This window comes from Affinundibacterium danionis (assembly GCF_042432465.1).
GTDB classification, from domain to species: Bacteria; Pseudomonadota; Gammaproteobacteria; order Burkholderiales; family Burkholderiaceae_D; genus Undibacterium; species Undibacterium danionis.
Genome location: NZ_JBHLXJ010000036.1, coordinates 1 through 57,671 on the forward strand (window position 1 = coordinate 1; position 57,671 = coordinate 57,671).

Sequence of the window (57,671 nt, forward strand, 5' to 3'; positions counted from 1 at the left end):
ATTGGTTATTCTTAACATGTTGCAGGTTTGTTTTTTTAGTCGGCAAACCGAGGTTAACACTCGTAAACCAATGCCTGCAACATCCCACAGCTTAGTCAAGCAAATTATTCCGGACACCAGTGCGCCTTCGCGGGAATGACAAACAACATGTCAGTCATCACGAAGCTTTGATTGCTGATCCTTGCACACCCGCCAGACTATCCAATATCTTAGTAATCGTTTCTTGCACCATATTCTCTACCCTAGGGTCAACACTGCCCGCATTCAACACCATTGAATTATTTTCCAACTGCTGAATGGCTTCCAATTGCGATAGATGCAATTTCAAAGCCTCAACATTCAAACGCAATGCGACATCGAGTTCGGATAATTGACGATGCAATTGCGTTTCCAACGCTTGCTCCAAGCGCAAACGTGCTTGCGCCAATTGACCATCATCTTCTAACCAAACTACTTGCTCACCTTTCGCTTGCATGCTGGCTTGCAATCGCTGCGTCGCAATTTGCTCCTGTTGGGTTTGTAACTGCGCGCTGATTTGCTCTTGCCCTGCGACTTCAATACTATTGAATCGCAGATCCACATCGGTGGTTGACGTGAACTTCACCAAAATCGCCACCATTTCTATCGCAAAAAACCAAGTCAACCACCAAATCAATTGAAAGCGCCGATTGGCATCATTCCTCACTAAATCTGCCACTGCAGCAAAGTCGGCAGCGAAGCCAGATTGTGCTGCGAGTGTAATTTTTTTCTCTTGTGATTCGCTGAGTGAGACTTCCTTTTGCTTAGCTTCTGCGATGTGGCTTTGTACCTGCTTTTGCTCGCTAAGCAGTACTTTCTTTTCTGCGCTTTTTTGCTGTTTCCATTCCATTAGTTTGGTTATTACTAGGCTATCAGCGTTTTGGCATGGCGCTTTTGCGGCATTGAGTTTTTGATTTAAGGCATCAATTTTTGCATCGAGTAAAGCATCGGACGCAGCCACATTTGCAGCCGCGTTTTTTTGCAACAATAAAGGTCGCAATTGACGTTGTATAGCAAGCTCGGTTTTCGCAAATGTTTGCCAACACACTTTGGCACGTTGGCGATATGCCGCCAAATCAGGTGGTTCGCTAGCAAGTGCTAGATCAACTTGTTTAATCGCGCCTTCTACCCTTGTTGCATCTTGACGCAAAGCTGGCAAACCGACCGCCAGTTGGGCTGACTGTACATTATCAATCAAACGAGTGCGCGCCATCTCTCCGACTTTGACATCTATCTCGGCACGATTACTTTCGACAAAAAATGGATACACCATGGTCGATGCCGATAACAAGGCTAACAAGCCGCGCCAGCTCAAGCCAAATAGCTTCTTCCACCACGCTGCATCCGCGCGAATACTAATCAGCATTTGCCTTTCTAGACACCATTGGAATACGGCCCAAATAATTCCCGTCGTAACCGCGCCCCATGCAGAAATGGTACTCATGGTCGCAAGCATGTGACCCATGCCATAACCAGAAAAGAGCGCAAAGAAGATGACTAAAGAGCCGATGCCATAATATTTATGACGACCTCGCATAAAACGATAAGTGCCCTGCTGATCACGCTCCTCTAACACCTCAACCGGAACTGCCGCTGATAAGGCGAGAAAACTAAGGGCGGCACGCCGCCACTGCCCATGATCAAATACAGGAGCAGAATTCACTGAAGCATGCATAGCGACCTCACATATTGCGGAATAAAACCATGAAGGGCTGACTAACGGTGAGCGTCTCAGGTCGTGTTTTTAACTTCACGATTCCTTTGCCCGTATCATCGCGAGCAATTGAAGAAATAGCTTTTAAATTGACGATGGTGGAACGATGAATTTGCTTAAAAATATTTGCGTCGAGTAATTCGAGTAATTCGCGTATAGGTTTGCGCAATAAAGATTCACCTTCGGCCGTCATCACGACCGTGTATTTATTATCGGCTTTAAAGTAAGCGACATCGTCAACCATGATCAATTTGGTTTCCGTCCCTGAACTAGCAGTTAACCAAACTAAAGGCTCATTTTTTTGCGTTGCTTGAAAGGCAGTCGCTACACCTAGGCTGCTCCCAACATTGAGTTGTTGTAGCAAACTGGTGACGGCATTTAGATCTTTTACAGCGCGACTTTGCAGGCGTTGCACGGTCTCTGAAAGTCTATCGTAACTGACAGGCTTTAACAGGTAGTCCACGGCGCCTTTGTTAAATGCATCAATCGCATATTGGTCATAGGCGGTCACAAAGACAATTTGCGTATGCGGACTATGCTCTTTCATGGCTTCTGCGATTTCTATTCCGGTCAAACCCGGCATACGGATATCTAAGAACGCTACATCAGGCTGACCTTCAATAATCGCTTCAAGCGCACTGGCTCCATCATCACAAGCAGCGATGATTTCCAAGCTAGGCCAAGCCTTGCCCAACTGTTCCAATAAGGCTTCTCGTAACAAGCTTTCATCTTCGGCGACGACACATTTAGGCATGTTGTTCTCCTTGGATAAAGGTGGTGGGTACATTAATCGTTGCGGCAACCCCTTTGGGGAAATTGGCCACAATGCCAAAACTAGCGGTGTTGCCATAAGCTAAGCGCAGACGCTCACGCACATTCCGCAAACCGATACCCGTCCCCGCGCCTTCCGCACTAAAACCTCGACCATCATCTGCAACCGTCAATGCCACATTATTTTCATGCGCGCGCGCCAAGATCCAAATCGTGCCACCGCCTGTTTGTGGTTCTAAACCATGCTTGATCGCGTTTTCCACTAGCGTTTGCAACATCATGCTAGGGAACAAAACCGGCTTCAAATAATCTGGTACTTCAATTTGCACTTGCAAACGTGATCCCATGCGAATTTTCATGATATCGAGGTAGGCGCGAGTACGTTCTAATTCCACACCAATGGTCGACGGCGTGTCTTCCGTTTTTGGCAAAGAATGGCGCAAATAGGTAATCAAATTGCCCAACATTTGATCGGCACTAGCAGGATCTGAGCGCGTCAAGATTTGTGCGCTCGCCAAGGTGTTGTATAGAAAATGAGGTTCGACTTGTGCGTGCAAAAGATTGAGCTTAGCGACGGTTAATTCTTTCTCTGTGACGGTTTGTTGCGTCGCTTCTTTTTCCGTTTTACGCAGCTCGGCAACACGGCGCGAAATCGCTCGTCCCAGCGCCATCGTATTTTCTAAATTGACGCCGCTATCCAAGATGAACCAATCAGTCCAACCAGCACGCGTTGGTTCGCAGATCATAATCACGCTACAAGCATCAATACCAGGGGATACCGTTGCATAAATTTGGTTGTCACCACTGTTCAACCATTTCGTGACAGGTAATTCACTCCAATAGTCATCATGAAATGGTGCTACTCGTTTAATCTTGGCGCGCACTTGCAAACTGTCGGCCGCACTATCGACACGTTCCGCTCCTGGTAATTCGCGAATCGAGGCCTCAATTAAAGCGAAAGCAGTATTTGCATCCAAAGGTAATTCAATTTGACGTCTGTGTCGATTCGCCAGCGTAACGGACGTCACGGTTTGATCAATCAAACGTACTCGACGAATATGCGAAGCAGCAGAAATTGCTGCAATAAATGCACCGATCACTAACAAAATCGGAACAAAATTAGGGGGGCTATTGCGAAACAAACCTTCAAATATGAATAGCACAATCAGTAAACCGCACATTCCCCACGCAATGCTCGTCCGCAGAACCAACATTAAGCTACTCCACATTTTATTCTCCTGAAAAATTCTATTAGTTCAATAAAGTCAATTGATACGACACCTGCCATGAGTGAAGAATAAAAGACGAATATGGAACTGATGGGTATTATCCGATGAAAGACAAAAAATAGAGATAAAACCGAAGAATGAAGGTGTAAAAATCTTCGATCACTTGGACTTTAAGAAGCGCCAAGTTACACTGCGCTACCAAGCGTTGATCAAACACTGATCAAACGCTGCACAATCCCTGATTAAGACTTAGCTAACTATCATTAACATGAATTCAAGTCGCCGCCTTTTTTTACAGCAAACTGCTCTTGCCAGTTTCTCGACCATTGCAACTTCAGCTGGTTTTGCTAGTAGTCTGGTACAAGCAGAAAGTAATACAGGAATGCGCCTGATTTTGCTAGGCACCGCTGGTGGTCCGACGCCGAAAAAGAATCGTGCAGCGCCTGCGCAAATGATACTGATCAACGGCGAAGCTTATGTGATTGATTGCGGCAATGGCGTTGCACAGCAAATCGTCAAAGCTGGCGTGAAATTATCAGCCGTGCGCCATGTTTTTCTGACTCACCATCATTCCGACCACAATGCCGATTATGGCAATCTGATGCTGTTAGCGTGGGCGGCGGATCTGAATCATCGTATTGATACTTACGGACCAGCGCCCATCAAACGCATGACTCAGCAATTTCTAGCTTTGAATGATTTTGATATTCAAACTCGCATACAAGATGAAGGTCGTCATCCACTCAAGGCCTTGATAGTTCCTCATGAAATTCCACACTCTCTAAAGAATGGTAGTCTTGTTCTACAAAATGAGCAAATCAAAGTCACAGTGAGACAAGTCGAACATCCACCAATTAGGTCGGCACTAGCTTATCGCTTTGAGCATGCAGGAAAATCTATCGTGATTTCTGGTGATACAACTTACTCAGAAAATCTTGTCCAGCTAGCGAAAGATGCTGACGTGCTAGTTCATGAAATCATGCACACACCCGCCTTAGATCAATTGCTCGCGACTGAACCCAATGCGACAAGATTAAAAGAACATCTACTCGCGAGTCATAGCACGGCAGAACAAGTTGGACGAGTGGCAAGCGAGGCCAAGGTCAAGAAACTCGTACTATCGCATTTTGTACCTGGTGGCTATCCTTATCTTGAAGATAGCATTTGGCTGAACGCGGTACGGCCTTATTTCGACGGAGAAATTGTCGTCGGCAGTGATTTGATGGAAATCGCGGTGTAGAGATTGACTCAGATTTTCACTTGATTCGCCTTCGATATTTTCACGGCGCTCATACAAAAATATCTGCGTGACTAGTATGCTTTGCGATTAGCAAGCTTACTTATGCTCTTTTGCTTTTTCCTGCATCAAGTCTTGCAATAAGGCCGCGATATCGCGACGTTCAGATTCGACAGCAAAATCATAAGCAGTCCAACCCAACATATTTTTAAGCGAAATGTCTGCACCTTCGGCAATCAAAAACTTTACGACATTTATTTCACCACGACGCGCTGCAAGCATCAATGGCGTGGTCTTATTGGGCGTTTCTGCATCGATGTAGGCGAAACGAGCAATCAGCATTTCAACGATGTCGAGACGTCCAACGACGGCGGCATAATGCAATGCAGTCCAACCTGCTTGATTCACCTGCGCACCCGCTTCGATTAAGCGTTGCACAGTTTCTTTTTGCTCTAGATAGGCGGCTAACATGATGGCCGTGTCGCCATTCTTAGCACGGTGATCGAGTTGAATTTTCGGATGCATCAACAAATAATCAAACACTTTTTGCGATTGTTCTCGCACACTGATCATCAACAAAGTTTCGCCGCGATCACGTTCTGCCAAATTCACATCACCATCGTGCTCGGCAAATTGTTTAATCGTACGCAGGTCATCAAATCTTGCTGCGCGAATGATTTTGTCTGACTCAGAAGATGATGTTGGAGATGATGATTGCGCCCAGATGAGCGGAGAGAATACAAACAAAACAAACCAAATAGTCAGGCGACTACATTGACGAAGCTGGCTAGTTAGTTGAAGTTGGTGCATGAAATTTCACGCTCCTCAATTGGCTCGCGCAAATTGAAATAAATCAAAAAAGTTTTTCGTGGTTTGTTCTTGCACTTGTTTCAGCGGTAGCTCTTTTAAATCCGCCAAAAACTCGCCCACATGTTTTACAAAACCAGGTTCATTCATTTTGCCACGATGCGGTGCGGGTGCCAGATAAGGAGAATCCGTTTCTATCAAAATTCGCTCTATCGGCAGCGCTTTCGCTACGGCCTGTAAATCTTTAGCGCTCTTAAAAGTTAAGATTCCTGAGAAAGAAATATAGAATCCCATCTCCACTGCAGCTTGCGCCACTTCTAAAGATTCGGTGAAGCAGTGCATCACACCCGCCACACCGCCCTGATCGGTGCCTGCACCCTCTTCTCGCATAATACGTATGGTATCGTCCGCCGCTGCACGCGTGTGAATAATCAAGGGTTTGCGACTTAAGCGTGAAGCCCGAATATGCTGGCGAAAACGCTCACGCTGCCATTCCAAATCACCCTTCAATCGAAAATAATCTAAACCTGTCTCACCAATCGCAATGATCTTAGGATGCTGCGACAACTCAACTAAACGCTCAGCACTTGGATCTTCAGTATCTTCGTAATCAGGATGCACGCCAACCGACGCGTAGATATGTGGATACTGTTCAGCAAGCGCCAAAACTTGCGGAAAATCGGGCAAATCAACCGAAACACACAACGCATGGGTGACGCCATTGTCTTCCATACGTTGCAAGAGCTCAGGCATACGCGCTGCCAATTCTGGGAAGTTAATGTGACAATGAGAATCGATATACATGGTGAAAATTTCCTGCTGAATTTGAATGCAACTTTGAGCTACAGATTGTTAAGGCGTTTTTCGAGTAACGCTCGCAGTTCGCTGTTCGCTGTGAGGTTCGCGACTTTCTTACGCTAGCTTAGCGAATGGATGCGCGACCCAACTAGCGATTATGAATAAGATTGAGCACCGCTTGTGCAGAAATACTCGCTGTATCACGCAACAAATCCTGATGCATATCGGTAAAGCGTTGCTTCAATCGTTTTTGCAAAGCGACATCGTTGAGTTGCTGCCACAAAGCATCCGCCATATTTTGCGGTGTTGCTGCGGATTGCAAAAATTCGGGAACCAAAAAATCTTCGGCAATAATGTTCGGCAGACCTATCCAAGGCTGGTAGCCCATGTGCTTTAGTACATGCCAAGATGCTGCCATCATTTTATAGGCAATGACCATTGGCTTCTTAAATAAGGCGACTTCCAATGAAGCCGTTCCCGACGCGACCAACACGACATCGGCAGCGGCAATCGCCGTGTGCGACTTGCCTTCCATTAGCAAAATCGGCACTTCATCCAATTGTGCGGCCAAGACCAACTCGGAATAATATGCTCGCTGTTTCGCACCAACCATGGGCACCAAAAATTGCAAATGCGGATCGCGTTGTAAAAGTAATTTTGCCGTCGCAATAAACGCCGTCGTATTGTATTTAATCTCCGACATACGACTACCAGGCAAAATGGTCACAACGCGCGCGTCGGCTTCGAGACCAAGTTCCTCACGCGCCGCTTCCACATCCGGCTCCATTGGTATCACTTGCGCCAAAGGATGCCCAACATAGGTCGCGGGAATGCCTGCCTTGCGATAAATCTCTTCTTCAAACGGAAAGATCACCAACATATGCGAAACCGCTTCGGCGATCTTTTTGATTCTGCCGCCACGCCAAGCCCAAATCGATGGACTGATGTAATGCATGGTCGGAATCCCAGCACGCTTGAGTTGAACTTCCAAATCCAAATTAAAATCTGGCGCATCCACACCGATAAACACCTCAGGCTTTTCGTCCAACAACTGCGCCATTAATTGTTTGCGTATCCCGGAAATTTCGCGATAGTGTATTAACACTTCGAACAAGCCGCGGACCGACAGCTTCTCCATAGGATAATCGCTTTGAAATCCGTACTCCGCCATGTGCTTACCTCCGATTCCATGCATCAAAGAATCGGGTAATTGCGGACGCAGGCCCGACAATAAGCGGGCTGCCAGCATATCGCCAGAGGTTTCTCCGGCGACCATAGAAATAATAGGACGAGTCACAATGATTGGGCTGTGCTAATGAATCGACTTAACGCACGATACCGCGCGTTGAGGTGTCGAGGAATTGACGGAATGTCGAAATGTGTTCAGCGATCTCTGCCGTTTGCGCGGCAATTTCCTTGTCCAATTCCGCTTTTGCTTCGTCTAAAGTCAAACCCGATTTGTACAAGGTTTTATACGCTTGACGTATCGCAGAAATTTGTTCACGACTAAAACCGCGACGTTTCAAACCTTCTATATTAATGCCATGCGCAGCGGCTGGATTACCATTCAAAATCACAAATGGTGGTACATCTTGGGTCAAACTCGTGCTCATACCTACCATCGCATGCGCACCGATTTTGCAGAATTGATGGACGTTGGAGAATCCACCCAAAATCACCCAATCACCAATATGCACATGGCCCGCTAAGGCTGCATTATTCGCGAAAATTGTACGATTGCCGACATGGCAGTCATGCGCAATATGCACGTAAGCCATAATCCAATTATCACTACCCACGCGTGTGACACCACCATCTTGCACCGTACCTAGATTAAAGGTGCAAAATTCACGCACCACATTGCGATCACCGATCTCTAACAAAGTTGGCTCACCCGCATATTTCTTATCTTGCGGCGCAGCGCCAATCGAAGAGAATTGGAAGAACTGATTGTCTTTACCTATCGTCGTATGACCTTCAATCACCACATGCGGTCCAATCGTCGTACCGGCATCGATCCGCACATTGGGACCAATAATTGAATAGGCACCAACTTCAACACTAGAGTCGAGTTGTGCTTTGGGATCAACAATTGCGGTGGAATGAATCGCCATCTTTATGCTCCTGTAGAAGCGCTAGTACCTGTTGCGGCTGCGGTTTTCAGTTCGTCGTTGGTGGTGCGTAATGTGCACATTAATTCTGCCTCGACCGCCAATTGGCCATCCACCGTTGCCACTGCTTTGTATTTCCAAATGCCGCGCGCAACGCGTAAGATTTCCACGTCCATCTTCAATTGATCGCCGGGACCTACAGGGCGTTTAAAACGAACATTATCGATACCCACGAAATACACGATCGTATTTTCATCTGGTTTTTGGCCCATCGTCAGGAAGGACAAAATCGCCGCCGTTTGCGCCATGGCTTCTACCATCAACACGCCAGGCATCACAGGCTTATTTGGAAAGTGACCATTAAAAAATTCTTCGTTTGCTGTGACATTCTTAATCGCTGTGATTGATTTGCCGCTTTCCCAAGTCAACACGCGATCAACCAACAACATCGGATAACGATGTGGCAGGTATTGTTTAATCTGGTTGATGTCTAAGCTTTTATCGATGTTTTCCATACTATTCTTCTGAGTTAGAGGTATTTGAATGTTGAATCATGGTTGCGGAAGTCTGTGCTTTGACAGTCTTCTCTAATTGTTTGAGTTTGTCGCGCATGCTATCGAGATTGCGCACGATCACTGCGGTTTTCTCCCAGTCGGCATTTTTTGCCAAAGGATAAAAACCCGTGTATTGACCAGGTTCTAAAATTGAGCGCGACACCATACTGCCCGATGAAATATGCACGTTATCGATGATGGTCAAATGCCCCAGAACCATGGCCGCACCGCCAAAAGTACAGTTCTTGCCGATCTTGGCGCTGCCAGCAACGCCAACACATCCGGCCATCGCGGTATTTTCGCCGATATGGCAGTTGTGTCCAATTTGGATTTGATTATCGAGCTTGACGCCATTTTCGATAATTGTATCGGCCAAGGCACCGCGATCTATGCTGGTATTGGCACCAATCTCCACATCATCGCCAATCACGACACGGCCAGTTTGTGGGATCTTGAGCCACTTGCCTTTTTCATTAGCAAAGCCAAAACCATCGGCACCAATCACCGCGCCAGAATGAATGATGCAACGCTGACCGATAATGCAATCGTTATAGATACTAACATTCGCATTGATTTGGCTATGATCACCTATCGATACGCCACGACCTATTGACACACCGGCGGCGATCACCACATGCTCGCCAATCACTGCACCCGCTTCTATTGACACATGCGCTGCAATGCTCGCACTGGCTGCCACTTCCGCTTGCGGGCTTACCCACGCTGACGGATGTACACCGTGAGTTGCCGCGATAGAATTGATATCGAAAAAGTGCTGCGCAGCTTTCGCAAAATACACGTAAGGATTCGCTGTAATAATGCGCGCGCCTTGGTAGGTATCGGCTAATTGTAGATGATCTTGTTCAGACAAAATCAAAGCGATCGCCTGCGTTTTTTCCGCTTGCGATCTGAATTTGGAATTAGAGAGGAAGGTGATATGACGATCGCTCGCATCACTTAATGGGGCAATGCCGACGACCTGAATATCAGGATTACCAATTAACTGACCACCGAAGCGATCGACTAACTCCCCTAGTCGAATGCTTTTATTTGTCATTTTTATTTGGAAAGTGCTTTCAGTACTTTATCTGTAATGTCGATGCGCGGATTGATGTAGGCGGCATCTTGTACGACCAGATCAATCTTTTCAGCCTCAGCAATTTGTTTAACGACTTTCAGAGCACGCTCGGCTAAGGCGTTTAACTCTTCTTGCTTGCGCTGACCTAAGTCTTCATTGAAGATACGTTGCTTGCGGTTAAATTCTTGATCAAGATCCGTCAATTCACGTTGGCGTTTAATACGATCTGAGTCAGATAAACCTGGTGCGTCTTTTTCGAAACGGCGCACCAGTCCACGCCAACGCTCATTAATGTCATCCAGTTCTTTTTTGCGACGGGAAAATTCCTGTTCAATTTTTGAAGTCGCTACTTTGGCCGGTAAAGACTCATTTAAAACACGCTGACCATCGAAGAACGCAACGCGAAAATCCTGTGCCTGCACCTGAGCCATCACCACCAATGAAACAGCCGTAAGCAAAGCACGGCGTATGAATTTGGACGGATAAGATATTTGATTCAAAATATTCTCCACATTACAAACTTCAAAATTGCAAACAATAAATAAAACGATCTAGAGTTACGCAAATTATCATCAATTAGAAACCTGTGCCCATCGTAAACTGGAAGCCCTGACGTTTATCTTCAGGTTTCGCATTTAAAGCCTTACCGAAGCTCAATTTTAATGGTCCCATCGGAGAAATCCAGCTAATTCCCATACCAACTGAGGTTCTTAAATCCTGAGCACGGATTTTTTGTCCTTCATCAAATACATTACCTACGTCAAAGAAGGTAAACCAGCGTAAGGACTTATCTGCGCCAGGGAATGGAATTTGTAGCTCAACATTACCTACCAGACGGGTTGCACCACCCAAGGTATCGCCACGTGGATCTTTAGTTCCTAAAGAGCCTGGTTCATAGCCGCGCACTGAACCAATACCGCCCGCATAAAAGTTTTTAAATACAGGATAAGGCTTACCGGCCAAACCATGTCCGTAGTTAATTTCACCATTCATTGCCAAAATCACTGAGCGATAAATCGGTTTGAAATACTCATGTTTGTAAATCGCTCGGTAGTATTTAAACTCACCAAATGCAGATACTTCAAGATTAATCCTTTGGTAGCGACCAATCGATGGTGTCAAGACATTATCTCGGCTATCGCGCTGCCATGCCGCGGATAAAGGTATTGAATTATTTGTCGCGGTACCGACACCATACAATGGATTGGCTGGCTCTTTAATGACATCTTTCCCGCCAAAGTCTGCAACATACTTCAAATAGCGATATGGGCTATCGGTATAAGTATCAATCTTAGAGCGTTCCAAGCCGATACCGAAAAATACGGTATCAAGTTCTGAAAACGGCACACCATAACGAATGTTGCCGCCAGAAGATTGAATACGGTAGTAACCATAAGAGCCAATCGGCGGCAATGAGGTACGTACATAGGCATCGATACTGCGACTAATACCATCGTCAGTCGCATACGGATCAACGTGCGTCAAAGCAATCGTACGATTATATTTGCTGGTATTAATATCGAGACCGATGGTATCACCGCTACCAAAAGCATTCACCTGTTGAACCGAACCAGTGATAGTAATTTTCTCTGCACTGGAATAACCAGCACCTAACATGATGTTGCCCGTTGGTTTTTCGGTTACTGTCAAATTCACATCTACTTGATCAGTGCTAGTTGGGACTTCTGGCGTATCAATCGTGACTTCTTTGAAGAAGCCTAGATATTCAACGCGGTCACGTGAAATTTTAATTTTTTCACCGTCATACCACGAACTCTCAAATTGACGGAATTCGCGACGAATGACTTCATCTCTGGTACGCGTATTGCCCGCCAAATTGATGCGGCGTACATAGACACGCTTGCCAGGGTCGACAAAAACAGTAAAGGCGACTTCTTTTTTCTCTTTATCAATCAGAGGATTGGGATTAACGTTGGCGAAGGCATAACCAAAGTTGCCCATACGATCGGTAATCCGTTTTGTACTATCTGTCAAACGTGCCGCATTATAGGTATCACCTTTTTTTAACAATAATAATGAGGACAATTCTTCTTCGCGACCAAAGGTTTCACCTTCAATCTTGACATCAGAGACGGTGTATTTATCACCCTCGTCAATATTAATTGTGATGTAAATTTGCTTTTTGTCGGGTGTGATAGAAATCTGTGTGGAGGAAACCTGCATCTCCAAATAGCCACGATTTTGGTAGAACGAACGTATGGTCTCAATATCACCAGAAAGTTTTTGCTTGGAATATTGATCTGCTTTTGAATACCAGCTAAACCAAGTTGGGGTACTTAAGGCCAATAACTCTTTCAACTCGCCATCTGAAAACGCTTTGTTTCCAATAATATTGATTTGAGCGATCTTCGCAACATCACCCTCATCCACGGCAAATGTGACATTGACACGATTACGTTCAATGGGGGTAATCGTGGTCGTAATACGAGCACCATATAAACCACGAGACAAATACTGTTTCTTAAGCTCTTGTTCAGCACGGTCTACAGTCGCTTTATCAAAGATACGGGTTTCACCGACGCCAATATCTTTTAAGGCTTTGACCAATTGGTCTTTTTCAAATTCTTTAGTCCCTGTGAAATCCACAGTAGAAATAGTAGGACGTTCATCCAATAAGACGATCAGAACACCATCCTCTACTTCAATCTGAACATCTTTGAAAAAACCAGTGGCAAACAAGGCCTTGATCGTTGCAGTACTTTTTGCATCATTAAAGACTTCGCCAACGCGCACTGGAAGGTAACTAAAGACAGTACCAGCTTCGGTTCTTTGCAGACCTTCAACGCGAATGTCTTTGACAGTAAATGGTTCAATCGCGGCCGCCTGACCGGAACACAGAGCTAATGCAGCAAGTGCGAGAAGATGACGAGGGAAAGCTGGCAAAGTAAATTTCTCAAATTGTAATTTCATTGGGGTTTTTTCAGTCTCAATATTTCTACTTGGTTGCTACTCGTTTGTCTTAAATTCAAGCCTGTGAACTCGAATTTAGAATATTGCTCACGTCAAACTGAGTATTATGACATTAGTCGGACAATATCATTAAAAAAAGCGACAACCATCAAACACAACAATACAGCTAGCCCTCCTCGCTGCGCCATTTCTGCATATTTATCTGGAATTGGCCTTCCAGTTAAAACTTCCAGCGAATAATACAACAAATGCCCCCCGTCTAGCACAGGTATAGGCAGCAAATTCATTACACCAAGGCTAATACTGATTAATGCAATGAAACTAATATAGCTGATCAGTCCAATTCTCGCAGTTTGCCCAGCATAGTCGGCAATTGTCAGTGGGCCAGTAATATTCTTCCAAGAGACGTCACCCAACAGCATATTGCCTATCATTTTTAGTGTCAGTACACTAGTTTGCCAAGTTTTGGATGCGCCTTTTGCAATTGCTTCCAAACCACCATAGCTGACCGTCGTCATTTGCACGTCATTCGCTGGACGTACCTGAATACGGCCTACTGTTTTTCCGTTTTCTTGCTTGGATTCGGGCGTTATCTGGACTTCGAATTCTTCGTAGTTTTGCTTCGGGCCACTGACTAGCATAGTTAAGGTCTTGCCTGGCGAGGCACTAATAATTTCCACCAATTCAAGGCCGTCAAGTATTTTGTGGTCATCAATTTCTAGGATCTGATCACCCGCCTGCAAGCCCGCCTTTGCCGCCGGACCATTAGGTGTTACTTCCAAAATGCTGGCAGCTCCTCGATACAGGCCAATGCCCATTTTGCTCAGAAAGTCAGCTTCCAGATCGCTTGCACTCAATTGACTGGTCGGCAACTTGATTTCCAAGTGGTCCATGCTGGTTGTGCGATCTCGATTAGGACGTTCGAACGCGAGTACAGCATCTTGTTGATTCAAACCTTTTTGCATCAATTTCCAACGCAGATCAGACCATGACTGTACGGCTTCGCCATCAACGCTCAAAATATGATCACCATGACGCAAGCCGGATTGGTAGGCTATAGAACTTTGTGAAGCAATACGAAGCTTTGCGATGGGATCGGCAATACCTACCATAAACAGCGCAGAAAATAAGACTATGGCAAGTAAGAAATTAGTAATCGGCCCCGCAGCTACGATAGCAATGCGCTGCCAAACTGACTTACCGGAAAAATCTTCACGTAAATCGTCTTCGGTCATCTCCGATTTAGGCACCTCTCGCGAATCTAACATTTTCACGTAACCACCCAGTGGAATTGCCGAAATAGTCCATTCAGTAGGACTATTGCTAAACTTTTTAGTGAAAATGGGTTTTCCCATGCCTATGGAAAAACGTAATACGCGCACGCCGCACCACCGTGCGACTAAAAAATGGCCGAGCTCGTGAAAGATAATTAGACTACCCAAGGCAAAAACAAATGCCAGAATTGTTTGGATCATCTGCATAGAATTTAATGCCTTAATTGAGAAATATAACGCTGTGCGACTTGCCTTGCTTCGGCATCGATTTCCAAAATCGACTCTAGCGTATTCGTCGCTTGCATTGGAATTTTTTCTAAGGCGTACGCAATAACTGCCTCGATTTGCATAAAACCTAGCGCCGAATTCAAAAACGCATCGACCGCTACTTCGTTGACTGCGTTCAATACCACGGGCGCAGAAGCACCTGCGCGCAAGGCTTCATAGGCCAGACGCAAACAAGGGAAACGTTGAAAGTCCGGCTGATGAAAATTCAATTGCAAGAATTTACTTAAATCCAGAGCTTCTACGCCAGACGCGATTCGTTCTGGATAAGCTAAACCATAAGCAATCGGGGTACGCATGTCCGGATTACCTAGTTGAGCTAACAAGGAACCATCCTCGTAGGACACCATAGAATGCACCAAGCTTTGCGGATGAATTAGTACTTCGATTTTATCCGGCGCAGCGCCAAACAGCCAGTGCGCCTCAATAACCTCTAGCCCTTTATTCATCATACTCGCAGAATCGACTGAAATTTTACGTCCCATAACCCAATTGGGATGAGCAATAGCCTGTTCTGGTGTAACGTCATGCAAAGACGCGACGTCTCGATTTAAAAATGGCCCACCAGACGCTGTTAGTATAATTTTTGAGATACCGCTATCAGCAAGGTTTCGTTGAAATCCTGCCGGCAGACATTGAAAAATGGCATTGTGTTCGCTATCGATCGGCAACAAATTCGCACCACTGCGCTGTACCGCATCGATAAACAATTGGCCCGACATAACCAACGCTTCTTTGTTTGCTAACAAAATACGCTTACCCGCACGCGCTGCCGCTAAGGATGCTGGCAGTCCTGCTGCGCCAACTATCGCAGCCATGACTACGTCACACTCATCGGCACTAGCGACTTCACACAGTGCTTGAGGACCGTATAAGACTGTGGTTTTGGGGGAGGCTTGGAGTAGGTGTTTTTCCAATTCTTGTGCTAATTCGGCTGTTGCAACTACCGCATAAGCAGGATGAAACGCAGCGCATTGTTGTGCCAGCTTCTCAATTTGCGTGTGCGCTGTTAAAGCAAAAACTTGGTAGCGCTCAGGATGGCGTGCAATCACGTCTAAGGTAGAAACCCCAATAGAACCCGTAGCACCTAAGATGCAAATTTGTTGTTTAAGCATAAATCTCGCTATATCAAGCTGTCATTGTGGCGAAGTGATTTGTTTGTTGCATAAAATAGCACGATCACCTTAACCACTTATTACTTATAGACTCCAAACTGAGACTAATAAAGCTGCTAATGGCAAAACAGGGATTAGCGCATCAATACGATCCAACACACCACCATGACCTGGCAATAAGTGGCTACTATCCTTGAATCCTACGCGACGTTTGAGTAAGGACTCAAATAAATCGCCAACAACACTCGCAACAGATATCAGGCACATACTAAGAACCATGACCAAGCCACCTTGGCTGGCATAGATTTTATACGGCAAAGTCTCATGTAAAGCGGGAACAAAAACACATAGCCCGGCAAACAAAATAACGACAATCGCACCACCAATGGCACCTTCCCATGATTTGCCAGGCGAAATACTCGGTGCTAATTTACGTTTCCCCATCGCTTTGCCGACAAAATAAGCACCACTATCTGCAATCCATACTAAGACTAATGTCGATAAAAGTAATGTCGTAGATTTACCGAACAAATAATTCATCGCTATAAAACAGCCAAAGATGGCGACCGCGTACACACCACTAATCAAACCGCTAGCAAAACTGGTCACAGCAGGCAAACCAAACTTTAAACTAGGTATCAAACCAAATACCCAAAAAAGCACACAGACGGTAAATAAAGTTGGCAAAGAAAAGGTTGTAGTTTGTAAGGACAAATACACGAAGGCCAAAGCCCAAACGATAGAAATGGGAATCGCTCCTGGCTTATTAAATAAACGCTGACTTTCCCACATGGCTGCGGCTAAAAATAAACCTGCTGCAGCCGTAAAGGCGATGGGAGATCCCGACATTAGAATCGGAATTAAAATACATAACAGGACAAGAGCTGTGATAACGCGTGTTTTTAGCATGATGGCGAATATTACTCGTTAGATGGACAACTAATGGGCGACTAAGTGAAACTTAAGCGAACTAGTCAGTTGTTGATTATTCGACTCACTCAGTTTTTGATGCACCAGAAACTTGAGCACTAGTACGCCCAAAACGACGCTCTCTGGCTTGATAAGAGTGGATCGCTTCATCTAATGCTTTGGCATTAAAATCAGGCCAGAAAGTGTCGGTAAAATACAGCTCTGTGTAGGCCAACTGCCATAGCAAAAAATTAGAAATACGCGTTTCACCACCAGTGCGTATAAACAAATCTGGCTCGGGCGCATACGCCATCGACAAATGTGATTCCAACATTTCTTCGGTGATGTCATTCTGACTCGGATTCGCCGAAGTCAATTTATTAACCGCCTGCACAATATCCCAGCGACCACCATAATTCGCACAAATTGTTACTGTTAAGCGTGTATTGGCAGCCGTCAATTCCTGCGCCTGCTGTATAGCTTCTTGCAACGGTAGATCAAAGCGCGACAAATCACCGACAATCTTGAGGCGAATGTTATTGTCGTGCATCTTCTTCACTTCTTTTTCCAAGGCGGTCACAAACAGGCGCATTAGCAATGACACCTCGTCCGCGGGACGTCGCCAATTTTCAGAACTAAAAGCGAACAAAGTCAAAAATGAGATGTCGCGTTTAATACATGCTTCGACGATGCCACGTACCGCATCAACACCTTTAACGTGCCCAGCAACTCGTGGCAAAAAACGTTTGGTCGCCCAACGCCCATTGCCATCCATGATAATGGCAATGTGCTTCGGCATCAGTCCCGCGTCTGGGACTGTTTTCGTTGAGCTTAAATGATTCATGAAACTCCGGATGTAAATAAAAAGAAGAATGACACCACAACTTAAACGGTCAACACTTCTTTTTCTTTTTCAGCCAAGAGCTTATCTACTTCAGCAACAAATTTGTCGGTCAATTTTTGAATATCGTCTTGAGCACGACGTTCATCATCTTCAGAAATATCTTTATCCTTCAACAATTTCTTCAATGACTCATTGGCATCACGGCGTATATTGCGCACTGCAATTTTAGCGTCTTCACCTTCCGTTTTTACCAACTTCACCATTTCTTTACGGCGCTCTTCTGTCAACGGTGGTGTAGGCACGCGAATCATGTCGCCTTGCGACGCTGGGTTCAAACCTAAGTCAGACTCGCGAATCGCTTTTTCAATCACAGTCAACATTTTCTTTTCCCAGGGCTGAACACCAATGGTGCGCGCATCGATCAACGTAACGTTCGCCACTTGAGAAATATTGGTAGGAGAACCGTAATAGTCAACCATAACATGATCCAAAATACCAGTATGGGCACGCCCAGTACGCACCTTAGATAAATTAGACTTCAAGGTTTCTATCGATTTTTGCATGCGCTGGTCGGCGCTACTTTTAACACTGGCTACTGTCATGATTTACTCCTAAACTAAACGAGAATGAGAGCTTGCGCTCTCATTGGCCTCAAAACAAATTAAGTTTGCTGTAACAAGCAAGGATCGCAAAGCGATCCAAAACGGCGCATTATACGTGGACTAAGGTACCTTCGTCTCCACCCATAATCAGATTTTTTAAGGCGCCCGGTTTAACGATGGAAAATACTTTAATTGGCAACTTCTGATCACGACACAACGCAAAAGCCGTTGCATCCATGACCTGAAGATGGCGTGAAATCGCCTCATCAAAAGAAATAGTGGAATAGCGTGTTGCAGACGGATCTTTTTTCGGGTCTGCGGTATAAACGCCATCGACTTTAGTGGCTTTCAAGACTAATTCTGCGCCGATTTCAGATCCCCGTAAAGCAGCAGCTGTATCCGTAGTAAAAAATGGATTACCTGTACCGGCCGCAAAAATGACTACCTTGCCCTCCTCAAGATACTGCAAAGCCTTTGGGCGCACATAAGGCTCAACAACTTGCTCAATCGCGATCGCAGACATTACACGAGCCGTAATACCAACTTGGCGCATCGCATCACCTAATGCTAGTGAATTCATTACTGTTGCGAGCATACCCATGTAATCAGCAGTCGCCCTATCCATACCTTGCGCACCAGGGGCAACACCACGAAAAATATTACCTCCCCCGATCACAATAGCCAATTCAACACCCATACGGGAAACTTCGGCAACATCCGTCACCATACGCTCAATGGTCGCGCGATTAATGCCATAGGCATCATCGCCCATTAAAGCCTCACCAGAGAGTTTTAAAAGCACGCGCTTATAAGCTGGTTTAGTCACGATCTGGGCTCCTTTGAAGATTAAAAGACATTATTGCAAAAATTCTGGGGCGGCCAACTTTGTAGTAGTTTACACAAAGCCGCTAGGTAAAACACTTGCGATAATCACTTAAACATCAAGCACTTCCACAACACAAACAAGATTAAAAAAGTCGCCTTAAAAAAACGGGCCTTTCGGCCCGTTCTCTTTTAATGCTTGCTTACGCTTGTTTAGCAGCAGCAACTTGCGCCGCCACTTCTGCAGCGAAGTCGTCTTGCTTCTTCTCAATACCTTCACCAACTACAAACATTGTGAATGCTTTTACAGAAGCACCAACAGATTGCAACATTTGCTCAACTGTTTGCTTGTCGTTTTTCACGAAAGGTTGGTTCAACAAAGACACTTCTTTCAAGAACTTTTGAACTGCGCCATCAACCATTTTAGTCACGATATCAGCAGGTTTGCCAGATTCTGCCGCTTTTTGTGATGCAACAGAACGCTCTTTTTCGATCAATTCAGCTGGAACTTGTTCAGTAGACAAAGACACTGGCTTCATCGCAGCGATGTGCATCGCAACGTCTTTACCAACTTGGTGATCAGCTGCGTCGAAGTCAACTACTACACCAATACGTGTGCCGTGCAAATATGTTGCCACTTTTGCTGTTGTTTCGAAACGTTCGAAACGACGGATAGACATATTTTCACCGATCTTACCAATCAAACCAGCGCGTACTGTTTCTACAGTACCGTCATCCAATGCCAATGCAGACAATGCTGCAACGTCAGCTGGATTTTTTTCAGCAACCAATTTTGCCAATTTATTAGCAAATGCAATGAAGTCATCATTTTTTGTTACGAAGTCTGTTTCACAGTTAACTTCAACCAATGATGCTACGCCGCCTTCAACATAAGACGCAACAACACCTTCTGCAGTTACGCGAGACGCTGCTTTAGAAGCCTTGCTACCCAATTTAACGCGCAAGATTTCTTCCGCACGTTCCATGTTACCTTCTGCTTCTGTCAATGCTTTTTTGCATTCCATCATTGGCGCATCAGTCTTTGCACGTAATTCGCCGACCATCGCTGCTGTAATTGCTGCCATGTTTCTCTCCTAATTCATTGCATCGTAACGATGCACAAGTTCAATATCAATTCGATTTAAAAAAAGGGGCAAACACGCGTTGCCCCCCTTTTTTAGCTTTTTAAACGCCGCGCTTTAACAAGCTTCGGCGTAAAAATTAAGCCTGTTCTACTTCAACAAACTCGTCGCTTGGCTTAACAGCTTCAAGCACTTCATTCACTGCATTTGCACGGCCTTCCAAAATCGCATCTGCAACGCCACGAGCGTACAGAGCAATCGCTTTAGAAGAATCGTCATTACCTGGAATGATGTAAGTTACGCCTTCTGGTGAGTGGTTCGTATCAACTACACCGATAACTGGGATACCCAATTTAGCTGCTTCTGTGATCGCGCCTTTGTGGTAACCAACGTCTACCACGAAAATTGCATCAGGAACGCCTGGCATATCTTTAATGCCGCCGATGGATTTTTGCAACTTAACCATTTCACGTTGAAACATCAACGCTTCTTTTTTAGACAACTTCTCTACAGAACCATCTTGCACAGATGCTTCCATATCTTTCAAACGCTTGATAGATGTTTTAACTGTTTTAAAGTTAGTCAACATACCACCCAACCAACGTTGATCAACAAAAGGCATACCTGCACGGTTTGCTTCAGCAGCGATCAACTCGCGCGCTTGGCGCTTTGTACCAACCATCAAAACCGTGCCACGGTTAGCGGACAATTGGCGAATGAATTTCATTGCTTCTTGATACATCGCCAATGTTTTTTCCAAATTCATGATATGAATTTTATTGCGATGACCGAAGATGTACGGTGCCATTTTTGGATTCCAAAAACGGGTCTGGTGACCAAAGTGAACACCAGCTTCTAACATTTCACGCATTGTTACAGACATAATAACTCCAGGGTTAGGTCTTGAATCGAGTCAGTGATTCCTCAGCTTTTTATGCAAAAAAGAGAAACACCCTTTTCGACCAGATTCGATCTTTAAGAAATAAACTTATTTACTACAATTGATTAGCGTGCAAATTTTCAAGCTAACCATCTATTCTAACCCGAAACGCACACGTTGATCAAGTGCGCACATCAACCACAACCCAACTAACAATGAACTCAATCTATTCTGCTTGTGAGCCATAAATAAATTTCACAAAAAAACATTTATTCTTTGGTGAAGACTGCGCGCTTGTTACTCCTCGTCTATAATTCACGCTTATATTCCCGAATTGTTACTTACCATCTGATTGCAGAGAACGCATGTCATCTATTTCTATTAAAACCGCTGAAGATATCGCTGGCATGCGCATTGCCGGTCGTTTAGGATCTGAAGTGCTTGATTACATCACACCTTTCGTCAAAGCTGGAGTCACCACAGGTGAGCTTGATCGCTTGTGTCATGAATACATGACGAACGTGCAAGGCACAATCCCAGCCCCGCTAAATTACTGCCCGCCTGGTTATACACCTTATCCAAAAGCAATTTGCACTTCGGTTAACGATGTAATTTGTCATGGTATTCCCGGCGATAAAGTTCTAAAAAATGGCGATGTCGTTAATTTGGATATTACTGTTATTAAAGATGGTTACCACGGCGACAACAGCCGCATGTTTTTCATCGGCGAACCCTCTATCTTGGCAAAGCGCTTAAGTGAAATCACATATGAATGTATGTGGTTGGGCATACAACAAGTCAAGCCGGGCAATCACCTAGGCGATATTGGTCATGCGATTCAACAACATGCTGAAAAAGCTGGCTACAGTGTGGTTCGCGAATTTTGCGGTCATGGGATCGGTAAAGTTTTTCATGAAGAGCCCCAAATTCTACATCACGGTCGGCCAGGTACTTTGGATGAATTAAAACCCGGCATGATCTTTACTATAGAACCTATGATCAACGCAGGACGCCGTGAAATCCGTGAAATGAACGATGGCTGGACGATCAAAACGAAAGATCGCAGTTTGTCGGCGCAATGGGAGCATATGATACTGGTCACAGAAACTGGCTATGAAGTATTAACTCTGTCCGCTGGCTCTCCACCACCACCCGCCTTCATTACACAACAAAATACCACAAAAGCCCAAGCCTAATGAAAACAGCCATCGCGAATGCCATGGCTTTCAAAGCAAAGCTCAAGGCTGAACAGCAAGTCATTATTCAATCCTTCAAAGATAAACCGAAGGCTGAAACACTACTCAAAGATTTGTGTCGCTGTGTCGATATCAATTTAAGCGAGATCTGGAAAAGCTTTAACTTTCCCAAAGAACTCGCGCTTGTGGCGGTGGGTGGCTATGGTCGCGGCGAATTATTTCCGTATTCGGATGTCGATGTCTTAATTCTTCTAACCGATCATCCCGACAAAGCACTACGAGAAAAACTCGAAAGTTTGGTGCAAATATTCTGGGATATCGGTTTAGATATCGGGCATAGCATACGTACCATCGACGAATGCATGACCGAGGCTGCCGTTGACATCACGGTCAAAACAGCCTTGCTGGAAGCACGATTATTGGCAGGTAGTCGGAATAGTTTTCGCGAACTAAAAAATCGCTATGATGAAGCGATGCATCCTCAGCACTTCTTTCAGGCCAAGCTACTAGAATTACATCAACGTCACGTCAAATACGAAGACACGCCCTACAGTTTGGAACCCAATTGCAAAGAAAGCCCGGGCGGACTACGCGATTTGCAAGTCATATTGTGGGTCGCAAAAGCCGCCAAACTCGGTGACTCGTGGGCAGAATTGGCGGCACGAGGCCTGATCACAGCAGCCGAAGCACATCAACTGAAACGCAATGAACGCGCATTTAAAGACATCCGTGTTCGTCTGCACATACAAGCCGGTCGACGTGAAGATCGCTTGGTATTTGATCTGCAAAACGCCATCGCTGCCACCTTCGGTTTCGAAACCACCGAATCACGCCGTGCCAGCGAATATTTGATGCAGCGCTACTATTGGGCAGCCAAAGCCGTCACGCAATTAAATACGATACTTTTACAAAATATTGAAGCCGTATTATTCCCGCTGCCTCACCAAGCACAAGCAATTAATCCACGCTTTAATGAAGTGAACGGACTGATCGATATTGCAGACGAAAACGTGTTTGAACACACACCTTCCGCGATGCTGGAAGTATTTTTATTACTATCGCAGAACGCCAACCTAAAAGGCATGACCGCTAAAACTTTGCGTGCGCTATGGCATGCCCGCAATTTAATCGACGCTGAATTCCGTCACGATATTTTTAATCGCGGTACGTTTTTACAAATATTGCAGTCGCCACGCGGCATCACCCACGTGCTGCGCAGTATGAATCAAACCAGTATTTTGGGACGCTACCTGCCCAACTTCCGCCGTATCGTAGGACAAATGCAGCATGATTTATTTCACGCCTATACAGTTGATCAGCATATCTTGATGGTGGTACGTAATTTACGCCGTTTCACCATGACTGAACACGCGCACGAATACCCATTTTGCAGTCAACTGATGGCTAATTTTAATCAGCCTTGGGTGCTCTATATCGCGGCTCTGTTTCATGATATTGCCAAAGGTCGCAATGGCGATCACTCGGTTTTAGGTATGGCTGATGCACGTAAATTTTGCTTTGATCATGGCATTTCTAAAGACAATACCGAGTTAGTTATTTTTTTAGTGCAGCAGCATTTAACGATGTCGCAGGTCGCGCAAAAACAAGACTTATCCGATCCAGATGTGATTCAAGCTTTTGCCAACTTGGTTAAAGATGAACGACATTTAACGGCGCTGTATTTGCTCACTGTATGTGATATTCGCGGCACCAGCCCGAAAGTATGGAATGCTTGGAAGGGTAAGTTGCTAGAAGACTTATACAAAATCACCTTGCGCGTACTGGGTGGAGAAACACCGTCGACAGACAGAGAGCTAAAAAATCGACAGGAAGAAGCACTCAAAGCGCTACGCCTCGTTGGCATAGAAAATAATGCACATGCCAAATTGTGGGATGAGCTCGACATCGTCTACTTCCTGCGCCATGACGCCTCCGACATCGCGTGGCAAACTCGTGTCTTGCACGACAAGATCAGTAGCCCTACTCCCATCGTCAAATGCCGCGTAGCGCCGATTGGAGAAGGCCTGCAAGTCACTGTCTATTTGCCAGATCAAGCCGATCTATTTGCCCGCATTTGCAATTATTTCGATAGTAAGAATTTTGCCATTCTGGATGCAAAAATCCACACAACAAAAAGTGGCTATGCGCTTGATACCTTTCTAGTCACCGAACCTGCTTTTGCTCGCAATTATCGTGACATCATTAATTTGATAGAGCATGAATTAGCAGAAGTTTTGGCAAAACAAACGCCATTGAGCACGCCCAATCAAGGACGACTATCGCGCTTATCGCGTAATTTCCCTTTGGTTCCAACCGTTGAATTGCGTCCTGATGATAAAGGCCAATACTTTCTATTATCAATTTCCGCCAACGATAGAAATGGCTTGCTGTATTCAGTGGCAGGCGTCCTTGCTAAATATAAAATCAACCTGCATACCGCCAAAGTGATGACCTTGGGCGAACGCGTAGAAGACGTGTTCTTGGTCGATGGCGCCGCTTTGCACAATCCTAAAAATCAAATTCAATTTGAATCTGAATTGCTAGATGCTTTAAGAATTTAACTCACTACAAACCTATCAACACAGAGGCACGGAGAAGAAATACAAGAGGACTGAAAACAATTCACTCTTTCTAAACTTTGTACTACAGCCTCAAGAGTAGGTGCATTTAATAAATTAGAACAGTTATATGACAGAACAATTAAGACTTTCCAAACGCATGTCCGAATTAGGCTTATGCTCACGCCGCGAAGCCGATGAATGGATCGCCAAAGGCTGGGTACGCGTAGACGGCAAAGTTATCTCCGAGTTGGGTAGCAAAGTTTTCCCAGATCAAAAAGTCACGGTAGAACGCCAAGCGGCCGCCGAACAATCCAAGCGCGTCACTATCCTTATCAATAAACCAGTTGGCTATGTCAGCGGACAGGCGGAAGATGGTTATGAACCTGCAATTGCTTTAGTTAAAGCAGAGAATCGCTGGAGCGAATGCAAAGTCGAAAACGAATTTCATCCCACGCAACTGCGCAGTCTAGTGCCTGCGGGACGTCTGGATATTGATTCCGTGGGATTGTTGGTGTTGACCCAGGATGGGCGCGTAGCGAAGAAATTGATCGGTGAAAATACCGACGTTGAAAAAGAATACTTGGTGCGCGTTGAGTACACTAAACCAGGCAAATTGCCTGCTGGTGATTTACGTTTATTGAATCATGGTTTAAGTTTAGATGGAAAAAAACTGATTCCCGCAAAGGTTCGCTGGATGAATGAAGACCAATTACAGTTCATTCTCAAAGAAGGCAAAAAGCGTCAAATTCGCCGTATGTGTGAAATGGTAGGATTGCGCGTGGTTGGTTTGAAACGTGTGCGTATTGGCAAAGTCCGTTTGGGGAATTTACCCGAGGGGCAATGGCGCTATTTACGAGATGATGAACCGTTTTGATGCTATCGGCATTTAAATTCATTCTGCAGTAAAAAGATGGGGCGAGTAAATTATTATTTACTCGCCCCTAATTTACTAAAACGACTCTGAAGCCGTATTACAGCTGGTAAATTAAATTAACTGAGTTCTTCTAAACGCAACTTAGTTACTTTGCCCGTTACTGAAGCTAAGGCTTCGATTCTAGCAATTGCTGCATCCACATTTTTTTCTTGCGTCTGATGCGTTAGCATGATGATGTCAGTACGGAACTCACCTTCTGCAGGTTCCTTTTGCAGCATGGCATCGATAGAAATAGAAAATTCAGCCAATATCTTCGTCACATCAGCCAATACACCTGGCTTATCTTCCACACGCATGCGTAAATAGTAACTCGTGTACACTTCAGAAATTGGCAATACGGTTAAGTCGCTTAGTGCATTCGGTTGGAAGGCCAAATATGGAACGCGATGCTCAGGATCGGCCGTTGCCAAACGTGTGATATCAACGACATCCGCAATCACAGAAGAAGCGGTTGGTTCGGAACCTGCCCCTTTTCCATAATACAAAGTGGCACCCACTGCATCACCTTGCACTAACACTGCATTCATCGCGCCTTCCACGTTTGCGATCAAACGTTTTTCTGGAATTAAAGTCGGATGTACGCGTAACTCTATACCTGCATCGCTGCGCTTGGTGATCCCCAATAATTTGATGCGATAACCGAGTTGTTCTGCGTATTCAATATCAGTTGCTTCTAATTTGGTGATGCCTTCGATGTAGGCTTTGTCGAATTGTGTAGGAATACCAAATGCAATAGAAGCCATGATAGTGAGCTTGTGTGCCGCGTCAATACCTTCGATATCAAAAGTTGGATCGGCTTCTGCATAACCAAGCGCCTGAGCTTGTTTCAAAACGGTGGCGAAATCCAATCCCTTGTCACGCATTTCGGACAAGATAAAATTCGTGGTGCCGTTGATGATGCCGGCAATCCATTGGATGCGATTGGCAGTCAAGCCTTCACGCAAGGCTTTAATGATAGGAATGCCGCCAGCCACAGCCGCTTCAAACGCAACCATCACGCCTTTGTCTTGCGCGGCCTTAAACACTTCATTGCCATGTTTAGCGATCAAAGCTTTATTTGCTGTGACAACGTGCTTACCATTCGCAATCGCTTTCAAGACCAAATCTTTGGCAATATCGTTGCCGCCGATTAGCTCAATGACGATGTCAATGTCGGGATGATTCACCACCAAATTGCCATCGGTAACGATTTCAACTTCACCTTTGACGATATCTTTTGCGCGATCCACATTGCGCACTGCCACCATCGTAATTTCAATCGCACGACCAGCACGGCGCATAATCTCTTCTTGATTGCGCTTAAGAACATTGAAGGTGCCGGAGCCGACTGTGCCTAATCCTAATAGGCCTACTTTGATGGGTTTCATATATATTTAATTAAAAAAGATTGATTATAAATTATTCACTTGCCTGCTTAAGTGCAAACTCACCCGTTCCATGACGGCGACGATAGCCCTCAAGGAAGCGCGCGATTCGGCTGATGGCATCTGTCAAATCATCTGTGTTGGGCAAGAATACGACGCGGAAATGATCTGGTGCGATCCAATTAAAACCCGTGCCCTGCACTAATAAAACACGTTGCTCAACCAAGAGCTCTTGGATGAAAGCCTGATCGTCTTCTATTGGGTAAATAGTAGGATCAAGTTTGGGGAACATATACAGTGCAGCTTTTGGCTTGACGCATGTGACCCCGGGGATGGCGGTTAATAGTTTGTGCGCGAGATCGCGCTGTTTTAGAAGTCGACCGCCAGGGCCAACTAAATCTTTAATGCTTTGATATCCGCCCAAAGCAGTTTGAATGGCGAATTGCCCCGGCGCATTTGAGCACAAGCGCATTGAGGCCAGCATGTTCAGGCCTTCGATGTAATCCTTGGCGTGACGTTTTTCTCCAGAAATCACCATCCAACCGGCACGATAGCCGCAAGAACGATAGTTTTTAGAGAGGCCATTGAGCGTCAAGAACAACACATCATCAGCTAAAGATGCGATAGAAACGTGCTCAGCTTCATCATACAAAGTTTTATCGTAGATTTCGTCAGCAAACACAATCAATTGCTTCTCGCGGGCGAGATCGACAATTTTCTGTAAAATTTCTACCGGATATAAAGCGCCGGTCGGATTATTCGGATTAATGACGACGATGGCTTTGGTATTCGGCGTAATTTTGCGCTTGATGTCTTCAATATCAGGCATCCAATCAGCACTTTCATCGCAGATGTAATGCACAGGTTTGCCACTAGAAAGACTGACGGCTGCGGTCCACAATGGATAATCTGGTGCAGGGACCAAGACTTCGTCACCGGGATTAAGTAGCGCATTCATGCCCATCACGATCAATTCAGATGCGCCATTGCCGATGTAAATATCATCAATCGTCACACCACGAATTTTCTTCTCTTGCGTGTAGTGCATGATAGCTTTACGTGGCGCAAACATCCCTTTCGAATCCGTATAGCCCGCGGCACTTTGCATATTCAAAATCATATCCTGGACGATTTCGTCCGGTGGACCAAAGTTAAACACGGCTAGATTGCCGATATTTAACTTGATGATTTTCTGACCTTCTTCTTCCATCTGCTTGGCCTTTTCTAATACAGGGCCGCGGATGTCGTAACAAACGTCTGCAAGTTTTTGGGATTTTTGGATGGGGCGCACGAGACTGCTTTCAAAAAGTGAATTAAAAAATGCTGCACTGCCGAATGAACCATTCTGCCCAAAGCGCCCTCTTTTATCAACGTGTTTTGGCAAAATATTTAATTAAGTCTTGTTTTTTCAGATTTACGCACAATTTAGTGCTTCTATTTTGATGATTTTCCACAGAAAATAAAAACTGAAATCGCATCAATAGTCCTATCATTGGATGCATTGGATGCATTGGATGCCAATATGTAAATCTGCCAACATAATAGTTCCGTACCGATGCGCGAACCCAACCAAAACACAATCCAAATCACAATCCAAATCACAAACTAGGACACTTACATGCTGAGAGAATTATTACTGCAACTGCGAGCGCCCCAGGATGCAAATTTTGATCCCCTTCCTAATTTAATCCAGCTATTCAATGCAATCCGACCGCTAAACACTTCAACCAGCTCTCAATTACCCGCTTTAAACCGAATATTGCAAACGGAACCTGCTTTGGCGCAGGGCTTGCGTACCCACATTTTGCAATTATTAAATCAACGGCATGCTGTTTTACTGCTCGCGACATCTGGCATTTATCCTGCCACGGGCGTATTTGCTGAAACGCTACGTCGCCTTTCACATAAGCTGTTGCCCGAAGTTGATGACAGCAGCCAGCTCAAAGATGCCTTACGCGAAATACTCACGGTCAGCGATGCAAAATGGCTAGCCAACAGTGATTTGAAAGATTGGGAAACCTTAATTTCACTGCTCAATTTTTCTCAGACAACGTCCGAACCGGTTATCAGTCAGAGCAAGGCCAGCAAGACGACCAAGCCCTTGCTATCAGATGTGCTCGAAGCCCTGCGCGTGGTAGCCCATAGGATTGCCGCAGCTGGTTTGGAGCCAGAAATGTTGCGGCTTGATCCCAATCTGGAAAATCATGCCTCACCGTTTTTAGGCGTCTGCGAAGAAGCATTGCAACTGAGTCGTGACATCGAAAACCATCTGAGTGCAGGTGATCTTTCAGATTTGCGCCAGGTTGATGCGCGCCACCTCGATGTGTTGATTGATCAAGCTAGTGCCGCTATTGACCGTGTGCGCCGCCGCGCGCAACAGCATGGGGCGAGTTTTTATTTGACGTTTCATTTGCGCCGCTTGCAGCAGCATTTAGACCGACTCGATAAACTGACCGTCCTGCTAGCAAGCTACATCAGTCAAGATCAGACCGTCATTAGCACCCACATCGCTGACTTGTGGCTAGAGCTTGCGATGGCTGAATGCAGTCAAAATAATATACGACAATTTTGGCGTCAAAACGCGGAACTAGTTGCTTTGCGCGTTACCGAAAACGCTGGACGTAGCGGCGAGCATTACATTACCGAAACTCGTAGCGATTATTTTTCTATGTTAAAAGCGGCCGCTGGCGGTGGTATTGCTGTCGCACTGGTAGCGGCAATTAAAATCAATATTGGCGCCCGTGGTCTAGCACCACTGGCGGAAGTGCTTGCCAATTGCCTCAATTATGGTTTGGGTTTTGTGTTGATACACTTACTGCATTTTTCTGTCGCGACCAAACAACCTGCAATGACAGCTAATGCGATTGCCGCAGCGATCGGTGAAATACAAGGCAACTCGCGCGACCGGCAACGCGATCTTGAACCCCTAGTGAGTTTGATCGCCCGCACCATGCGTACGCAGTTAGCAGCGATCGTAGGCAATATCGGATTGGCAATACCCGTCGCCCTGCTGATCGCTTATCTCGTACAACACTTGAGCGGTGTGCATTTCGTTACACCTGCAAAAGCCAAACATTTATTGCATGACATTGATCTGTTCAGTGCGGGTACTTTAATTTTTGCTGGGGTTGCAGGCGTATGCTTGTTTTTGGCGGGTTTGATTGCAGGCTATTACGATAATTTGTGCAGCTATAGTCGGATTCCTGAGCGCTTAAATCGACTGCAATGGCCGCAAAAACTTTTTGGCAAAGCGCGATGGGAAAGAGTTAGTGACTATATCCGCAATAATCTCGGCGTATTAGCAGGTAACTTTTTCTTGGGTTTTTTACTCGGTGGTGCGGCGGGCTTAGGGGCTTTATTAGGGCTGCCATTGGATGTCCGACACACTACGCTGTCATCCGCGATGTGGGGTTATTCCTTATTTGCTCTAGATTTTCAAGTGCCTTGGCAAATGATACTTACGACGGCATTGGGTTTCTTGGGGATTGGCATCGTAAATTTAGGCGTCAGTTTTTATCTGGCATTGTCGGTCGCTTTGCGCGCCCGTGGCGTTGACTTTACCCAGCGCTTAAACTTAGGAAAAGCCATCGCTAGACGTTTTATTCAGAGTCCTAGGGAGTTCTTATTGCCGCCAAAGAAGCGCTCAGAATAAACTCAACTTAGCTCAAATCAGCTCATCTCAACACACTGACCTTTGAGCAAACACGGGAAAAAAGCTACAATGCGGCAGCTTTCTTAAGTAACACTTAATTTGTACACGGGTGTCACTTTGGAGGTGCCGCTCAGCGCACATTTTTCAAACTTCAATCTACCACTCCATGAAGCTACACGCGACCAACACCCAACAATATCAAACTGTTACCGCTTACGACGAGGCTGGCGTCGAATTTAATGCAATTCGCTACGATCACAGTCTGATCGTTTTGCCCGAAGTGATACCTGTTGCTTGGGATGTGGCTCACTTCGATGCATTGACCGCAGCACATTTTGAACAAATTGCCAGTACCGAACCGGATGTCGTCATTTTGGGTACCGGAAAAAAGCAAAAATTCATCCATCCAAAATTAATCACCGCACTAAGCGCCAAGCATAAGGGCGTGGAGTGCATGGATAATCAAGCGGCCTGCCGTACTTATAATATCTTGATGGCTGAGGGGCGCAAAGTTGCGCTAGCTTTGATTTTGGAGAAAGCATGAATCAATCGTATTTGAAGACACCTTATGATTCGCCCAAGACTTTATGGACGGTGCTGATCGCTTTTTTAGTCGTGTGGTTTTACATGCTAGGTGCTCGTACTTTAGTGCCTACTGATGAAGGTCGCTACGCCGAGATGGCTCGTGAAATGGTAGCAACCGGCGATTGGATTACGCTACGCTTAAACGGTATTAAATACTTCGAAAAGCCACCGCTGCAAAATTGGATGAACGCTTTGACCTTCAGCCTGTTTGGTCTGGGCGATTGGCAAGCCCGCCTGTGGACCGGCCTCTGTGGATTAATCGGCATCCTCGCGGCCAGTTACACCGCGTTCGAATTTTATGGCCGTCGTGTTGCGATTAGCACAGCCTTAATTTTAGGCTCCAGTTTTTATTGGGCGGCGATGGGTCATATCAATACTTTGGATATGGGCCTGTCTGGCATGATGACTTTAGCCTTGTGCGGTTTGTTGCTGGGGCAACGTGATGGTGCCAGCGACCAGGAGCAAAGAAATGGCATGCTCTTGTGCTGGGCCGGCATGGCTTTAGCTACTATGTCCAAGGGCTTAATAGGCTTTGTATTGCCTGGCGCTGTGTTGGTGCTATACACAATTTGGACGCGTGATCTTGGTTTGTGGTTGCGCCTGCATATGGGCAAAGGTTTATTACTGTTTTTTGTGATTACGGTGCCTTGGTTTATTTTGGTATGGCAAGCAAATCCGGAACATCCACACTTTTTCTTCATTCACGAACATTTTCAACGTTTCACTAGTACCGTGCATAAACGCGGTGGCGCTTGGTATTACTTCTTCCCATTGCTAATCATTGGTATCGTGCCGTGGTTAGGCTTGTTGTTGCAAAGTTTATTCGCTGCTGTGCGTGCTGAGCAAAACCGATTTCAAGCGAAAAAAATGCTGCTGATTTGGTCGGTATTCATCTTCTTTTTCTTCAGTATTTCTGGTTCGAAACTGCCCTCTTATATTTTGCCTATCTTCCCAGCGTTGGCGATTTTGATTGCTTGTGAATTAGAGAAAATATCAATCACAAGTTTGCGCATTAATGCAGGCATGTTGACTGTAATTGGTATTGCCGCCTTGATCTTTACGCCCAAAATTGCGGGAATCGCTAAAGCCGCTTACGAAACACCATTTTATGAAGCCATGATACCGTGGGCATATGCTGCGGCAGCCATCGCTTTGCTGGGCGGAGTAATAGGTTTTGTATGGGCGAAGCGAAATAAAGATATTGCAATTCTGGCGATGGCGATCGGTGGCTACCTCGGTGGCCAGGTCGTATTCATCGGTCACGATCAATGGGGTAAATACAGTGCAGGCGTCTATCATTTGCCGGCAATTCAGGCGGAATTAAAAGCCGACACTCCTATCTTTGCCGTTGGTCGATATGAACAGTCGCTGCCGTTCTACTTACGTCGTACCACCATCTTAGTTGAACATCCCGATGAGATGGAATTTGGTGTCGGCATTCAGCCTGAACTATGGATACCTAAGCGTGCCGACTTTATCCTCAAATGGCGAGCAATGCATGCCAAAGGTGAGAAAGCGGTAGCGTTTTTAAACCCTACCGTTTACAAAGCAATGCAAGATGAAGCGGTACCGATGAAGTTACTAGGCGAAGATCCAAAACGGATTATTGTGGCGATTCCTTAATCGCATTTGCCTAGGCTTTTTAATCACGGATCAAACCATTTTTACGAAAGAATACTATGAGTAGCAATCAAGCTTTTCTTCCTTTTACGAAACCGACGATAGACGAGGAAACAATCAGCGCAGTCGCCGATGTATTGCGCTCAGGCTGGCTCACGAGTGGTCCAAATGTAAAAGCCTTGGAAGCACAATTATCGGCTTACTTTGGTGGTCGTCCGGTTCGTACTTTCAATTCCGGTACTTGTACTATGGAGATCGCTTTGCGTATCGCAGGCATCGGTGCTGGTGACGAAGTGATTACCACGCCCAATTCTTGGGTCGCTACCGCCAATGTGATTATCGAAGTTGGCGCGACGCCCGTCTTTGTCGATATCGATCCTAAGACTCACAATATTGATCTGAACAAAGTCGAAGCGGCCATTACGCCTCGCACCAAAGGCATTATTCCCGTTCATATGTGCGGTCTGCCGTGCGATATGGATATGTTGTACGCCATCGCAAAAAAACACAATTTACGTGTGATAGAAGATGCGGCACAAGCCATCGGCTCGACTTGGAAAGGTCAACGCATAGGCGCTTTTGGTGATTTCGTCTCTTTCAGCTTTCAGGTGAATAAGAACGTCATGACAGCTGAAGGCGGTTGTCTGGTGTTGAACAATGAAGACGAAGCAAAACTAGCTGAGAAATATCGCCTGCAAGGTGTGTCACGTACTGGACTCGACGGCATTGACGTCGATGTGCTGGGCGGCAAGTATAATATGACGGATATTTCTGCCGTGATTGGCCTAGGTCAGATGAAACGTTTGGAGGAATTCAATGCAAAGCGTAAGTCACTCGCACAGCATTACTTCAATACATTTGGCACTGACTTTGAAACGTCCACAGGTGCGGAATTGCCCGTCGCTGACTTTACAAATTCGAATTGGCATATGTTTCACATCGTTCTACCAGAACGAGTAAATCGCGCAGAGTTTATGCAGAAAATGCTCGATCTGGGTATAGGGCTTGGTTACCACTATCGCGCCATTCACTTATTTACCTTCTATCGTGAGCGCGGATTTACCGATGGCATGTTCCCGATTGCGGAACGTGTTGGTAAACAAATTGTGACCTTACCACTTTTCCCCTCCATGACTGAAAGTGATGTCGAACGGGTAGTGTCTGCGGTAAAATCTTGCCTACAATAATTTCTCGGCAGAAAAATACAATGCATCCTGAACTTTCCGTTGTCATTCCCGTATATAACGAAGAAGCTGGTCTTGCTAAGCTCTACGCACGTCTATACCCCGCCTTAGATAAGTTGGCTGAACGCGGCGTCAGCTATGAAATCGTATTTGTCAACGATGGTAGCCGTGACCGCTCCGCTGAAATTCTCGCGGATCAATACCGATTGCGCCCCGATGTGACGCGCGTTGTCTTATTTAATGGTAATTATGGACAGCACATGGCGATTTTGGCGGGATTTCAGGCAACTCGTGGCGATATCGTAGTCACGCTTGATGCAGATTTACAAAATCCACCCGAAGAAATCGGTGCCTTAGTCGATAAAATGCGCGAAGGTTATGACTACGTCGGCTCAATTCGCCGCAAACGTCAGGATGCAGCTTGGCGCACTTATTTATCGAAGGCGATGAATCGTATTCGTGAAAAAATTACCCGTATTAAGATTACGGATCAAGGCAATATGTTGCGTGCTTATGGCCGCAATGTCATTAATCTAATTAATCAATGTAGTGAAGTGAACACCTTCGTGCCCGCCCTCGCCTACACTTTTGCGCGCAAACCGACCGAAATTGTGGTTGAGCATGAAGAGCGCACTGCAGGCGAATCCAAGTATTCGTTCTACAGCTTGATTCGTTTAAATTTTGATTTGATGACGGGCTTCTCCATCATGCCTTTGCAGTTGTTTTCCATGATGGGCATGGTGTTGTCTGGGTTGTCTGGCGGTCTTGTAGTTCTGCTGTTGATCCGTCGCTTTTTCCTCGGTGCAGAAGCGGAAGGCTTATTCACCTTATTCGCGATTGCTTTCTTCATGATGGGCGTGATTTTGTTTGGCATTGGATTATTAGGCGAATATGTGGGGCGTATTTACCAACAAGTACAAGGCCGTCCGCGCTTTGTGGTGCAAACCATCCTAGAAGAAAAATCTGAGGATCAAGCGTAATATGAGTAATTCCGGCCTTGCTGCAATGCCATCCGCGGTGGTATTTGCTTATCACAGCGTGGGTGTACGCAGCATCAAAACCTTATTGGCACGCGGTATCGATATCAAACTGGTCATCAGTCATGAAGACAGTGCGACAGAAACCATCTGGTTTGAATCCGTTGCGGCTTTATGTGAAGAGCGTGGCATACCTAGAATTACCCCGGAAAATCCAAATACACCGGACGTGATTGAGCAGATCGCGGCAATCGATCCTGACTTCATCTTCAGTTTTTACTACCGCAATATGTTGTCTAACGAGGTGTTGGCGCTGGCTAAACGCGGTGCATATAATTTGCACGGTTCGCTATTACCAAAGTACCGCGGTCGGGTGCCTGTGAATTGGGCAGTATTGCATGGGGAAGCCGAAACCGGTGCAACATTGCATGAAATGACGGTCAAGCCAGATGCAGGTGCCATCATCGGTCAAACTGCGGTTCCCATCCTGCCTGACGATACTGCGTTTGAAGTGTTTGGTAAGTTGACTGTGGCCGCCGAACAAACCTTGTGGAAAGTATTGCCTGCACTCATTGCGGGCAATGCACCTCACCTACCGAATGATTTGAGCAAAGGCAGTTACTTTGGTGGACGAAAACCTGAAGATGGCCGCATAGACTGGAGCCAATCGGCACAACAAGTCTACAACTTGCACCGGGCAGTAGCTCCACCTTATCCAGGCGCTTTTACGGACATCAAAGGCAAGCGCTTCGTTATAGAAAAAGCACGCCTAATCAATCATTCCGCCACAAAAGTCCCTGCAAATTTGCCGCAAGGACTATCTGTAGTGGATAATGTCGTCTTTGGCGTCTGTGGTGATGGCAATGCGATTGAAATTCTCGCCTTGCAACACGAAGGTAAAACGCTAGACAGTGCGGCATTGTCACGACTGCTTACCTAGCGCTTAAGAGCCCGCAGTGCTGCAATATTGGTCTAGACTGGCGCTAGCCGAATCTACAATCTTTAACTTCTCAGAGAAACTACTATGAAAAAAGTCCTCATCCTTGGCGTGAATGGTTTTATCGGTCACCACCTTTCTAAACGCATTCTCGAAACGACGGATTGGGAAGTATATGGGATGGATATGCAAACCGAGCGTTTGGGTGACTTACTAAACCACCCACGTATGCATTTCTTTGAAGGCGACATCACCATCAACAAAGAATGGGTTGAATACCATGTTAAGAAGTGCGATGTTATTTTGCCTTTAGTAGCAATCGCAACACCTTCAACCTACGTCAAACAGCCATTACGTGTTTTCGAACTCGACTTTGAAGCGAACTTACCTATCGTCCGCTCAGCAGCCAAATATGGCAAACATTTGGTGTTCCCATCGACATCTGAAGTGTATGGCATGTGCCATGATGAAGAATTTGATCCAGAAAACTCTGAATTAATCTGCGGACCAATCAACAAACCACGTTGGATCTACTCTTGTGCTAAGCAATTGATGGATCGCGTCATTTGGGGCTATGGCATGGAAGGTTTGAACTTCACGCTGTTCCGTCCATTTAACTGGATTGGTGCTGGCTTGGATTCTATTCACACGCCTAAAGAAGGCTCTTCACGTGTCGTGACACAATTCTTTGGTCATATCGTTCGCGGCGAGAATATTTCCTTAGTCGATGGCGGCGCACAAAAACGCGCATTCACCTACATTGATGACGGCATTGACGCTTTGGTACGTATCATTGCTAATAAAGATGGCGTGGCGTCCGGTAAAATTTATAACATTGGCAACCCAAGCAACAACCACTCTATTCGTGAATTAGCACACATGATGTTGGAATTGGCAGCTGAGTATCCAGAGTACGCAGAATCTGCGAAAAAAGTACAGTTGACTGAAACCACCTCCTCCGCGTACTACGGTGGCGGTTATCAAGATGTACAAAATCGCGTACCTAAAATCACCAATACTTGCGAAGAATTGGGCTGGACACCAACTACCACTATGGCCGATTCTATGCGCCATATTTTTGATGCGTATCGCAGTCAAGTCGCGCAAGCACGTGCATTGATGGATTAATTTTATTGAGTTGATTCTTTTCTAAAATCTATATGATCAAGTGATTAGATCGAGATAATAGGAAATTGACGTCAGAATTTGCTTCTTGAAGTGAATTCTGACGATTTGTTTTTTACCCCTGTTTTACACGAACATTAGTGATGCCCACGATCGTATTAAAGATTGATGTGGACACCTACCGAGGCACCCGCGAAGGAGTGCCCAATTTGGTGCGCATACTCAAGCAACATCAAGCGAACGCGACCTTCTTGTTTTCCTTAGGTAAGGATCACACAGGATGGGCTTTGCGTCGCGCATTTCGACCAGGATTTTTCAAAAAAGTCTCGCGTACATCGGTGCTGGAGCATTACGGTCCTAAAACCTTGATGTATGGCGTTTTCTTGCCGTCACCAGATATTGGAAAAGAATGCGTAGAAGAAATGCGGGCGACTAAGCGTGCAGGTTTTGAGTGCGGTATTCACTGCTGGGATCACGTCGTTTGGCAAGACAACGTGAGACGCCGTGGTGAGGCTTGGACGCAAAAACAAATGGATGCAGCCTACCAGCGCTACATCGATATTTTTGGCGCCCCGCCTAAAACTTTCGGTGCTGCAGGTTGGCAGATGAACCCACATGCTTTTGCACAATTGGATGCGTATGGCATTCAATATGCGTCTGATAGTCGCGCCATGTTAAATCCGGATGGTAGCTTGAGCCATCAAGCCGCTGGCCCTTATCGCTTGAGCGTGGATCAACGCGAATTTCAATGCATACAAATGCCGACGACACTGCCTACTTTGGATGAAATGTTGGGTTTGGAAATTGATGGTGAACAAATTTCTGAATCTAATATCGCCGCGGCTATTTTAAAGCTCACGGCTGAACCAAGAAATCATGTATTTACCATGCATGCGGAGCTTGAAGGCCAGAAACTTGCCCCCATATTAGTAGAATTGCTTAACGGCTGGAGCGAACAAGGTTATCAGTGCATTTCTATGGGACAGTATTATGCCAACCTACGTGAACAAGAATTGCCTAGCCACCCGTTGACATGGGCTGAGCTCCCTGGACGCTCTGGAGAACTGGTCGCACTGGATCTAAAGTAGGAATCTTCGTTTTCTCCATCAACTTTTTCCTTTAGGAGATTTTTTGTGTCAGAAAGCCTCAGCATATCAAATCAAGAAGTACCAAGTGCGCTTGGCTGTCAGGTACCACAATTTTCAGCTGCTATGACAAACAATGGTCAATTCGAATTGAATCACTATCTCGGTAAAAAAGTTATTTTATATTTTTACCCCAAAGATAATACGCCCGGTTGTACGACTGAAAGTATTGCATTCCGCGATATTCATCCACAGTTATTGGCAAACAATTCCGTTATTTTTGGTATCAGTCGCGACAGCCTGCGTTCACATGAAGGTTTTAAATCAAAACTGGAATTGCCATTTGAATTAATTTCAGACACCGACGAACAGCTATGTCAGTTGTTTAATGTGATTAAAATGAAAAACATGTACGGTAAACAAGTGCGTGGTATCGAGCGCAGTACATTTGTTATTGACGAGTCTGGCAAGTTAGTGAAAGAATGGCGTGGAGTGAAGGTCGCAGACCATGCTAAAGCCGTTTTAGATTTTGTGAATATTTGAGAGAATTAGTAAGTAAGCATCCATAATTGAAATCGAACCGATACCAAATAAAAGCCGTTTCAGAAGATTTATCAGTCTTCTTGAGCGGCTTTTATTTTTGTTATTTTATTTCCGTCCTTTTTACTTCGTAACTCCACTTTATTAAGAGGTTCGAATGCCTTTACCAAAATTGCCGACCAAACCAGCGGCCCTACTCTCTCCTAAGGATTATCCCAAGGCGAGTCAGGGAGCACATAAAAAAACCAGCGGAACTGAATTAAAAACGGCAACTAGCACTAAATCCAAGCCTAATATCACGACGAAAGCCTTGCCCGCGCCAAATAAAGCGCCATCACCTGCGAAAGAAGTCGCGAGAATCTCAGCCGAAACGCTAGAGAAAAATACGCAAAAGTCCCTCGTTGTTAGCAAGTCAAAACACAATCCTGCCAAGTCGCCGGTGAGTAAAGCGGCTGACAAGAAAGGAATCACTAAACTTTTTGTATTAGATACCAACGTTTTAATGCATGATCCAACATCCTTGTTCCGCTTCGAAGAACATGATGTCTATCTTCCTATGATCACTTTGGAAGAGCTAGACGATCATAAAAAAGGCATGTCGGAAGTCGCTCGCAATGCACGTCAGATCTCGCGTTCTCTCGATGCATTAGTCGGTGGAATTGAAAGCGACGACATAGAGCAAGGTATAGAGTTGTCCAAGCTTGGTAATAAAGATGCCAAAGGACGCTTATTTTTCCAAACCAAATTGCAGGGGGGCTCCCTTCCCCAAGGTTTGCCCCAAGGTAAAGCGGATAATCAGATCCTCGGTGTAGTACGAGCCTTGGAAGCAGAATTCCCGGGACGTCCTATCGTCTTGGTATCGAAAGATATCAATATGCGCATCAAAGCGCGCGCCATGAGCTTACCTGCTGAAGACTATTTCAACGATCATGTGTTGGAAGACTCGGATTTGCTTTACACCGGTATCGTGCAGTTACCAAATGATTTTTGGAGTAAACATGGTAAAGGTATCGAAACTTGGCAAGAAAATCGAAACGGTCTTAGCACTACTTTTTATCGCATCACCGGCCCGCTCATTCCTAGTTTATTGGTGAATCAGTTTGTCTATTTGGAGCCGAACAATGGCGAGGCTTCTTTTTATGGACAAGTGCGGCAAATCAATGGCAAAACTGCCGTACTACAAACCCTGCGTGATTATGGCCACTCCAAACACAGTGTCTGGGGCGTCACTTCGCGTAATCGTGAACAGAATTTTGCTCTAAATCTGTTGATGGATCCTGAATGCGACTTTGTCACTTTACTGGGTCAGGCTGGCACTGGTAAAACTCTATTAGCCTTGGCGGCTGGTTTAGCGCAAGTATTAGAAACCAAAACCTATAACGAAATTATCGTGACTCGGGTGACGGTACCTGTAGGTGAGGATATTGGTTTCTTGCCTGGTACTGAAGAAGAAAAAATGTCGCCATGGATGGGAGCGTTTGACGATAATCTCGAAGTTTTAAACAAGTCGGATAGTGACGCGGGTGATTGGGGACGTGCGGCAACTCAAGATTTAATACGTTCAAAAATCAAAATTAAATCGCTCAACTTCATGCGGGGTCGTACCTTCGTGAATAAATTTTTAATCATCGATGAGGCGCAAAATCTCACACCCAAACAAGTCAAAACCTTGGTCACCCGTGCGGGACCAGGCACCAAAATTATTTGCTTGGGAAATATCGCACAGATTGACACACCTTACTTAACCGAAGGTTCTAGTGGCCTAACTTATGTCGTAGATAGATTCAAAGGTTGGTCACATAGTGGGCACGTTACTTTGGCAAGAGGTGAACGTTCAAGATTGGCAGATCATGCCAGTGAAATTCTTTAATACGCTCATTTTTATCAACCGATTGGCTTGTAAAAGTTTCATTAATTATCCAATATAATTTCATTATCAAGATCATAAAGGCGCCCGATTCATCCTTGAACGGGCGCCTTTATTTTTGCCAAACGAGTTTATCTGGGGAAATTAACTTTACAAATCACTGCCTATGAGCAACACTACAATCACATTAACTAGGACAGTCAGCAACAATGAATGACGACATCAACCACGAAGATGCTGTTTTTTTCGTAGAGGACGATAAGGCACAAAATGACGCCAGCGTTGCCGCTCAACTGCCAGCTTGGAATATCTTAATTATTGATGATGATCCTGATGTGCACACTGCCACCATGTTTGCGCTACATGGGCTAAAAATCCAAAATCGGTTTTTGCATTACTTGCACGCCTATTCAGCCTCTGAAGCGAGGCATTTGCTACTACATAGTGAATCCATTGCAGTAATCTTGCTGGATGTTGTGATGGCGAACGACGATGCCGGTCTTCAGTTAATTAGCTACATACGTCATACCTTATCTATGAAGGATGTACGGATTATTTTAAGAACAGGGCAAGCTGGCTACGCCCCTGAAATGGAAGCGATTCGTGACTACGATATCAATGATTACAAAAACAAAACAGAATTAACTCAAGCAAAATTATTTACCACGGTAACTTCTGCCGTCCGTTCTTATGAGCAGATCCGAACTATTTCCACTAATCAATTAGGTTTGGAAACCATTATTAAAGCCAGTGCGAGATTGATGGCATTGAGTGATATCCAAGAGTTTGCTGAAACCATTTTAGATCAAGTTATAGATCTCATTTCTCAAGATGCCGATGCCTTTATTTGCGCTATCAATTTGACAGATTTTTCTCGGATTGGAGACGACTTAAGTAGCGGTGCACACGTTATCGCTAGCAAAGGTCAGTACTTGAATTGGAATAATCAAGCCTTTGTACAAGTTGCGGAACGTGAGCAGCAGATAAAGGTACAGAAAGCTTTATACGAACGCAACCACGTATTCGACGCCGATAGTTGCGTTCTATACTTTAGTAATCATGACGGTGTAAGTATGGCCATGTATCTTAATGTTGGTTTTTCAGCCAACACCAATCAGGTAAGATTATTGAAAACGTTCTGTAGTAATGCTTCGGTTTGCCTAGAGAATGTGGCACTCAGCGCACGCATGCACAACTTGGCCTTCTTTGACCCCTTGACTGGCCTATCAAATCGCCTACAGTTGTTGCAGGCTCTTAATGCGGGTTTACGCTCTCATAAAAAATATGACAGCGTATTGGTACTAGTCGATATCGATCATTTTTCCGAGACAAACGATGCACTAGGTCACCAATTTGGCGACCTGTTGCTCAGTGCAGTCGCTCGTCGCTTAGTGGAACATTTTGGTGATGCCTGCCAAATAGCACGTATTGGTAATGACATTTTCGGCATACTCGGGCATGAAGAGATAATTGCCCCTGAAATGATTTTAAATTTATTCACCAAACCATTTTTGGTTGATCGACAGAAAATGCAAATTTCGGTCAGCTTAGGTTTGATCAAGCTGTCAGACTATGAACTGCAAGCGACCGATGCATTGAAAGATGCGAATATCGCTTTAAAACGGGCAAAAATTCACAATCGTTCTCGCTACACCTATTTCACCAGAGATTTAGGGGTGGAGATTCGTGAACGCGTTCGCATGATGCATGCACTGCGCGCGGCATTTGAAAAAGATCGATTATTTATTGTCTATCAGCCGCAAGTGAATATGCGAACCGGCAACACGGTTGGAGCCGAAGCTTTATTACGATGGAAAACTGAAGAAGGCGACTTCGTACCACCGGATCAATTTATTCCTATTGCTGAATATTCGGGCCTGATCGTTAATATTGGTGAATGGGTGCTACGCACTGCCTGTTTTGAATGGGCTACATTGAGCAAGCACACGGATACTAACTTTAAGATCGCAGTCAATGTATCACAAGCGCAGTTCTCTCACCCGCTCTTTCTACGCAGCGTAGAAAGAGCGTTGGCTGACTCAGGCATTCCAGCTGACTGCTTGGAATTGGAAATTACCGAATCTATGGCGATGAATGACCCCGACGCATTGATTGAAAGTATAGCGAAATTAAAAGCCATAGGCGTTCGGGTTTCAATCGATGATTTTGGCACGGGCTTTTCCTCCCTCAGTCATTTACAAAAATTGAGAGTCGATAAACTAAAAATCGACCGCTCTTTTGTCAATCAAATGATACGCGTTAATAATGACGCCAGCATCGCTAGAATGATCATCGAATTAAGTCAAAGTTTGAAAATCGACATTATTGCTGAGGGTGTAGAAACACAAGCCCAAGCAGAACTCTTAATATCTTTTGGATGCGATTACGCACAAGGCTTTCACTATTCAAAACCGCAAACCAAAAATGACCTAATTATTTGGCTGACCAATAGCTAAGCACAAATACCACAAATCATTTAGGGAAATTCACAGAGTACACAAGTTTATTCGAGCCTTTAAACCAACCAATATGAGCAAAAGCACAAGGTGAAATAAGATTCTATTCCAAGCCTTGAAAACAGACACGCAGCATGTTCTCAACAATTAGATCTCTGTCCATCTTGCTAAAGCGCCGCAAATATTCAACAGCGGGATCGCAACTTCGGGCATAGTAGCTAAACAAAATCACATCTGAACTCAAATTCTTACTCAGGTGCCCATCTTTTTGAGCTGTGATTACGAGATTTTCTAGTTGCGAATTTAATTTAATTACCCTGCCCACGTACTTTAAATTACGCATCAACATTTCACGTACCGCATTGCTGGTAGAGGGTAAAAATGGCAAACCACCATCTAGGCGCACTCTTAATGCCCATTCCAATAAGGCAGACAATCTTTCTTTGGCCGAATAATTGGCAGGAAACGATTCGAGTTGCGCAGTTGCCCCATCTAGTAAACGGATCATGGCAGCACCGACCAAGTCCTCTTTGGACTTGAAGTGTTTATATAAACTGGGTTTAGATATGCCAATTAAATTGGCCACATCATCCATCGTCATCAGATCAAAACCCTTATTCGCCAAAATCGTTGTTGTAGCGTCAAGGATTGCGTCTTCTCTCAGGCGAAACGCCTGATCTTTAAAATTTAGTTTGCTAAATATACTCATCGGTATTAATATCTACTAATCAGTAGCGTTTTTATCGGATCGGTATTAATATTAGCACCGAAGTAAAGCAGCGACAACTAAATCAGACGTTTTTGTCCATGCCAAATCAATTGTTCAACATTTCAGCAAAAATCAGAAAGTGAATAGCATGACGCAAAGTGTCAAAAAAATTGCAGTGATTGGATCAGGCATTTCGGGACTGGCTAGTGCTTATTTTCTGCAAAAAAAGTATCAAGTAACCCTATTTGAAGCGAATCACTATCTAGGTGGTCACACCAATACCGTTGATATCGAGGTCGAAGGCAAACAGCAAGCTGTCGATACCGGTTTTTTGGTTTTTAACGATAAAACCTACCCTAATCTAATTGCACTTTTTAAAGAACTTGAGGTGGCGAGTTATGCCACGGATATGTCTTTTGGTGTTTCGTTAGACGATGGACGATTGGAATGGGCGGGCACCAATATAGATACTGTGTTTGCGCAAAGAAAAAACATCGTATCAATAAATTTTTTATTAATGCTTAAAGATATTTTGCGTTTTAACCGTGATGCCGACAAAAATCTAGTCGAGAGCGAAGTCAGCAAAATGAGTTTAGGCGCTTTACTGGATGCGCAAAATTACAACCAAGCCTTCCGGGAACAATATCTCATTCCTATGGCGGCTGCGATTTGGTCGAGCTCGCCTGAGGATATTCTGCACTTCCCTGCCAGTACATTCTTACGCTTTTGCATCAATCACGCCTTACTCCAGGTCAATGATCGTCCGCAGTGGCGCACTGTCTCCGGCGGCGCACGAACTTATGTGAAAAAAATCGCAGCGACACTGAGTGATGTACGTTTGAATTGTCCAGTGCATGGTGTGACGCGCAAAGACCAATCAGTGATTATTAATAGTGCTCAGGGAGATGAAACATTTGATGCCATTATTTTTGCCACGCATGCGCCGGACACCTTACGCATACTCGCAGATGCTAGTGCACAGGAACGTCGTTTGCTCTCACAAGTGCGCTATCAAGCTAACACTGCCTACTTGCATACCGATTTAAGTTTGATGCCATACAATCGCAAAGTATGGTCAGCTTGGAACTACTTGAGCAGCAAGTCACAGTATCAGTCAAATCAACAAGCGGTATGTGTCAGTTACTTGCTCAATCAATTGCAAAATTTGCAGATTCAAACGCCAGTCATGGTGACGCTCAATCCACCTAACGCGCCAGCAGCAGAAAAACAATTAGCTAAATTCGAATACGATCATCCGATATTTGACCAACATGCAATCGATACGCAGCAAGAGTTACACCTGATACAAGGCCAGCAATCAACTTGGTTTGCAGGCGCATGGACTGGTTATGGTTTTCATGAAGATGGATTGAAATCAGCACTGCGAGTACTGCGTGATTTTGATGCTGCCCCCTCTTGGGCTAAGGCGCTCTGATATGCAATCACTTTTGATCAATGCGACTGTCATGCACCTCAGGCTGAGACCAGTCCGGCATCGCTTTGTCTATCCAGTGTTTATGCTCAGAATCAATTTGAATGAAGCCTATAGCGCCAAGGTGCCATTCACAAGCTTCTTATTGGGTCTCAATAAGTGGCGCCCTCTTGCCATACATTTCAAAGACTACGGCCCACGTGATGGCAGCAATCTGATGTCATGGATACAGCAAATCCTACAATCAGCGTCTATCCAAGATATTGACGAAGTCGAACTACAGAGTTTCCCACGTGTATTTGGTTATGCCTTTAATCCAATTTGTCTGTGGTATTGCTATGACAAACACCGTGGTCTAAAGGCGATCTTAGCGGAAGTGAATAATACGTTTGGCGAGCATCATTTCTATCTTTTGCACACAAAAAATCATCAAGTAATCAAGGCTGACAGCGTGCTCGTTAGCAAAAAAATGATGCATGTGTCTCCATTCTGCGAGGTAAAAGGGCACTACGAATTCACCTTCAAAGAATCGAGCAATAAATTAGTTGTAAAAATTGACTATCACGATGAGGTTCACAGCACAGAACCTAATTCACCCCTGATTCATACGGCAATTGCTGGACATAAACTGGCTTTAACCACTACCAATTTATTGTCCGCGCTAATTAAACAACCTCTCCTGACTTTTGGTGTTTTCTTTCGTATTCATTGGCAAGCCTTGATTTTGTGGCGAAAAAAAGTTCCATTCTTCAGACAAGCACCGGCAGCACCTTCTCAATTAACCATATGCATTCCTAGCGAACAGGAGCAAATAAAGTGAATTCTAGCCCCGACATGACAACTTCAATACGTTCAAATGAGCAAGGAACATCCGCTTCTATTCCCACTAGTGCCCAACTATTTTTGCGCATGCTAGGGAAGATTAAACATGGCAATTTACATGTTATTACGCCATACGACGAAGTGCATAAATTTGGTGATCAGCACTTAGCACAAGCCGTGAGCTTACAAATACATGACTGGCGAGCTTGCAAAAAAATTCTACAAGGTGGTGACATTGGCTTTGCCGAAAGTCTTGAAGCGGGTTGGATTACAACTAGCGATTTAACCGCCCTGCTTCGTCTAGCGATTAAGAATGAGGCGGCGCTAGATAAAGCGATTTTTGGCGGAAAGTTAATGGGACTTTGGTACAAATTAAAACACTTGATGCGTCCTAATACGCGTAAAGGTAGCCGCAAAAACATTCACGCTCACTACGACATTGGCAACCCGTTTTATCAATTATGGCTAGACCCTACTTGGACTTACTCCAGTGCTGTATTTTTTGGTGATTATCAAATCAGCTTGCAGGAAGCTCAGTATCGCAAATACCAACGCATCATCGATGTGCTACGACTCAAAGCTGGCGACCGAGTTCTTGAAGTCGGATGTGGCTGGGGCGGGTTTGCCGAACACGCGGCAACGCAAGGAATATCAGTCCACGGAATCACGATATCCAATGCGCAATTAGAAATCGCAGAGCAAAGAATTAAAGAAAAAAATCTACAAAATTTAGTCCAATTAGAGTTATGCGATTATCGCGATCTGACTGGCACCTATGATGCCGTCGTTTCTATTGAAATGTTTGAAGCGGTTGGCGAAGAATACTGGCCAGCCTATTTCTCCTGCTTGCAAGCACGACTAAAGCCGCAAGGTAAAGCCGTGGTGCAGACCATCACCATTGACGAGGCGCGCTTTGAGCGCTATCGCGCGGGCACTGACTTTATTCAGCAATACATTTTCCCTGGAGGAATGCTACCAAGCCCAATACGCTTCACTCAATTAGCAGACAAAAATGGGCTGCAAACCTTAGATCAATTTGCCTTTGGCAAAGACTATGCTGAGACGCTGCGTCGTTGGAACAAGGATTTTGAGAATCGGAAAGATAGCATTCAACAATTGGGATTTGGTTCTGCCTTCCAGCGCATCTGGCAACTCTATTTTTCTTATTGTGAAGCGGGATTTGATGAGGGACGTACTGATGTTTATCAGTTCCTTCTGCAAAAAAAATCATAAGTTAATCACTAGGCTTGTCTATGAAAATTTTTATCAAATGGATGCAGTTGACGGCGCTGCTTGTAATTGGTGCTAGCGCTATGTCGGCTCAGGCCGATGTCTGGCGTAAGGATATCCCTCAGGCCAAACTCATAGGCAGTGGTGAATTTAGTTGGTGGGGTTTGTCCATCTATTCAGCCCGCCTGTGGCAAGAGACTGAAGTAAAAAACACGACATTCAATCCCCAACAAGGCTTTGCATTAGAAATTACTTACCACAAGTCGATCAGTCGTGAACGTTTTGTCGATACCAGCATAGACGAAATTAAGCGACTACATGGCGATAATTTTAACCAAGAACAACTGCAACAATGGCGTAGTTACATGGCCAAGGCATTTACCGACGTCAAGAGCGGCGATCAATTAATTGGAGTTCACGTGCCGCAATTTGGCTGTCGCTTTTATAGTCAATCAAAGCTGTTAGCCGAAATACCTGACGAGAAATTTTCAAAGGCTTTTTTTTCAATTTGGCTCGATCCACGCAGTAAAGACAAGCAACTCCGGGCTAAGTTGATGGGACAGCAAAATGAAACAAAATAAGGGAATCCAATAAGTGAAAACCGCCGCTCTCATATGCTACGGTTTATTAGGCTTGCCATTAGCTATGGCGGCCTTACCTGTCTATGTACAAATCCCTAATTACTATACAACTCAATTAGGCCTACCTTTGGCCGGTACCGGACTAATACTTTTTTTTGCACGTTTAATCGATACCATACAAGATCCCTTTTTAGGAAAAATGATCGATAAAATCAAATCGGACAATCCCTATTGGCTGCTAAGTTCTACTCTCCTACTAGGCGCAGCGTTTTATGGATTGTGGTTACCGCCAAACTACATACGCCAAGAGGAATATCGCTTATTGCTATGGCTGGGTTTAATGCTAATTCTGGCTTACACCGCACACAGTATGTTAAATATTGCTTACCTAACTTGGGGTGCAGGATTTAAGGCATCCACTACCGCAACAAATTCGGCCAAAAAAAATTCGTCCTTATTAGGTCCTGCCGCATGGCGCGAAACTTTTGGCCTTGGTGGCGTTATTTTGGCAAGCATTGTGCCGGCGTGGATTTTGCAAACACCCACAGTTCTCAGACAAGACTATCTATGGCAGTACAGCCTAGGTTTTGGCTTGATCTTAATGCTCTCGATTATGCTCTTAATCAAGGCATCCCCAAGACCTGAGCTGCATCAATTACAAGCACCAATTTACTTACGACAAATGTTTGCTGCGCCAACTTTTCGACGCTTAGCAAGTGTGTATTTTTTTAATTCTTTGTCGGTTGCGATACCTGCAACTTTATTACTGTTTTTCATCAACGACCAAATCCGTACCCCAGAAAAAACGGGGCTCTATCTCGCTGGATATTTCATCGCTGGTGCTAGTGGCTTACCTTTGTGGATTCAATTTGCCGCCCGATACGGTACTCAATTTGCCTGGCAAGTTAGTATGTTGTTAGCAGTCGGTAGTTTTATTGGGGCTGCGTTTTTAGGAGCGGGAGATAGCACCGCATTCCTTCTCGTTTGCATCGTCTCGGGTCTAGTCGTGGGTGCCGATTTGGCCCTTCCACCGGTCTTATTGGCAGAAAACGTCAAAGAAAAAAATAGCTTAGCCAGCTACTACGGCGTTTGGTCTTTAATCAGTAAATTAAGCTTGGCCTTAGCAGGTTTGAGTTTGCCCTTATTACATTTATTAGGGTTTCAATCGGCCTCTAATATAGGATTAAACACAGTATCGAACTTGGTACCGAACTCAACAACCAACCTAATACCAGACAAGCCGCAACTAGCCCTCATTATTAGCTATGCATTGATACCTTGTCTTTGCAAACTCATCGCATTTCAACTCCTTAGAAAGTCAAGATCATGATCAAGAAATGTCTGTTGATACTAGTCGCATATTTAGTAAGTGCCTGCGCGATTACTGATGTCAATCACTATAAAAGCGTCAAACCAGAGTTTGATTTAGAAAAATACTTTACCGGCACCACGGATGCTTGGGGTATGTTTCAGCAACGTAACGGCGCAGTTGTGAAGCGCTTTCATGTCGTCATAGAAGGCAAGCGTGTGGCAGATGAATTAATTCTCGATGAACAATTTGTTTACGATGACGGCAGCAAACAACAACGTATATGGAAGCTCAAAAAGAATCCAGATGGTCGCTGGATAGGTAATGCCAGTGATGTACAAGGCGATGCAATAGGTGAAGCGGCAGGGAATGCATTCAAGTGGCAATACACTTTATTGTTACCGGTTGATGGCACTACTTACGCCATGAGCATGGATGACTGGATGTATTTAATTGACGAACAAACCTTAGTAAATCGTGCTCGTATGAGTAAATTTGGCATTGATGTCGGTGAAGTGACCCTATTTTTTCGCCGGAGAACATAATGCCTAATTTCAACTGGCTCAGCAGATTATCGGGAAAATTGTTTGGCACACTCAACCATCCAATAGAAGACTGGCGCGGCAAATCGGTTTGGCTCATCGGCGCATCTAGTGGAATTGGTGCGGCATTAGCCCAACAGTTATTAAATCAAGGTGCCAAAGTTGTATTATCAGCGCGTCGTAGCGAACAATTGACTCACATCGCCAATGCTCATCCTAACGCCTACATCAAGGCCTTTGACGCCAGCAATAAAAGCTTGTGGGCGGAGACGCATCAACAAGTACTTCAGGACTTGGGCAGAATTGATTTAATCGTTTTTTGCGCGGCGAAATATCAGCCTGAACGGACGTGGGAAGTCGATTCCATCGACGCGCAAGAAACGCTCAACATCAATCTGCTTAGCGTCTATCACGGCCTACAATGCATACTACCGGACATGCTCAAAACACGTCATGGTGGTATCGCCGTGATTGCTAGTGTTGCGGGCTACTTAGGCTTACCGAACGCGAGTGTATACGGTCCGAGTAAGGCGGCATTAATTAACCTCGCCGAAATCATGTATGCCGATTTGCATCCCAAGGATATCAATGTGTATTTGATCAACCCGGGATTTGTCAGCACGCCTTTGACTGCGAAAAACACCTTCTTTATGCCCGCACTTCAAACACCCGAGCAAGCAGCAAAAGCCATACTAGCAGGCATGCAAGACGGTAAATTTGAAATTCACTTCCCCAAGCGCTTTACCTATTGCCTAAAACTTCTGCAATGCTTACCGTATCGCTTACGTTTTCGCTTATTACGCCGGCTTGCCACTGAATAAGCAACTAGCGAAATATCCCCCATTTTATGGAACTAATTTTGTCATGAGTATTTCTCCCAGCACGAGGATTATGAATTGGTATTCGACATTGACACCAGACTCACTGAGTGACATCGAACAGTTCTACGCTGACGACGCGCGCTTCAAAGATCCCTTTAATGAAGTACATGGTACGAGGGCGATTAAAGCGATTTTCGAACATATGTTTGCGACTACTGGCGCACCGCGTTTTGTTTTTATTGATGTAATTGAACAAGGTTCACAGTCTTTCCTAACATGGACTTTTCATTTCCAATTGAGCGGAAAAAGCTATCAAGTGGCGGGCAGCTCTCACCTGCGTTATGACGCTGAAGGTAAGATTGTCGACCATAGAGATTATTGGGATCCTGCTGAAGAGTTATGGCAAAAATTGCCACTTATAGGAGGCTTTATTCGCTTCTTACGACGCCAATTTTTAGTAAAACAATCTAACTAAAAAGTTTCAAATAGCACTTCCCCGCAATGGCTAAGGCACTTACGCCAAAGGAAATCGCTTCGAGTATAGCGATTTCCTTATTTTGTACTGGCCGCATTCTGCTAAAATCGTTCCCTTATTGTCCTCACCAATTGTCCACACAATGCCATGAAGCGCTAGCATTTTGGGTCAAAATTGTTTCCATTTTAGTGATTGCTCGCCATGTCTATTTCATCCCGCGTTATTTATCTTGATTCCAATGCCACCACGCCCGTAATGCCTTTAGCGCTTGAAGCGGCGCGCGCAGTGATGGAAGACGACTATGGCAATCCGAGTAGCGTGCATAGTAGCGGGATTCAGGCCAAAGCCGTGATGGAGCATGCACGTAAAACCGCCTGTGACTTATTAGGCAGCGAAAACGGTAAACTTTTGTTTGTTAGCGGCGCGACCGAAGGCATACAAACCGCTGTATTCTCGACGCTATTAGCACTGCGCGACAAGCTAGCTAAAGGTGAAAAAGTTGGTACCGACCTTCTTTATGGCGCGACCGAACACAAAGCCGTGCCAGAATCGCTGCACCACTGGAATCAAGTATTAGGGTTAAACTTCAACATCATTGCGATCCCGGTTGATCACGCTGGTCGCCATGATTTGGCCTTCCTTAAAGCACACCTCGCCACTGCAGGCTTAGTCTGCACTATGGCGGCCAATAACGAAACCGGCATTGTGACTGACTTGGCGGGCATAGAAGCTCTACTAGTAGATCATCCCGCTTATTGGTTAGTTGATGGTGTACAGGCTTTAGGGAAATTACCGCTCAAATTGAGCCAGCATCGCATCGACTACTCCTTATTTTCCGGGCATAAGCTTTATGCACCCAAAGGGATAGGCTTACTCTATGTACACAAAGATGCTCCCTTCACACCTTTATTGGCAGGCGGCGGCCAAGAAGGAAGCTTACGTTCAGGTACAGAAAATGTCTCTGGTATTGCCGCCCTTGGCGCTGTGCTCGAAGCTTTGAGTGACGGGCATACCTTCCGCGACCACGCGACATTAGAAAAATTTCGTCTTCGATTACTAGACGCTGTTAAAGAAGCCTTCCCGGGTTTGATCTTGAATGCGCCATTAGCACAAAGCTTACCGACTACTTTGAATTTTTCAGTGCCAGGTTTAACCAGTAAAGAACTATTAGACTTATTTGATGCCGCCGATGTTCGCGTCAGCGCAGGCTCAGCCTGCAGCGCAGCCAAAGCCCAGCCTAGCTTCGTATTACAAGCCATGGATTTGCCCGAATGGCAGGCTGCGAGCGCAGTACGGATGTCATTTGGTCCAGCGGTAACCGAGGACTATATCGAAGAAGCTTGTCGCCGGATTCGTGTTTGTGGTGACGCACTGCGTAAAACTTGTATGGTCACCGGTGACATCGAACCTTTACCCGCAGAAGGCGTGATCCAACTAAGCTTTGGTGCCGCCTGCACTTGGATCGTCGCTGACTCCGCAAGTAAACAGTGCATCGTCATTGATGCACTGCCTGAGTTGATTGAACGTATCGCTAAATACGTACGCTGCCAGACGTACACCGTTGCAGCCATCGTTGGCACCGGCAGTCATGCGCAACAAGATCAAACCAATCAGGCACTGGCAAACTTATTGGCCGATGCTTACACGGGCGACTTATCAAGCGACTTCTCGAGCACAATTGCATCCCACAAGTCGGCATGCGCGTTACAGTTGTCGCCTACCCTGACACTCAATGGCATCACTTTGGGTGAGAAATTCTTTGCCCAGCTCAATTTAGTTAATGCGAAAAATAAGCCGGTATTTTTATTTGGCGATTGCCTTGCTGACGATATAAAGCCTTCACAAGATAAATCCGTCAAAACGAATTTCGCATTTTGTGGTGACTTGTTCGACACAAAAAATCAGGCAGAAAATAAGATGCCGCAAAATCAGCAAGCAATGAATGTCATTCAAGCTGAGCTGAAATCTTATATCGGAGAAGACACCCTACTTTGCGCCGCGCACGATTTCGATAAGCGTCTAGTGACTATGTTTGACCACGATACGGAATGTTGCCTCGAGTCGGCGACCGTGCCGTCTGCCAAGCTACATGAATTTATTGCGACACATCCGGGTACCATTTTGGTTGATGTGCGTGAGCCTTACGAACAACAACTCAGTCATTTTGATGTACCTGAAGGCAGTGAAGTTTTGCATGTGCCGTTAACGCGTTTAGCGAACGGCGTAGAACGCTGGTTAAAACAAAACGAATCTAAAACGACGCCTATCTTATTTTTCTGCCGTACCGGTGGACGCAGCTCTCAAGCGGTTCAGTGTTTGCGCCGACTCGGATACGAGAATGCTTGGCACATCGCAGGTGGCTTGGCTTTGTGGCAGCATTGAGCACTAGAATCTAGATTTCCAACTAAAAAAACCTTCAAAGTATTTCTATCTTTGAAGGTTTTTTATTGCTTCAGACCAGCTATTAAATAGCGTCGAATCCTCATTCAAGTACGACGACTATTTCCACTCTCCCCTAAGCTCCTGCACTTGTTGTTGCAAGCTCTGTGGTGAAATTTGGGTAGGTTCTTGTGGCTCGCCTACGACCAATTCCAAGCGAGAAAATGGCCCGCGACGGAACGAGCGATGGAATGGATTTCCTTTGTCACGAGATAACAAACTCCCCCACAGTCCACGCAATGCCATTGGGATTACAGGTACTGGCGTGCGTTCCACGATTTTCATGACACCGCCTTTGAATTCATTGATCTCGCCATCACGAGTCAATTTCCCTTCTGGGAAAATACACACTAAATCGCCTTCATGTAAGGCTTGCGCAATGTCGATAAAAGACTTTTCCATTAGCCAAGGATTTTCTTTAGCAGGCGCAATCGGTATTGCTTTTGCCGTACGGAATACCCAAGATAAAAACGGAATTTTGAAAATACTGTGATCCATCACAAAACGAATAGGACGCGGACTGTAGGCCATGATAACGATCGCATCCATGTAGCTAACGTGATTACAGACTAATACAGCAGCGCCCTCGTTTGGAATTTTATCGACATTGATGCCCCTCACTCTGTGCACAGTATGTATCAAAATCCAAGCAACGAAGCGCATTAAAAATTCTGGCACCACACTGAAAATATAGATCGCTACAATTGCGTTCAAAATCGCGGTTGCCATAAAAATCTGCGGAATGGTGAAGCCTTGCTTCAACATCAGCATCGCTACCAAAGCAGCAACCACCATGAATAAGGCATTCATAATATTCATGCCAGCAATCGTGCGTGACAGATGTTTAGGATCGCAGCGAGTTTGAATCAAAGCGAACAAGGGCACGATATACAAGCCACCAAAAATACCTATCATAAAAATATCGAACAAGATTTTGTAGCTACCGACTTGATCGATAAAACTCATCGCCGTCACTGCCACAGTGTTGGTGTACATCAAACTCGACAGATACAAATCGAAGCCAAAGATGGACAAACCGATTGCGCCGAAAGGCACCAGGCCAATTTCCACTTTGTGTCCAGAAAGACGCTCGCATAGCAAAGAACCAGCACCTATGCCAAAAGAGAAGATTGTGAGTAACAAAACAAAAACGCTATGGTCGCCGTGCAGATAGTCTTTGGCGTAGACTGGAAATTGGGCGAGCAAGATTGCGCCATAAAACCAAAACCAAGAATTGGCTAATAAGGATAAAAAGACGGGACGATTTTTCTTGCTGAAACTTAAGTTACGTACTGTTTCAGTAGCGGGATTCCAATTAATTTTTAATTCGGGCACTGGTGCAGGAGAGACAGGAATGCGCAGACTAAACAACCAGCCAATAACAGCAATGACAATTGTGCCGCCAGCAACTAGCTCTATTCCCCAAGGTTTGTGTACCACAAGCATAGCGCCTAAAATTTCGCCTAACAGTATGCCGACGAAGGTTCCCATTTCAATGACACCATTACCACCGACCAACTCATCGGCATGCAAATGCTGCGGCAAATAGGCGTACTTAACGGGACCAAACAAAGTGGAATGAATACCCATTCCAGCCACCGCCGCTACCAATACCCAGATATTGTGTGTCATCCAACCAAAACCAGCGATCAGCATAATGACTATCTCTAGTAGCTTGACATAGCGTGCCATACGCCCTTTTTCAAACTTATCGGCTAATTGCCCTGATGTCGCAGAAAACAAAACAAAGGGTAAAATGAACAAGCCTGGAATCAAATTATTCAACAAGCCTACATCCATCGTGGTCCAAGTTAATGCATCGTAAGTCAAGATCGTCAGTAAAGCCGTCTTAAACACATTGTCATTAAATGCGCCAAAAAATTGCGTCCAAAAAAACGGCGCAAAACGACGCTCTTTCAATAAGGTGAACTGGCTGTGTTGGCTCATATCAGTATAGGCTCGCGAGGACGGCCATTAACAAAAAAGCCAATTCTAAAGTAATTAGCTTTGGAATTGGCTTATTTTTTACATCGAGAATATTCAACAACAAATACAGTCTCTCTTGAGAATCGATCAGAGGTTTTTGTTCATGTGAACATGCTCAATACCTGCTTCGATAAACAGATCACCTTCACGAAGAAATCCTTCACGTTGATAAAACGGTTCTGCAGAGATTTGTGCATTGAGTTGTACTGTTTGCATACCGCGATGTTTCGCTTGCACCATCAGTTGACGCAAGATTTCAGCACCAACTCCACAATTGCGTGCCGTGTTCAACACCGCCATACGGCCGATATGACCATCTGGTAGCAAACGTCCGGTGCCTATCGCTTTGCCTTGCGCATCGTAGGCAACGGCGTGTAAACATTGCGCATCCATCACATCCCATTCGAGTGCGGCAGGAATTTTTTGTTCTTCAACGAAAACGGCGGTACGTACTGCTTGTGCATCAGCTTGCAACTCAGACCATTCGCCTAATTTTATTTGTATGTCGGGATTCATTTATATTCTTAATCTGATCGTTTTTTATTTCATCGATATCGCACTTATGGAATCAAGCGTACTAATTGCTTTCCGAGATTTTTACCTTTTAATAAGCCGATAAACGCCTTAGGCGCAGCCGCTAAATTCGGTGCAATACTCTCTCTGAACTTCAATTTGCCCTGTGCGACCAGTATGCCTAATTCCTTTAAACCTTGCGGCCATAAATCTAGATGTTCAGAAATAATAAAGCCACGTAAAGTGACCCGCATACTGAGTAACATCCGCGCATTATGGATAGACATATCGCCACCATCATAGCCTGCGATCATGCCACAAAGGGCAATCCTTGCAAACGGATTCACGCGCGCCAAACAAGCGTCAAAACTCGCACCGCCGACGTTTTCAAAAATCGCATCAATGCCATTTGACGTTGCTGCTGCGAGCTGCTCTTCTAGGTTTACCGCTTTGTAATCGATACATGCATCAAAGCCTAAGTCGTTGACCACGTAGGCGCATTTTTCGGTTCCACCAGCGATACCAACCGCGCGACAACCGCGCAATTTCGCCAATTGTCCGACCACGCTACCCACCGCGCCGCTGGCAGCGGAGACGACTACTGTTTCGCCTTCTTTTGCTTGCATAATTTGGGTCAGACCATACCAAGCTGTCATACCTGGCATCCCTACAGCGCCTAGATAGGCAGATAAGGGGATGTGGGTCGTATCGAGTTTGCGTAACAATGTTCCATCAGAGACTCCCATTTCCGCCCAACCCATCATACCAATGACCTTGTCACCAATTTGAAATTGTGGATTGTTGCTGGCGACAATTTCGCCTACCGTGCCACCTATCATGGTTTCATTTAAGGCTTGCGGTGCGGCATAGTTTTTGACATCATCCATGCGTACCCGCATATAAGGATCGAGTGAGAGAAAATGATTGCGGATTAAGACTTGACCGTCTGCGATAGTTGGCACTGGCACAGTCTCCAGACGAAAATTTTCTGGTGTGACCTCACCACTGGGACGCGTGGCCAAAACGATACGTTGATAATGGGTATTCATATTTAATTTTCCCTGTTAATTAGTTCTGTTTTTGTAGGGCGGGTGCAACTATGAAACTCTCAAGCTCAATCACTGCCACCCATCTTCACTAATCCAGCTTTAGATTTCAAACTACGCAAATACTTATACGTTCCCATCGCTTTCGCCACCAATTTATCACCGCTCCAAATTTCACCATCACAAAAACACATGGTCGTCGATTGATGAAACGCGACGCTGCGCGCTTCAAGGCGTCCGCCTACTACACCGCCTGGTTGCAAGAATGTGGTTTTCATCTCGACTGTGACAACACCTTTTTGATCATCATGTAAAGAACGTCCAGCCATTGCCATCACCACATCAAGCAAGGTCATCAATACGCCACCATGCGTGATTTGCCAGCTATTCATGTGGTGATGATGTAGATCTAAAAATAAATTGGCTTTACCTTCTTTCATCTCGCCCGAAACGATGCCGAGATAGTCGAGGAAAGGATTTTCAATTTGCGAAATCACACTAGCATTTTGATTAGTATCGTTGAGAAAATCAGACATCTTATTCATCACTAAAAATGGGTCTATGCCGACATATTTATAAAACTTCAAACAATCCAGCAGCGCCTTGTCCACCGCCAATGCAC

51 protein-coding genes (1 of these 51 running past the window's edge) are annotated in these 57,671 nt (G+C 45.1%); 24 read left to right on the top strand and 27 right to left on the bottom strand.

All coding sequences use genetic code 11. The features are described from left to right. Positions 1-157 precede the first annotated feature (157 nt). Genes ACFFJH_RS19540 through ACFFJH_RS19550 form a run of 3 tightly spaced genes read right to left on the bottom strand, consistent with a single transcriptional unit; the run spans position 158 to position 3,732 of the window. Positions 158-1,693 carry a DUF4407 domain-containing protein gene (locus tag ACFFJH_RS19540; protein ID WP_390214750.1) on the bottom strand — a complete coding sequence of 512 codons (1,536 nt, stop codon included), beginning with the start codon at positions 1,691-1,693 and terminating at the stop codon, positions 158-160. Between the two features lie 7 nt (positions 1,694-1,700). Further along, on the bottom strand, positions 1,701-2,486 hold the full coding sequence (locus tag ACFFJH_RS19545) for a LytR/AlgR family response regulator transcription factor (RefSeq protein ID WP_390214751.1): 786 nt from the start codon (positions 2,484-2,486) through the stop codon (positions 1,701-1,703). Next, positions 2,479-3,732 (bottom strand): sensor histidine kinase, encoded by a 1,254-nt coding sequence (locus tag ACFFJH_RS19550; protein ID WP_390214752.1) that lies wholly within the window; start codon positions 3,730-3,732, stop codon positions 2,479-2,481. The genes ACFFJH_RS19545 and ACFFJH_RS19550 overlap by 8 nt, the downstream gene beginning before the upstream one ends. A gap of 268 nt (positions 3,733-4,000) precedes the next feature. Here ACFFJH_RS19550 and ACFFJH_RS19555 point away from each other — a divergent pair, with 268 nt between their 5' ends. After that, entirely contained in the window at positions 4,001-4,972 is a 972-nt protein-coding gene (locus ACFFJH_RS19555; RefSeq protein ID WP_390214753.1) for an MBL fold metallo-hydrolase, read from the top strand. A gap of 96 nt (positions 4,973-5,068) precedes the next feature. Here the strand turns inward: ACFFJH_RS19555 and ACFFJH_RS19560 are convergent, their stop codons facing one another. From ACFFJH_RS19560 to rpsB, 16 genes are all read right to left on the bottom strand, one after another. Then, positions 5,069-5,779: an ankyrin repeat domain-containing protein gene (locus tag ACFFJH_RS19560; RefSeq protein ID WP_390214755.1), complete on the bottom strand. Its 711-nt coding sequence runs from the start codon at positions 5,777-5,779 to the stop codon at positions 5,069-5,071. A gap of 15 nt (positions 5,780-5,794) precedes the next feature. Then, positions 5,795-6,580: a TatD family hydrolase gene (locus ACFFJH_RS19565; protein ID WP_390214756.1), complete on the bottom strand. Its 786-nt coding sequence runs from the start codon at positions 6,578-6,580 to the stop codon at positions 5,795-5,797. Positions 6,581-6,722: 142 nt separating this feature from the next. Next, positions 6,723-7,871 carry a lipid-A-disaccharide synthase gene (gene lpxB, locus ACFFJH_RS19570; protein ID WP_390214757.1) on the bottom strand — a complete coding sequence of 383 codons (1,149 nt, stop codon included), beginning with the start codon at positions 7,869-7,871 and terminating at the stop codon, positions 6,723-6,725. A 28-nt stretch (positions 7,872-7,899) separates the two neighbouring features. After that, positions 7,900-8,688, bottom strand: coding sequence for an acyl-ACP--UDP-N-acetylglucosamine O-acyltransferase (gene lpxA / locus ACFFJH_RS19575; RefSeq protein WP_212673679.1), 789 nt, complete (start codon positions 8,686-8,688; stop codon positions 7,900-7,902). A 2-nt stretch (positions 8,689-8,690) separates the two neighbouring features. Further along, entirely contained in the window at positions 8,691-9,200 is a 510-nt protein-coding gene (gene fabZ / locus ACFFJH_RS19580) for a 3-hydroxyacyl-ACP dehydratase FabZ (RefSeq protein ID WP_189344232.1), read from the bottom strand. 1 nt (position 9,201) lies between these two features. Continuing rightward, positions 9,202-10,296 (bottom strand): UDP-3-O-(3-hydroxymyristoyl)glucosamine N-acyltransferase, encoded by a 1,095-nt coding sequence (lpxD, locus tag ACFFJH_RS19585; protein ID WP_390214759.1) that lies wholly within the window; start codon positions 10,294-10,296, stop codon positions 9,202-9,204. 2 nt (positions 10,297-10,298) lie between these two features. Beyond that, positions 10,299-10,817 carry an OmpH/Skp family outer membrane protein gene (locus ACFFJH_RS19590; protein ID WP_390214761.1) on the bottom strand — a complete coding sequence of 173 codons (519 nt, stop codon included), beginning with the start codon at positions 10,815-10,817 and terminating at the stop codon, positions 10,299-10,301. 76 nt (positions 10,818-10,893) lie between these two features. Continuing rightward, a complete protein-coding gene (gene bamA, locus ACFFJH_RS19595) occupies positions 10,894-13,248 on the bottom strand; it encodes an outer membrane protein assembly factor BamA (RefSeq protein ID WP_390214763.1) in 2,355 nt (784 codons plus the stop codon). Between the two features lie 104 nt (positions 13,249-13,352). Beyond that, on the bottom strand, positions 13,353-14,729 hold the full coding sequence (gene rseP, locus ACFFJH_RS19600) for an RIP metalloprotease RseP (protein ID WP_390214765.1): 1,377 nt from the start codon (positions 14,727-14,729) through the stop codon (positions 13,353-13,355). A 5-nt stretch (positions 14,730-14,734) separates the two neighbouring features. Next, complete coding sequence (gene ispC / locus ACFFJH_RS19605) at positions 14,735-15,922, bottom strand: 1-deoxy-D-xylulose-5-phosphate reductoisomerase (protein WP_390214767.1); 1,188 nt, start codon at positions 15,920-15,922, stop codon at positions 14,735-14,737. Between the two features lie 84 nt (positions 15,923-16,006). Then, a complete protein-coding gene (locus tag ACFFJH_RS19610; protein WP_390214769.1) occupies positions 16,007-16,831 on the bottom strand; it encodes a phosphatidate cytidylyltransferase in 825 nt (274 codons plus the stop codon). Between the two features lie 85 nt (positions 16,832-16,916). Next, positions 16,917-17,675 (bottom strand): polyprenyl diphosphate synthase, encoded by a 759-nt coding sequence (gene uppS / locus ACFFJH_RS19615; protein ID WP_390214771.1) that lies wholly within the window; start codon positions 17,673-17,675, stop codon positions 16,917-16,919. Between the two features lie 41 nt (positions 17,676-17,716). Beyond that, positions 17,717-18,277 carry a ribosome recycling factor gene (frr, locus tag ACFFJH_RS19620; protein WP_390214773.1) on the bottom strand — a complete coding sequence of 187 codons (561 nt, stop codon included), beginning with the start codon at positions 18,275-18,277 and terminating at the stop codon, positions 17,717-17,719. Positions 18,278-18,386: 109 nt separating this feature from the next. Next, entirely contained in the window at positions 18,387-19,103 is a 717-nt protein-coding gene (gene pyrH, locus ACFFJH_RS19625; RefSeq protein ID WP_390214776.1) for a UMP kinase, read from the bottom strand. A 199-nt stretch (positions 19,104-19,302) separates the two neighbouring features. Next, positions 19,303-20,184: a translation elongation factor Ts gene (tsf, locus tag ACFFJH_RS19630; RefSeq protein WP_390214778.1), complete on the bottom strand. Its 882-nt coding sequence runs from the start codon at positions 20,182-20,184 to the stop codon at positions 19,303-19,305. A gap of 136 nt (positions 20,185-20,320) precedes the next feature. Then, positions 20,321-21,064 carry a 30S ribosomal protein S2 gene (gene rpsB, locus ACFFJH_RS19635; protein ID WP_212673671.1) on the bottom strand — a complete coding sequence of 248 codons (744 nt, stop codon included), beginning with the start codon at positions 21,062-21,064 and terminating at the stop codon, positions 20,321-20,323. A 362-nt stretch (positions 21,065-21,426) separates the two neighbouring features. Here rpsB and map point away from each other — a divergent pair, with 362 nt between their 5' ends. The 3 genes from map to ACFFJH_RS19650 all read left to right on the top strand — a co-directional run bounded on the left by map (position 21,427) and on the right by ACFFJH_RS19650 (position 25,692). Beyond that, on the top strand, positions 21,427-22,257 hold the full coding sequence (gene map / locus ACFFJH_RS19640; RefSeq protein ID WP_390214780.1) for a type I methionyl aminopeptidase: 831 nt from the start codon (positions 21,427-21,429) through the stop codon (positions 22,255-22,257). Further along, positions 22,257-24,818 (top strand): [protein-PII] uridylyltransferase, encoded by a 2,562-nt coding sequence (locus ACFFJH_RS19645; protein WP_390214782.1) that lies wholly within the window; start codon positions 22,257-22,259, stop codon positions 24,816-24,818. The genes map and ACFFJH_RS19645 overlap by 1 nt, the downstream gene beginning before the upstream one ends. A gap of 127 nt (positions 24,819-24,945) precedes the next feature. Beyond that, a complete protein-coding gene (locus ACFFJH_RS19650) occupies positions 24,946-25,692 on the top strand; it encodes a pseudouridine synthase (RefSeq protein WP_390214784.1) in 747 nt (248 codons plus the stop codon). Positions 25,693-25,808: 116 nt separating this feature from the next. On the opposite strand, the gene ACFFJH_RS19655 is transcribed toward ACFFJH_RS19650, so the two are convergent. Then, positions 25,809-27,119: a homoserine dehydrogenase gene (locus tag ACFFJH_RS19655; protein WP_390214786.1), complete on the bottom strand. Its 1,311-nt coding sequence runs from the start codon at positions 27,117-27,119 to the stop codon at positions 25,809-25,811. A 31-nt stretch (positions 27,120-27,150) separates the two neighbouring features. Next, positions 27,151-28,407, bottom strand: a complete 1,257-nt coding sequence (locus ACFFJH_RS19660) for a pyridoxal phosphate-dependent aminotransferase (RefSeq protein ID WP_390214788.1) — start codon at positions 28,405-28,407, stop codon at positions 27,151-27,153. A 327-nt stretch (positions 28,408-28,734) separates the two neighbouring features. Here ACFFJH_RS19660 and ACFFJH_RS19665 point away from each other — a divergent pair, with 327 nt between their 5' ends. From ACFFJH_RS19665 to ACFFJH_RS19715, 11 genes are all read left to right on the top strand, one after another. Next, positions 28,735-30,768: a recombinase gene (locus tag ACFFJH_RS19665; protein WP_390214791.1), complete on the top strand. Its 2,034-nt coding sequence runs from the start codon at positions 28,735-28,737 to the stop codon at positions 30,766-30,768. Positions 30,769-30,934: 166 nt separating this feature from the next. Beyond that, positions 30,935-31,312 (top strand): Mth938-like domain-containing protein, encoded by a 378-nt coding sequence (locus ACFFJH_RS19670; protein ID WP_390214793.1) that lies wholly within the window; start codon positions 30,935-30,937, stop codon positions 31,310-31,312. Beyond that, complete coding sequence (locus ACFFJH_RS19675; RefSeq protein WP_390214795.1) at positions 31,309-32,976, top strand: glycosyltransferase family 39 protein; 1,668 nt, start codon at positions 31,309-31,311, stop codon at positions 32,974-32,976. The genes ACFFJH_RS19670 and ACFFJH_RS19675 overlap by 4 nt, the downstream gene beginning before the upstream one ends. A 56-nt stretch (positions 32,977-33,032) precedes the next feature. After that, a complete protein-coding gene (locus ACFFJH_RS19680; protein ID WP_390214797.1) occupies positions 33,033-34,160 on the top strand; it encodes a DegT/DnrJ/EryC1/StrS family aminotransferase in 1,128 nt (375 codons plus the stop codon). A gap of 20 nt (positions 34,161-34,180) precedes the next feature. Next, positions 34,181-35,137 (top strand): glycosyltransferase, encoded by a 957-nt coding sequence (locus tag ACFFJH_RS19685; protein ID WP_390214799.1) that lies wholly within the window; start codon positions 34,181-34,183, stop codon positions 35,135-35,137. Positions 35,138-35,162: 25 nt separating this feature from the next. Beyond that, complete coding sequence (locus ACFFJH_RS19690) at positions 35,163-36,074, top strand: formyltransferase (protein ID WP_390214989.1); 912 nt, start codon at positions 35,163-35,165, stop codon at positions 36,072-36,074. Positions 36,075-36,158: 84 nt separating this feature from the next. After that, positions 36,159-37,199 carry a bifunctional UDP-4-keto-pentose/UDP-xylose synthase gene (locus ACFFJH_RS19695; protein ID WP_390214801.1) on the top strand — a complete coding sequence of 347 codons (1,041 nt, stop codon included), beginning with the start codon at positions 36,159-36,161 and terminating at the stop codon, positions 37,197-37,199. 140 nt (positions 37,200-37,339) lie between these two features. Continuing rightward, the gene (locus tag ACFFJH_RS19700) at positions 37,340-38,284 is read left to right on the top strand and encodes a polysaccharide deacetylase family protein (RefSeq protein ID WP_390214803.1); all 945 of its coding nucleotides are present in this window, start codon (positions 37,340-37,342) and stop codon (positions 38,282-38,284) included. Positions 38,285-38,329: 45 nt separating this feature from the next. Beyond that, the gene (locus tag ACFFJH_RS19705; RefSeq protein ID WP_390214805.1) at positions 38,330-38,824 is read left to right on the top strand and encodes a peroxiredoxin; all 495 of its coding nucleotides are present in this window, start codon (positions 38,330-38,332) and stop codon (positions 38,822-38,824) included. A 154-nt stretch (positions 38,825-38,978) separates the two neighbouring features. Continuing rightward, positions 38,979-40,691 carry a PhoH family protein gene (locus ACFFJH_RS19710; RefSeq protein ID WP_390214807.1) on the top strand — a complete coding sequence of 571 codons (1,713 nt, stop codon included), beginning with the start codon at positions 38,979-38,981 and terminating at the stop codon, positions 40,689-40,691. A 206-nt stretch (positions 40,692-40,897) separates the two neighbouring features. Then, positions 40,898-43,144: a putative bifunctional diguanylate cyclase/phosphodiesterase gene (locus tag ACFFJH_RS19715; protein WP_390214809.1), complete on the top strand. Its 2,247-nt coding sequence runs from the start codon at positions 40,898-40,900 to the stop codon at positions 43,142-43,144. Positions 43,145-43,247: 103 nt separating this feature from the next. Here the strand turns inward: ACFFJH_RS19715 and ACFFJH_RS19720 are convergent, their stop codons facing one another. Continuing rightward, positions 43,248-43,853: a TetR/AcrR family transcriptional regulator gene (locus tag ACFFJH_RS19720; RefSeq protein WP_390214810.1), complete on the bottom strand. Its 606-nt coding sequence runs from the start codon at positions 43,851-43,853 to the stop codon at positions 43,248-43,250. Positions 43,854-44,001: 148 nt separating this feature from the next. On the opposite strand from ACFFJH_RS19720, the gene ACFFJH_RS19725 reads away from it, so the two are divergent. The 9 genes from ACFFJH_RS19725 to ACFFJH_RS19765 all read left to right on the top strand — a co-directional run bounded on the left by ACFFJH_RS19725 (position 44,002) and on the right by ACFFJH_RS19765 (position 53,447). Continuing rightward, positions 44,002-45,288: an NAD(P)/FAD-dependent oxidoreductase gene (locus ACFFJH_RS19725; RefSeq protein WP_390214811.1), complete on the top strand. Its 1,287-nt coding sequence runs from the start codon at positions 44,002-44,004 to the stop codon at positions 45,286-45,288. Between the two features lies 1 nt (position 45,289). After that, positions 45,290-46,105: a DUF1365 domain-containing protein gene (locus ACFFJH_RS19730; RefSeq protein WP_390214813.1), complete on the top strand. Its 816-nt coding sequence runs from the start codon at positions 45,290-45,292 to the stop codon at positions 46,103-46,105. Beyond that, positions 46,102-47,340 carry a class I SAM-dependent methyltransferase gene (locus ACFFJH_RS19735; protein ID WP_390214814.1) on the top strand — a complete coding sequence of 413 codons (1,239 nt, stop codon included), beginning with the start codon at positions 46,102-46,104 and terminating at the stop codon, positions 47,338-47,340. The genes ACFFJH_RS19730 and ACFFJH_RS19735 overlap by 4 nt, the downstream gene beginning before the upstream one ends. 20 nt (positions 47,341-47,360) lie before the next feature. Beyond that, entirely contained in the window at positions 47,361-47,918 is a 558-nt protein-coding gene (locus tag ACFFJH_RS19740; RefSeq protein ID WP_390214816.1) for a chalcone isomerase family protein, read from the top strand. A gap of 13 nt (positions 47,919-47,931) precedes the next feature. Continuing rightward, the gene (locus ACFFJH_RS19745; RefSeq protein WP_390214818.1) at positions 47,932-49,248 is read left to right on the top strand and encodes an MFS transporter; all 1,317 of its coding nucleotides are present in this window, start codon (positions 47,932-47,934) and stop codon (positions 49,246-49,248) included. Then, positions 49,245-49,772, top strand: coding sequence for a DUF3833 domain-containing protein (locus ACFFJH_RS19750; protein ID WP_390214820.1), 528 nt, complete (start codon positions 49,245-49,247; stop codon positions 49,770-49,772). The genes ACFFJH_RS19745 and ACFFJH_RS19750 overlap by 4 nt, the downstream gene beginning before the upstream one ends. Next, on the top strand, positions 49,772-50,590 hold the full coding sequence (locus ACFFJH_RS19755) for an SDR family NAD(P)-dependent oxidoreductase (RefSeq protein WP_390214822.1): 819 nt from the start codon (positions 49,772-49,774) through the stop codon (positions 50,588-50,590). The genes ACFFJH_RS19750 and ACFFJH_RS19755 overlap by 1 nt, the downstream gene beginning before the upstream one ends. A gap of 43 nt (positions 50,591-50,633) precedes the next feature. Further along, entirely contained in the window at positions 50,634-51,065 is a 432-nt protein-coding gene (locus ACFFJH_RS19760; protein ID WP_390214824.1) for a nuclear transport factor 2 family protein, read from the top strand. 201 nt (positions 51,066-51,266) lie between these two features. After that, on the top strand, positions 51,267-53,447 hold the full coding sequence (locus ACFFJH_RS19765; RefSeq protein ID WP_390214826.1) for an aminotransferase class V-fold PLP-dependent enzyme: 2,181 nt from the start codon (positions 51,267-51,269) through the stop codon (positions 53,445-53,447). Positions 53,448-53,564: 117 nt separating this feature from the next. Here ACFFJH_RS19765 and ACFFJH_RS19770 read toward each other — a convergent pair whose 3' ends face one another. The 5 genes from ACFFJH_RS19770 to ACFFJH_RS19790 form a co-directional block, all read right to left on the bottom strand. Further along, positions 53,565-55,451 carry an MFS transporter gene (locus ACFFJH_RS19770; protein ID WP_390214828.1) on the bottom strand — a complete coding sequence of 629 codons (1,887 nt, stop codon included), beginning with the start codon at positions 55,449-55,451 and terminating at the stop codon, positions 53,565-53,567. Between the two features lie 126 nt (positions 55,452-55,577). Beyond that, entirely contained in the window at positions 55,578-56,006 is a 429-nt protein-coding gene (locus ACFFJH_RS19775; RefSeq protein WP_390214830.1) for a GNAT family N-acetyltransferase, read from the bottom strand. 44 nt (positions 56,007-56,050) lie between these two features. Then, positions 56,051-57,052: an NADP-dependent oxidoreductase gene (locus ACFFJH_RS19780; protein ID WP_390214831.1), complete on the bottom strand. Its 1,002-nt coding sequence runs from the start codon at positions 57,050-57,052 to the stop codon at positions 56,051-56,053. 65 nt (positions 57,053-57,117) lie between these two features. Then, complete coding sequence (locus ACFFJH_RS19785) at positions 57,118-57,585, bottom strand: PaaI family thioesterase (protein ID WP_390214833.1); 468 nt, start codon at positions 57,583-57,585, stop codon at positions 57,118-57,120. Positions 57,586-57,622: 37 nt separating this feature from the next. Next, positions 57,623-57,671, bottom strand: partial view of an acetyl-CoA C-acyltransferase gene (locus tag ACFFJH_RS19790; RefSeq protein ID WP_390214835.1) — the 3' portion only. It continues 1,130 nt past the right edge of the window; the window shows 49 of its 1,179 coding nt (coding positions 1,131-1,179); its start codon lies beyond the right edge, outside the window; its stop codon occupies positions 57,623-57,625.

Bases quoted from the DNA above. Each gene is read 5' to 3' on its own strand.
- ispC (WP_390214767.1), bottom strand. From the start codon at position 15,922: ATGCTTAAACAACAAATTTGCATCTTAGGTGCTACGGGTTCTATTGGG.
- ACFFJH_RS19545 (WP_390214751.1), bottom strand. From the start codon at position 2,486: ATGCCTAAATGTGTCGTCGCCGAAGATGAAAGCTTGTTACGAGAAGCC.
- frr (WP_390214773.1), bottom strand. From the start codon at position 18,277: ATGACAGTAGCCAGTGTTAAAAGTAGCGCCGACCAGCGCATGCAAAAA.
- ACFFJH_RS19685 (WP_390214799.1), top strand. From the start codon at position 34,181: ATGCATCCTGAACTTTCCGTTGTCATTCCCGTATATAACGAAGAAGCT.
- lpxD (WP_390214759.1), bottom strand. From the start codon at position 10,296: ATGACAAATAAAAGCATTCGACTAGGGGAGTTAGTCGATCGCTTCGGT.
- ACFFJH_RS19695 (WP_390214801.1), top strand. From the start codon at position 36,159: ATGAAAAAAGTCCTCATCCTTGGCGTGAATGGTTTTATCGGTCACCAC.
- ACFFJH_RS19760 (WP_390214824.1), top strand. From the start codon at position 50,634: ATGAGTATTTCTCCCAGCACGAGGATTATGAATTGGTATTCGACATTG.
- ACFFJH_RS19645 (WP_390214782.1), top strand. From the start codon at position 22,257: ATGAAAACAGCCATCGCGAATGCCATGGCTTTCAAAGCAAAGCTCAAG.
- ACFFJH_RS19770 (WP_390214828.1), bottom strand. From the start codon at position 55,451: ATGAGCCAACACAGCCAGTTCACCTTATTGAAAGAGCGTCGTTTTGCG.
- ACFFJH_RS19780 (WP_390214831.1), bottom strand. From the start codon at position 57,052: ATGAATACCCATTATCAACGTATCGTTTTGGCCACGCGTCCCAGTGGT.
- ACFFJH_RS19785 (WP_390214833.1), bottom strand. From the start codon at position 57,585: ATGTCTGATTTTCTCAACGATACTAATCAAAATGCTAGTGTGATTTCG.
- map (WP_390214780.1), top strand. From the start codon at position 21,427: ATGTCATCTATTTCTATTAAAACCGCTGAAGATATCGCTGGCATGCGC.
- ACFFJH_RS19730 (WP_390214813.1), top strand. From the start codon at position 45,290: ATGCAATCACTTTTGATCAATGCGACTGTCATGCACCTCAGGCTGAGA.
- ACFFJH_RS19610 (WP_390214769.1), bottom strand. From the start codon at position 16,831: ATGCTAAAAACACGCGTTATCACAGCTCTTGTCCTGTTATGTATTTTA.
- ACFFJH_RS19665 (WP_390214791.1), top strand. From the start codon at position 28,735: ATGCTGAGAGAATTATTACTGCAACTGCGAGCGCCCCAGGATGCAAAT.
- ACFFJH_RS19670 (WP_390214793.1), top strand. From the start codon at position 30,935: ATGAAGCTACACGCGACCAACACCCAACAATATCAAACTGTTACCGCT.
- ACFFJH_RS19680 (WP_390214797.1), top strand. From the start codon at position 33,033: ATGAGTAGCAATCAAGCTTTTCTTCCTTTTACGAAACCGACGATAGAC.
- ACFFJH_RS19710 (WP_390214807.1), top strand. From the start codon at position 38,979: ATGCCTTTACCAAAATTGCCGACCAAACCAGCGGCCCTACTCTCTCCT.
- ACFFJH_RS19690 (WP_390214989.1), top strand. From the start codon at position 35,163: ATGCCATCCGCGGTGGTATTTGCTTATCACAGCGTGGGTGTACGCAGC.
- ACFFJH_RS19655 (WP_390214786.1), bottom strand. From the start codon at position 27,119: ATGAAACCCATCAAAGTAGGCCTATTAGGATTAGGCACAGTCGGCTCC.
- rseP (WP_390214765.1), bottom strand. From the start codon at position 14,729: ATGCAGATGATCCAAACAATTCTGGCATTTGTTTTTGCCTTGGGTAGT.
- ACFFJH_RS19540 (WP_390214750.1), bottom strand. From the start codon at position 1,693: ATGCATGCTTCAGTGAATTCTGCTCCTGTATTTGATCATGGGCAGTGG.
- uppS (WP_390214771.1), bottom strand. From the start codon at position 17,675: ATGAATCATTTAAGCTCAACGAAAACAGTCCCAGACGCGGGACTGATG.
- ACFFJH_RS19550 (WP_390214752.1), bottom strand. From the start codon at position 3,732: ATGTGGAGTAGCTTAATGTTGGTTCTGCGGACGAGCATTGCGTGGGGA.
- ACFFJH_RS19765 (WP_390214826.1), top strand. From the start codon at position 51,267: ATGTCTATTTCATCCCGCGTTATTTATCTTGATTCCAATGCCACCACG.
- ACFFJH_RS19560 (WP_390214755.1), bottom strand. From the start codon at position 5,779: ATGCACCAACTTCAACTAACTAGCCAGCTTCGTCAATGTAGTCGCCTG.
- ACFFJH_RS19715 (WP_390214809.1), top strand. From the start codon at position 40,898: ATGAATGACGACATCAACCACGAAGATGCTGTTTTTTTCGTAGAGGAC.
- rpsB (WP_212673671.1), bottom strand. From the start codon at position 21,064: ATGTCTGTAACAATGCGTGAAATGTTAGAAGCTGGTGTTCACTTTGGT.
- ACFFJH_RS19700 (WP_390214803.1), top strand. From the start codon at position 37,340: ATGCCCACGATCGTATTAAAGATTGATGTGGACACCTACCGAGGCACC.
- bamA (WP_390214763.1), bottom strand. From the start codon at position 13,248: ATGAAATTACAATTTGAGAAATTTACTTTGCCAGCTTTCCCTCGTCAT.
- tsf (WP_390214778.1), bottom strand. From the start codon at position 20,184: ATGGCAGCAATTACAGCAGCGATGGTCGGCGAATTACGTGCAAAGACT.
- ACFFJH_RS19740 (WP_390214816.1), top strand. From the start codon at position 47,361: ATGAAAATTTTTATCAAATGGATGCAGTTGACGGCGCTGCTTGTAATT.
- ACFFJH_RS19775 (WP_390214830.1), bottom strand. From the start codon at position 56,006: ATGAATCCCGACATACAAATAAAATTAGGCGAATGGTCTGAGTTGCAA.
- ACFFJH_RS19755 (WP_390214822.1), top strand. From the start codon at position 49,772: ATGCCTAATTTCAACTGGCTCAGCAGATTATCGGGAAAATTGTTTGGC.
- ACFFJH_RS19650 (WP_390214784.1), top strand. From the start codon at position 24,946: ATGACAGAACAATTAAGACTTTCCAAACGCATGTCCGAATTAGGCTTA.
- ACFFJH_RS19725 (WP_390214811.1), top strand. From the start codon at position 44,002: ATGACGCAAAGTGTCAAAAAAATTGCAGTGATTGGATCAGGCATTTCG.
- ACFFJH_RS19565 (WP_390214756.1), bottom strand. From the start codon at position 6,580: ATGTATATCGATTCTCATTGTCACATTAACTTCCCAGAATTGGCAGCG.
- lpxA (WP_212673679.1), bottom strand. From the start codon at position 8,688: ATGGCGATTCATTCCACCGCAATTGTTGATCCCAAAGCACAACTCGAC.
- ACFFJH_RS19555 (WP_390214753.1), top strand. From the start codon at position 4,001: ATGAATTCAAGTCGCCGCCTTTTTTTACAGCAAACTGCTCTTGCCAGT.
- ACFFJH_RS19720 (WP_390214810.1), bottom strand. From the start codon at position 43,853: ATGAGTATATTTAGCAAACTAAATTTTAAAGATCAGGCGTTTCGCCTG.
- fabZ (WP_189344232.1), bottom strand. From the start codon at position 9,200: ATGGAAAACATCGATAAAAGCTTAGACATCAACCAGATTAAACAATAC.
- ACFFJH_RS19675 (WP_390214795.1), top strand. From the start codon at position 31,309: ATGAATCAATCGTATTTGAAGACACCTTATGATTCGCCCAAGACTTTA.
- ACFFJH_RS19750 (WP_390214820.1), top strand. From the start codon at position 49,245: ATGATCAAGAAATGTCTGTTGATACTAGTCGCATATTTAGTAAGTGCC.